39 protein-coding genes are annotated in these 44267 nt (G+C 54.5%); 23 read left to right on the top strand and 16 right to left on the bottom strand.

Going from position 1 to position 44267, the window contains the following annotated elements; genetic code table 11:
• The 3 genes from ACRZ91_RS21030 to ACRZ91_RS21020 form a co-directional block, all read left to right on the top strand.
• Positions 1-1443, top strand: a 1443-nt coding sequence (locus ACRZ91_RS21030) for a beta-galactosidase (protein ID WP_480908371.1), incomplete at its 5' end; no start/stop codon positions are given.
• A gap of 67 nt (positions 1444-1510) precedes the next feature.
• Positions 1511-3367 (top strand): family 1 glycosylhydrolase, encoded by a 1857-nt coding sequence (locus tag ACRZ91_RS21025; protein WP_480908369.1) that lies wholly within the window; start codon positions 1511-1513, stop codon positions 3365-3367.
• 38 nt (positions 3368-3405) lie between these two features.
• Positions 3406-4332, top strand: a complete 927-nt coding sequence (locus ACRZ91_RS21020) for a carbohydrate kinase family protein (protein WP_480908368.1) — start codon at positions 3406-3408, stop codon at positions 4330-4332.
• A 616-nt stretch (positions 4333-4948) separates the two neighbouring features.
• Here the strand turns inward: ACRZ91_RS21020 and ACRZ91_RS21015 are convergent.
• The 3 genes from ACRZ91_RS21015 to ACRZ91_RS21005 all read right to left on the bottom strand — a co-directional run bounded on the left by ACRZ91_RS21015 (position 4949) and on the right by ACRZ91_RS21005 (position 8111).
• Complete coding sequence (locus tag ACRZ91_RS21015) at positions 4949-6214, bottom strand: ABC transporter permease subunit (protein ID WP_170544074.1); 1266 nt, start codon at positions 6212-6214, stop codon at positions 4949-4951.
• Positions 6211-7017 (bottom strand): taurine ABC transporter ATP-binding protein, encoded by an 807-nt coding sequence (locus tag ACRZ91_RS21010; RefSeq protein WP_010441534.1) that lies wholly within the window; start codon positions 7015-7017, stop codon positions 6211-6213. Before ACRZ91_RS21010 ends, ACRZ91_RS21015 begins: the two co-directional genes overlap by 4 nt.
• A 98-nt stretch (positions 7018-7115) precedes the next feature.
• Complete coding sequence (locus ACRZ91_RS21005; RefSeq protein WP_010441535.1) at positions 7116-8111, bottom strand: taurine ABC transporter substrate-binding protein; 996 nt, start codon at positions 8109-8111, stop codon at positions 7116-7118.
• Between the two features lie 175 nt (positions 8112-8286).
• Between ACRZ91_RS21005 and ACRZ91_RS21000 the strand changes: the two genes are divergently transcribed.
• Positions 8287-9264 carry a LysR family transcriptional regulator gene (locus tag ACRZ91_RS21000; protein WP_480908365.1) on the top strand — a complete coding sequence of 326 codons (978 nt, stop codon included), beginning with the start codon at positions 8287-8289 and terminating at the stop codon, positions 9262-9264.
• A gap of 69 nt (positions 9265-9333) precedes the next feature.
• Here the strand turns inward: ACRZ91_RS21000 and ACRZ91_RS20995 are convergent, their stop codons facing one another.
• On the bottom strand, positions 9334-11022 hold the full coding sequence (locus tag ACRZ91_RS20995; RefSeq protein WP_480908363.1) for a Na/Pi cotransporter family protein: 1689 nt from the start codon (positions 11020-11022) through the stop codon (positions 9334-9336).
• 277 nt (positions 11023-11299) lie between these two features.
• Here ACRZ91_RS20995 and ACRZ91_RS20990 point away from each other — a divergent pair, with 277 nt between their 5' ends.
• From ACRZ91_RS20990 to ACRZ91_RS20980, 3 genes are all read left to right on the top strand, one after another.
• Positions 11300-12274, top strand: coding sequence for a LysR family transcriptional regulator (locus ACRZ91_RS20990; protein ID WP_480908361.1), 975 nt, complete (start codon positions 11300-11302; stop codon positions 12272-12274).
• 128 nt (positions 12275-12402) lie between these two features.
• Complete coding sequence (locus ACRZ91_RS20985) at positions 12403-12582, top strand: hypothetical protein (protein ID WP_480908359.1); 180 nt, start codon at positions 12403-12405, stop codon at positions 12580-12582.
• Between the two features lie 132 nt (positions 12583-12714).
• Complete coding sequence (locus ACRZ91_RS20980) at positions 12715-15150, top strand: GcvT family protein (protein ID WP_480908357.1); 2436 nt, start codon at positions 12715-12717, stop codon at positions 15148-15150.
• An 8-nt stretch (positions 15151-15158) separates the two neighbouring features.
• Here the strand turns inward: ACRZ91_RS20980 and ACRZ91_RS20975 are convergent, their stop codons facing one another.
• Entirely contained in the window at positions 15159-16076 is a 918-nt protein-coding gene (locus tag ACRZ91_RS20975) for a GlxA family transcriptional regulator (protein WP_480908355.1), read from the bottom strand.
• A gap of 96 nt (positions 16077-16172) precedes the next feature.
• Here ACRZ91_RS20975 and ACRZ91_RS20970 point away from each other — a divergent pair, with 96 nt between their 5' ends.
• From ACRZ91_RS20970 to ACRZ91_RS20950, 5 genes are all read left to right on the top strand, one after another.
• Complete coding sequence (locus tag ACRZ91_RS20970) at positions 16173-17333, top strand: acyl-CoA dehydrogenase family protein (protein ID WP_480908353.1); 1161 nt, start codon at positions 16173-16175, stop codon at positions 17331-17333.
• Positions 17334-17340: 7 nt separating this feature from the next.
• Positions 17341-19356 carry an acetate--CoA ligase family protein gene (locus ACRZ91_RS20965; RefSeq protein WP_480908351.1) on the top strand — a complete coding sequence of 672 codons (2016 nt, stop codon included), beginning with the start codon at positions 17341-17343 and terminating at the stop codon, positions 19354-19356.
• A gap of 3 nt (positions 19357-19359) precedes the next feature.
• Positions 19360-20139 (top strand): carnitinyl-CoA dehydratase, encoded by a 780-nt coding sequence (locus ACRZ91_RS20960; protein ID WP_480908349.1) that lies wholly within the window; start codon positions 19360-19362, stop codon positions 20137-20139.
• A gap of 173 nt (positions 20140-20312) precedes the next feature.
• On the top strand, positions 20313-20894 hold the full coding sequence (locus ACRZ91_RS20955) for a helix-turn-helix domain-containing protein (protein ID WP_029621947.1): 582 nt from the start codon (positions 20313-20315) through the stop codon (positions 20892-20894).
• 69 nt (positions 20895-20963) lie between these two features.
• Positions 20964-21854: a LysR substrate-binding domain-containing protein gene (locus ACRZ91_RS20950; protein ID WP_480908347.1), complete on the top strand. Its 891-nt coding sequence runs from the start codon at positions 20964-20966 to the stop codon at positions 21852-21854.
• Here ACRZ91_RS20950 and ACRZ91_RS20945 read toward each other — a convergent pair.
• The 3 genes from ACRZ91_RS20945 to ACRZ91_RS20935 are packed head-to-tail and all read right to left on the bottom strand — an operon-like array spanning position 21841 to position 24052.
• Positions 21841-22413: a thiamine pyrophosphate-dependent enzyme gene (locus ACRZ91_RS20945; protein ID WP_480908345.1), complete on the bottom strand. Its 573-nt coding sequence runs from the start codon at positions 22411-22413 to the stop codon at positions 21841-21843. The genes ACRZ91_RS20950 and ACRZ91_RS20945 overlap by 14 nt on opposite strands.
• Complete coding sequence (locus ACRZ91_RS20940; RefSeq protein ID WP_170544048.1) at positions 22410-22958, bottom strand: decarboxylase; 549 nt, start codon at positions 22956-22958, stop codon at positions 22410-22412. The genes ACRZ91_RS20945 and ACRZ91_RS20940 overlap by 4 nt, the downstream gene beginning before the upstream one ends.
• A complete protein-coding gene (locus ACRZ91_RS20935) occupies positions 22958-24052 on the bottom strand; it encodes a pyridoxal phosphate-dependent aminotransferase (RefSeq protein ID WP_480715800.1) in 1095 nt (364 codons plus the stop codon). The genes ACRZ91_RS20940 and ACRZ91_RS20935 overlap by 1 nt, the downstream gene beginning before the upstream one ends.
• Before the next feature lie 125 nt (positions 24053-24177).
• Here ACRZ91_RS20935 and ACRZ91_RS20930 point away from each other — a divergent pair, with 125 nt between their 5' ends.
• From ACRZ91_RS20930 to ACRZ91_RS20900, 7 genes are all read left to right on the top strand, one after another.
• The gene (locus ACRZ91_RS20930) at positions 24178-25200 is read left to right on the top strand and encodes a succinylglutamate desuccinylase/aspartoacylase family protein (protein ID WP_480908342.1); all 1023 of its coding nucleotides are present in this window, start codon (positions 24178-24180) and stop codon (positions 25198-25200) included.
• Positions 25201-26661, top strand: coding sequence for an aldehyde dehydrogenase family protein (locus ACRZ91_RS20925; RefSeq protein ID WP_480908340.1), 1461 nt, complete (start codon positions 25201-25203; stop codon positions 26659-26661).
• A gap of 243 nt (positions 26662-26904) precedes the next feature.
• Positions 26905-28287, top strand: a complete 1383-nt coding sequence (locus ACRZ91_RS20920; RefSeq protein WP_480908338.1) for a Rieske 2Fe-2S domain-containing protein — start codon at positions 26905-26907, stop codon at positions 28285-28287.
• Positions 28284-28916 carry a hypothetical protein gene (locus ACRZ91_RS20915; RefSeq protein ID WP_480908336.1) on the top strand — a complete coding sequence of 211 codons (633 nt, stop codon included), beginning with the start codon at positions 28284-28286 and terminating at the stop codon, positions 28914-28916. The genes ACRZ91_RS20920 and ACRZ91_RS20915 overlap by 4 nt, the downstream gene beginning before the upstream one ends.
• A complete protein-coding gene (locus ACRZ91_RS20910; protein WP_480908334.1) occupies positions 28916-29542 on the top strand; it encodes a hypothetical protein in 627 nt (208 codons plus the stop codon). The genes ACRZ91_RS20915 and ACRZ91_RS20910 overlap by 1 nt, the downstream gene beginning before the upstream one ends.
• A complete protein-coding gene (locus ACRZ91_RS20905) occupies positions 29539-30732 on the top strand; it encodes a YlbE family protein (RefSeq protein WP_480908332.1) in 1194 nt (397 codons plus the stop codon). The genes ACRZ91_RS20910 and ACRZ91_RS20905 overlap by 4 nt, the downstream gene beginning before the upstream one ends.
• Positions 30729-32018 carry an amidase gene (locus ACRZ91_RS20900; RefSeq protein WP_480908330.1) on the top strand — a complete coding sequence of 430 codons (1290 nt, stop codon included), beginning with the start codon at positions 30729-30731 and terminating at the stop codon, positions 32016-32018. Before ACRZ91_RS20905 ends, ACRZ91_RS20900 begins: the two co-directional genes overlap by 4 nt.
• Before the next feature lie 15 nt (positions 32019-32033).
• On the opposite strand, the gene ACRZ91_RS20895 is transcribed toward ACRZ91_RS20900, so the two are convergent.
• The 6 genes from ACRZ91_RS20895 to ACRZ91_RS20870 form a co-directional block, all read right to left on the bottom strand.
• Complete coding sequence (locus ACRZ91_RS20895; protein ID WP_260026967.1) at positions 32034-32966, bottom strand: AEC family transporter; 933 nt, start codon at positions 32964-32966, stop codon at positions 32034-32036.
• Between the two features lie 80 nt (positions 32967-33046).
• Positions 33047-33460: a RidA family protein gene (locus ACRZ91_RS20890; protein WP_480908328.1), complete on the bottom strand. Its 414-nt coding sequence runs from the start codon at positions 33458-33460 to the stop codon at positions 33047-33049.
• A 13-nt stretch (positions 33461-33473) separates the two neighbouring features.
• Positions 33474-33971, bottom strand: a complete 498-nt coding sequence (locus ACRZ91_RS20885; RefSeq protein WP_480908326.1) for a sarcosine oxidase subunit gamma — start codon at positions 33969-33971, stop codon at positions 33474-33476.
• Between the two features lies 1 nt (position 33972).
• Positions 33973-36840: a 2Fe-2S iron-sulfur cluster-binding protein gene (locus ACRZ91_RS20880; protein ID WP_480908324.1), complete on the bottom strand. Its 2868-nt coding sequence runs from the start codon at positions 36838-36840 to the stop codon at positions 33973-33975.
• Entirely contained in the window at positions 36827-37084 is a 258-nt protein-coding gene (locus ACRZ91_RS20875) for a sarcosine oxidase subunit delta (protein WP_480608030.1), read from the bottom strand. The genes ACRZ91_RS20880 and ACRZ91_RS20875 overlap by 14 nt, the downstream gene beginning before the upstream one ends.
• 13 nt (positions 37085-37097) lie before the next feature.
• A complete protein-coding gene (locus ACRZ91_RS20870; protein WP_480908322.1) occupies positions 37098-38348 on the bottom strand; it encodes an FAD-dependent oxidoreductase in 1251 nt (416 codons plus the stop codon).
• A 286-nt stretch (positions 38349-38634) separates the two neighbouring features.
• Here ACRZ91_RS20870 and ACRZ91_RS20865 point away from each other — a divergent pair, with 286 nt between their 5' ends.
• Positions 38635-39423, top strand: a complete 789-nt coding sequence (locus ACRZ91_RS20865) for a phytanoyl-CoA dioxygenase family protein (protein ID WP_480908320.1) — start codon at positions 38635-38637, stop codon at positions 39421-39423.
• Between the two features lie 35 nt (positions 39424-39458).
• On the opposite strand, the gene ACRZ91_RS20860 is transcribed toward ACRZ91_RS20865, so the two are convergent.
• Positions 39459-40508, bottom strand: a complete 1050-nt coding sequence (locus ACRZ91_RS20860) for an aromatic ring-hydroxylating dioxygenase subunit alpha (protein ID WP_480908318.1) — start codon at positions 40506-40508, stop codon at positions 39459-39461.
• Between the two features lie 95 nt (positions 40509-40603).
• A complete protein-coding gene (locus tag ACRZ91_RS20855) occupies positions 40604-41533 on the bottom strand; it encodes a LysR substrate-binding domain-containing protein (RefSeq protein WP_480908316.1) in 930 nt (309 codons plus the stop codon).
• 95 nt (positions 41534-41628) lie between these two features.
• On the opposite strand from ACRZ91_RS20855, the gene ACRZ91_RS20850 reads away from it, so the two are divergent.
• From ACRZ91_RS20850 to ACRZ91_RS20840, 3 genes are all read left to right on the top strand, one after another.
• Positions 41629-42714, top strand: a complete 1086-nt coding sequence (locus ACRZ91_RS20850) for a hypothetical protein (RefSeq protein WP_480908314.1) — start codon at positions 41629-41631, stop codon at positions 42712-42714.
• Positions 42715-42867: 153 nt separating this feature from the next.
• Positions 42868-43812 (top strand): fatty acid desaturase family protein, encoded by a 945-nt coding sequence (locus tag ACRZ91_RS20845; protein ID WP_010441570.1) that lies wholly within the window; start codon positions 42868-42870, stop codon positions 43810-43812.
• A 3-nt stretch (positions 43813-43815) separates the two neighbouring features.
• Positions 43816-44133, top strand: a complete 318-nt coding sequence (locus tag ACRZ91_RS20840) for a non-heme iron oxygenase ferredoxin subunit (protein ID WP_170774387.1) — start codon at positions 43816-43818, stop codon at positions 44131-44133.
• Positions 44134-44267 lie beyond the last annotated feature (134 nt).

The following is a 44267-nucleotide window of genomic DNA, read 5'->3' as shown; positions in this document are numbered from 1 at the left end:
GCTTTGAAAGCGTTTCGCCGCTGGCTCGCGGATCGCTACAGCTCGATCGATGCACTGAACACAGCATGGGGCAATGTGTTCTGGTCGATGGAGTATAATAGCTTCGATCAGATCGAGTTGCCGAACCAAACCGTGACCGAGCCGAACCCAGCGCATGTCTTGGCGTTTCGCAGGTTCAGTTCGGATCAGGTGGTGGTGTTCAACAAAGCCCAGGTCGACGCGCTGCGCCCGCTGACGGATGCACCATTGTTGCACAATTATATGGGTCGCGTGCTGGAATTTGATCATTTCGATGTCGGGAATGATCTCGATATCGCCACATGGGACAGCTATCCGATTGGCTTTCTGTCGGATCGTCTGGAAGCGGATGAGGCGCACAAAACCGCGTTTCTGCAGCAGGGCGATCCCGATATGCAGGCCTTTCACCACGACCTCTACCGCGCTGTGGGTCATGGCCGCTGGTGGGTGATGGAGCAACAACCGGGTCCGGTAAATTGGGCCCCATACAACCCAGCCCCCCTGCCCGGTATGGTGCGCCTGTGGTCGCTTGAGGCCGTGGCACACGGAGCCGAAGTTGTTAGCTACTTCCGCTGGCGACAAGCACCGTTCGGTCAGGAACAGATGCATGCTGGCCTGATGACCCCAAATGGCCACGACGCACCCGGATTGGCTGAGGCGCGCCAAACTGCCATTGATCTGGCTACACTGGGCGAGGTCCATCCGGCACGCGCGCCTGTAGCGATTGTGTTCGACTATGCGTCGGACTGGGCATGGTCCACGCAGCCTCAGGGTGCCGGATTCGACTATTTCAAGTTGGTGTTCTCAGCCTACCGCGCATTGCGACGAGCCGGATTGTCAGTGGACTTTCTTTCTCCGTCTATGGTCGGCGAAAAGCACTACAACCTGATCCTCGCACCGGGCGTAGCCGTGCTGGGCGATCTGGAACAGCGGCTGATACAGGGTTGTGATCTGGCCATTCTGGGTCCGCGTAGCGGAGCAATCACGGAAGACTTTCAAATCCCTCGCGAAGGGCGTCCCGGCCTTGACTATCTTGATACTCACGTCGACCTGATCGAAACGCTACCACCCAGCGTGGTCCGCACCGTCGACGGGGGTGGCAAGTCGGAACATTGGGTTGAACGTTTGTCGGGTGGAGCCCAGACCCTGCTAACATTCACCGATGGCACGCCAGCCCTGCACGGTGAAGCGGGGCTTTGGTATCTGGCCGGATTCCCGGATGAGGTGCTTTGGGATCGGGTCATTACGATGGCTGCTCAGGACACCAATCTTGTGCTCCACCCAATGCCTGCTGGACTACGACGGCGCGAGACGCAGTCGCATGAGGTATTGATCAATTACAATGCGCATCCGGTTTCGTGGAACGGTCTTCAGATCGAAGGTTGTGATGTCCTGTTTAGGAAACACGGCTCATATCAACGTTAATATAGATACCGCTAACATAACCTGATAGAGGGCATGACGCAGGACATGGCTCCAACAGGTTGCGACAATGAATTACACCCGTTCAGACTTTCCCGATGGCTTCCTATTTGGGGCGAATGCCGCTGCTGAAATGGCCACAGGGTTGGATATGTACCGCACCCCAATCCGTTGGATTGATATCCTGCCAGATGGTCGCACACCTGATACTGATGCGTTGGATCAGTGCGAACAGCGGATCGATCAAATTCTGACTCTGAACCTCCGGCCATGTGTGGTGCTAGATCATTCAGAGGTACCCCCAGCACTGGAAGACATTGGCGGCTGGTGCAATCGAGAAATAGCCGCATATTTCTCGGATTTCGCTGAAACAATCGTGGCGCGGATGGGCGATCGCCTATTCAAGGTCTCAACCTCGTGCCTGATTACAAAAAACCAAGGCAGCCCACGCATCGAAGCGCGCAGTCTGCACCATCAACTGCTTGCTCAAGGCGCTGCTCGTCAAGAAATGCGCAGCTATGGTTTGACCAACCTAGGCGCAGAGCTTGAACCAGTCTTGCTCGCTTCAATTCTGAACGCGAAGTACCCCGAGGTGCTGCTGGACCGAGTGGAGAATTACCTTCCCGACAACTGGTCAGATGATTTAGCGACCATCGCAGAACCGATTGACTGGCTCAGCGTGACAGTAAGTCAGGACGTCGATGTTGACACCGTGCTGAACATAATTCCTGAACACAAAAAGCCATTGCCGGTTTTCATCAATGTGGCTTCGAATGATGCTTCAGACCTGACCTATGGATTGGATGCGATACACATCGCTCTGAAACAGGGCAGCTTGATTCAAGGGGCTTTCTTTGAATGCGAGAGTAGCAGCACAGCCGATGCGCTTCAGCTACTCCTGAATGTTGGCAGCCAGCCTGCGCCATGGGTTCGCCCCAAAGGAGGGCTACACGCGCATTGGAACCTTGTTGCCGATATCGGTGGCACCAATACAAGACTTGGCGTCGTGACTGAGGGGGAACTGACTGATCTTCGCAAGCACCCCACCGGGACCGTCAGCGATCTGCAGGAGGCGCTTCATGAATTATGTGACGAAGTTGGCACCCAACCGCGCGCGGTTGTCGCCGCAGGTGCAGGACCCGTTAAGAATGGCACAATTCGTCTGACCAACGCCAATCTAGATCTCTCTGAGGGCGCTCTGGCCAAAGCCACAGGCGCGCACCACACCTATGTCATAAACGATTTCACAGCAGCTGCTTGGTCAGTTGCCGAAATTACCCAGAATGATGTCGAAGTTCTGCAGGGTGAGGCGTCACCGCCTCTAGGGACGCGCTTGGTCGTCGGGCCGGGGACAGGATTGGGTGTAGGCGCCCTGCTCTACTCCGAGGGTCATTTTCACACTTTGTCTGGCGAGGGGGGCCATATGGGTCTATCGCCGCGCCATCTGGATGAGGTCGAGGTTTTTAACGCCGCACGTCAGATCGTACCAGAGTGTTTCTTCAGTGATACGCTGGCCATCGAAGCCGAGATGTTTCTAAGCGGCACCGGGCTGCCGGTGCTTTATCAGGCGATTGGGATGACTGAAGGTCAGCTCAATGTCGCCATGCGTTCGGCAAAAGACATTCTTCAGGATGCTCAAGATGGCTCTGATGCCTGCGCGGTAAAAGCCGCTCGTATGTTTACTGAACATCTGGGTGCACTTATGGGAGACCTTGCCATCGCCCTGACGCCTACAGGTGGGGTGTTTCTAGTTGGAGGGGTGGCTGAAAAGAACCGTTGGTTGTTCGGTCAGGATTTTCTACGTGCATTTAACGCTGGCGGACGTTTCGATGATTTGCGTAATGCGATGAACTTGTATGTTTCGGAACAAGATGAATTTGGCATTGTTGGCGCTAACAATTTCTGTAAGAATGCGCTCGCACGTTAAACTAACCACGCCTTTTCTGAACAACGAAGGACTGCAGGATGATCCTGTGCTGCGGAGAAGCTCTGATCGACATGATCGCAGAACCAACGGATTCGGGTGCAAAGGGTTTTGTTCCTCACTCCGGCGGAGCCATCTTCAATACCGCGGTCGCGTTGGGGCGCTTGGGTGTCTCGACGGGTCTATTGACAGGTTTGTCAACGGATATGTTCGGGGAACAACTAATAGCCGCCCTACAAATCAGCCACGTCACAACTACACATGCTGTTCGCTCGGATCGTCCAACGACGCTGGCTTTTGTGCAGTTGAAAGACGGGCATGCCACCTACAGTTTTGTTGATGAGAATTCTGCTGGGCGAATGCTGAGGCCAGAAGATATGCCCAATAAACTACCGGGCATCTCGGCATTGTATTTTGGTGGGATCAGCTTGGCCTGCGAACCCTGCGCCGATGCCTACGCTGCCTTGCTTGAACGCCATGGCGCAGAGCGTGCGGTAATGCTGGACCCAAACATTCGTCCGGGATTCATCAAGGATCAGACCCGATACCGGACCCGGCTGAACCACATGATCGCCAAGACTGACATAATTAAGGTATCAGACGAGGATCTTGATTGGATTATCCCCGGTCCCGAAAGCCATGCCGAGAAAGTCCCACTGCTGCTACAAGCCGGTCCTGCTGTCGTGATCGTGACCAAAGGGGGCGACGGTGCATCCGGCTATCTAGCGGATGGAACTGAGGTCTCGGTACCAGTTCAGAAGGTTAAAGTCGTCGATACCGTCGGTGCCGGAGATACATTCAATGCGGGCGTTCTGGCCGCACTAAGTCACGCGGATCAATTAGATAAGTCATCCCTGCGCGCCTTGCCGTCAAACAGTTTACGTGACGCGCTGGAGTTTGGGGCAAAAGTTGCCGCGGTGACCGTTTCGCGCGCCGGCGCAAACCCACCCTGGGCGCAGGACCTCTGATTTTGGACAGACGCCGGAAGTGATGGAAAACATCTTGAGGTCACCCTTCAGCGAATATTATGCTCCTTCAAACGTAGTGAATTTGGCAGTTTGACTGCAACACGGTCAGGTCTTGCCCAAGCAGATAGCTATCTGCGGATCAATTCAATTCCTCTACGGATATCTTGGCGCTAGGTTTGAGGTACACGAGATGAGACAGATTGTGGCCTGCAGGCACGCTGGCGACGCTGAGAACCCGATCGGCTGAAGCGACAGAGCACCAACATGATCCAGCCAAGTATGATTGGTGCGGCCTCACCCGTTAACCAATTGGTCAAGACTCTCTTCAGCCTTGAGATCAGACCATCCAGAAACCGTGCATCGGCGTCCGCCAATATCCCGACACCGATATCGCAATACGCCATGAAGTGCTTGCCACATTTTACTCCCCTGAGAGCGCGCAGCTAGATCCTCACGCTATCTAACATCGGACTTTCTTTGGATATGGAAACAAAGAAGTGCCTTGCTGCCAACCAACACAAGGCAAGAGACCAGCTTCAAATAAAGAGCTGCCCCCAATATTATTCGGAGGCAGCTTAGTTGTTAATTCAGCAAAAGCTGACTTCGGTGATGAAGGTCAGCTCCGGCCTTTCCACGGAACCAGCCAGTTTTCAGCCTTGCGCATCAGGATATCGATGCCATAGCCGATGATGCCGATAAGCACGATGCCCATGATGACAATATCCGTCAGCTGGAATTTCGAGGCCGCGATGATCATCATACCAGCCCCTTTCTGTGCCGCGACAAGTTCGGCCGCCACAACAGTACCCCAGCATACACCCATGGCGACGCGTGCGCCGGTGAATATCTCGGGCAACGAGTTGGGTACAATCACATGGCGCATGATCTGCCACTTCGACGCCCCCAGCGAGTATGCCGCGTGGATTTTTGAGATGTTCACACCAGACACACCTGCACGTGCAGCAATAGTCATGATCCAAAGCGCAGCTAGGAACAGCAGGACGATCTTGCCGGTCTCCCAGATGCCAAACCAGATGATGACCAACGGGATCAGCGCCAATGGCGGAACCGGACGCATGAACTCTACGATTGGGTCAAACCAGCCCCGGAACCAGCCAGACAATCCCATGGCGTATCCGAGCGGAATGCCGATGAGCGCCCCGGCGACAAAGCCCGCGATAACCCGCAACAACGACCAACCAAGATGCTGCCAAAGCGAGAAGTTCTGATAGCCTTCGCTGGCGATCTCGAAGAAGCGCGCGACAACGGTCTCGGGTGCCGGCAACCAGATCGGGTTCATCTGCATACCCTGCGCCGGAGTGAAGCTGATCGCGCCTTTTCCGGTCAGTGATACTGTGCCGTCGCCCACGCTAACAGAACCATCCTCACCAATCGCCGTGCCATTGATGGCGATGATCTTCGCGCCATCTTTACGCTTCACCTCATCATTTTTGTCGAACAAGATGGTCGAGGAACGACCGCTGGGCGCGACAAAGGCGACATCCTTGGCAAAGCCGTCACCAGGCTCAACTTCAAAGCCCTCCGCCTCCTCTCCAAAAGGGGGAACCTTTACATAGATCGTGGCATCATCTGTGTTGCCGTTTGCGTCCTCGACTGTGTACGTAAACTGCAAATCCCCGACAAAGGGGCCAGGGACATGGATAGGCAGCAATTTTGAACCGGTAAACGCGGCCCAAATCACAAAGATCACAAGGATCGATATAATCGACGCTGCCCGGTCTGCGCGTACAGCACTTTCATCGCCAAACGTCACAGTTTTGAGGCTCGTAAAGTCCTGACGGCTTTGCAAACCCCTGCGCAGCAGATGCACGATCAGAAATGCGCCGCCGAACAGGCCGATATAAAAAAGAAGTACCATCATGATGCTTGCTCCGTCCGGCCCATGATTTCCTCTTCCATTTCCCAAATCATCGAAAGGATTTCGTCGCGCGTTTCCGCAAAGCCCTCGGACTTTTTCACGTCACGAAGATCAGCGTTCACACCTCGTTCGGCAAATGGTAGATTATATTCCTTGTGAATTCGTCCAGGGCGCGGGGCCATAACGATCAGCCGCTCACCCAACAACAGGGCTTCTTCCACCGAGTGGGTGATCAGAATGATTGTCTTACCAGTTTCTTTCCATAGCTTCAGAACCAGGCCCTGCATTTTTTCACGTGTCAACGCGTCCAAAGCACCAAGCGGTTCATCCATCAGGATCACATCGGGCTCGTTTGCCAGGCATCGCGCCAGTGCGACACGCTGCTGCATACCCCCAGACAATTCGTAAACAGCCTTTTCTTTGAAATCCTGTAGGCCCACGACCTCAAGCAAATGATCCGATATCTTGTCTCGTTCCGCTTTTGGCATGCCCTTCATACGTGGACCGAAATCCACATTCTCGCGCACGTTCATCCACTCGAATAGGGCGCCTTTTTGAAAAACCATTCCGCGTTCCGCATCCGGACCTTTGACCAAATGCCCATTCAGCTCAATGCGCCCTGAGGTCGGCGCAAGAAAGCCCGCAACAATGTTCAGCAAAGTTGTCTTGCCGCATCCTGATGGGCCAAGAACCGAGACCAGTTCACCTTCTTTCAGACTAAGCGATACGTCCTGGAGCGCCTGCACTGAAGTACCGTTAGGCAAGTCAAAACGCATGGACAGGTCTACGATGTCCAATTCAGGCATTCTGTTTCCTTCCTGCTGTTGCATCTGGGGACCGGCCCGCAACCGGACCAGTCCCCAGCGATCTGCATTATTTTAGTTGTCGAATGTTCGTCCCGATCTCAGTTTGAGGCTGAGCTCAGCGGATCTGCATTCACAGCACCTTCATAGGAATCCAGCGCGGAATCGATGCTACCCGCTGATACAAAGACGTTTGCGACGCCCTTCATAAAGTCTTGAGCACCACCACCTAGCCATTTGTCCGACAATTGCTCTTCGGCTGTCGGGAAACTGAATGTAGCGATCGTTGCTGCAGCATCGCTTGGATCCATACCTGCATCCTTGGCGATGACTGCCAACATATCATCCTTGTTGTCCCCAGCGGCCCATTGCGCATTGGCGTCTGCGGTCACTTTGAGAAACTTCGAGAGTAGTTCCGGTTCTTCTTCGATGAAGGAAGACGGAGCACTGGTCACATCGAAAACAAGAATGCCAAGCTCTTCCTTCTCAGCACCAGTCAGCAAGATATTGCCGTGCTCGGTCATGCGCCGCAGCGCACCACCCCAGCCGCACACCATGTCCAGGTTGCCTTGAGCAAAGGCGGCTGCCCCATCGGCAGGAGCCATATCGACAATTTCCAGCGAGCTTAGATCGACGCCAAAATGGTCCATCTGTGACAAGAAGCCATAATGCGCGGCGGTCCCAATCGGAACGCCAACCTTCTTGCCATTCAGCTCACCTGCATTTGTCTTGTCGATTTCAAGCGCTTCAGCGACGACACAATTGTCATTGTCCGAATAGCTTACCGCGACATCCACGGCCTGCAGATCCTGACCGGCAGACGTGGCTACGACAAAAGGCGGTACACCCTGGCTGACCGCGATCTGAACGTCGCCTGAAGCCATGGCGGCAGACATTGCAGTGCCCGTGTCGAAGGACACCCAATTGATCTTAACCCCCATCTCGTCTTCATAGGTCCCGTTTGCTTTCGCATACTGGAACGGCATCGGCCATTCCAAAAAGTACGCAACCGTTATTTCATCAAGCGCTGCGGCTTGTGAGGCGGTTACAGCGGCAATCCCGGCATAGGCCGTTGTAAGCAGATATTTTTTGATCATTTCGATTATTTTCTCCCTGCTGGTTCCGTCAGTTCGACCATTTCCGATGGTCGACTACGGATCAGTAAGAGAAACCATAGTCGGTAAGGCTCAATTTCGTAAATCAAAAAACATGTTGCGAAAAAACCGTAACTTTGTTTCGCTTTTGATAAATAGTTCTTTGGAAGGGCCTGCAGTGACCAAAAAATCACTTAGCCTCAGATGGCTTGAAATCTTTCAACTGGTCTCGAAATTGGGGTCGATCCAAAAGGTGTCTGTTGAAACCGGTTTGTCAATCAGCACGGTTTCAAATCATCTGCGCAGCCTTGAACGGGCTCTGGACGTGGAACTAGTGGATCACAGCCGCCGACCAATGGGATTAACGCCTGCTGGCACAGTGTTCTCCCGACATGTCCACGAAGGCCTGATGGCTCTGAAACGTGGAGAGGCTGAGCTGCGCTCGGGCAGCTGGCAGCATGCAACAGATTTGCGTTTGGGTTTGATAGATGATTTCGACAGCCGTGTTGCGCCCGATTTGTTTACTCTTCTTTCGGCTCGGCTGCCGCGATGCAGCTTTCGCCACTTTACGCGCCAAAGCCACGAGATCATCGACAAGCTTCAATCGCAGGGTTTGGATGCTGGAGTCGCAACTCGACCTTCCTACCATGTCGAGGGGCTGAAAGAGTTTCCTCTTCTTCGTGATCCCTTCATCGTAATAATTCCACCCGCCTTCGACGGTCCGGTTGAAGACCTTGCAAACCCGGATAGTACTCTGCCGTTTCTGCGATACTCGCGGGATCTCGCCATCGGCAAGCTTATTGAGATGCAGCTTACGCGCAGCAAGATAATTTTACCCAACCGCTTCGAACTTGAGTGCAATCAATCCATTATCGGGTTGGTCGCAGGAGGCAGTGGTTGGACCATCACAACCGCCGCCAGCTACTATCGTGCGCGTCGCTTCCACAAGAACACGCGGGCGATGCCTTTTCCCGGCAAAAGTTTTGCCCGCACCGTGTCGTTATTTACAACGGATGTATATCCGTCATCGACGACCCAGTTGATCCACAACGTATTGCAAAAGCTGATCCGTCAACACGTCACCGAACCTATGATATCGCGGTTCCAGTGGTTGGAAGATGATTTCCGAACAATCCCCACTCCGGCCGAATTGTAAACGCCTCGTCATACGAGCTTAGCCGACGGATGTTACTGCACGGCAGACGTTGGAGCCGTCATGTACCCGCTAGGTTTCAGCCTCTTGCTCACGGGGGGGCAATTCTTCGATCAACCTTGTCTCAAGCAACTGACCGCTGGAGTAGAGGATCGGCGTCGAAATAGCGGCGATATGACTATTGAATTCACGAAGCGCTCGCAAAGTCTCGAGATGCACATCGCTGGTTTCGAAGCTTTCTGCCATGCCATTTTGCAAACGGCGGAAATGACGTTTTCTGCTGTCACGTTCGGCACGCTTGATCTCAGTCTTTTCCAAGTTCAGAAGCCGTGCACTTTCCAGATCTTCCGAAATAATGACGTTTGTCGCCAGTTTCAGATTGGCCAGTATTTTCTCGTGCATCTGTTGCACTTCCGACCATCCCTCTGGCGAAAACTGTTTTCCTGTTTCCCGCAATTCACCGGCCAGCACCGTCAGGCGCTTTGCCACCACGTCGCCTGCCGTTTCCAACCGGACTGCATATTCCAGCATATCGCGGGCTGCATCAGAGTTTTTCGAATCCATCTTGTCCGCAGGCAATGCTGCGACAAATGCCCGGATATCTGTCAAGCATTGGTTAACATCCTGATCTATAGCCTGAATTGCCTTGATCCGCTCGGGTTCACCAGATCGGTAGAGCCCCAGCAAGGGGCTGAACATCAACTGCACAAGATCAGCCATTCGAACCAGCTCGCGTTTGAGGGCCGAGATCGCCAGGGTTGGAGACCCCGCCACTTGTGGATCAAGGGCGCTTGCGGGCCGAGCGAGCGGGTTGGCTTCTACGACTGGTTTTTCATCCGGTAGCAGCCGCATGAACGGAGCCTGCAACATTCCGCAGAAGGGTAAAGACAAGATCAGGAGCGAAGCATTGAACGCCAAATGCGCATTGACCAGCATCTGTCCCTGATAGTCGCTGCCGATCATCCCAGCGCGCAAAGCCAAGTTCGCGGCAAACAGGCATAGCACGGCCCAGACCCCGCGAAGCGCAAGATTTGCGTAAGGAATGCGCCGGGCACGTATATCCATCCCACGCGTCAACCAAACTGGTATGAGCGCGCTGCCCAAATTTGCGCCTAGCACCAATGACAATCCGGCAGAAAACGGCAATGCACCTATCTGGACGAGCGTGACGCACATCAAAATGGCCGCAACTGAACTGTGCATGACAAAGGCCAGCGCACCTCCGACAATGAATGCAGTCACATAATCGCGCACGAGATAGTCAGCAATTGCAGGTAAGAACGCGCTGTCCCGGATCGGGTCCATTGCTTCACGCAAAAACCGCAGAGAAATCAAAATAAAGGCGACACCCATCAGAATTCGACCGATCTGACGTGGCCGCTTTCGTTCGGTTTTGACAAATAACCAACCACCGATGGCCAATAGTAGCGGTACGAGCCAGTCAAGACGGAATGACAGTATCTGAATCACAAGGGCGGAACCAAGGTCACCTCCCAAAACAATTGCCAGACCCGCCGGAAAAGCCAGATATCCGCCCGCCGCGAACCCTGAGGCCAACAGCGCCACAGCAGCCGAGCTCTGTAGAACAACTGCCAAAAGCATCCCCGTCAGGCTGGAACCCATCATGCTGTTGTTTCGTGTCAGCACACGCTGGAACGAGGCGCCGTAACTCCGCTCGATCCCTGTTCGGACCATTCGAACCGCAAACAGCAAGAGCATTGTGGCTCCGGCCAGTTGAGTAAGAAATACTAGTATTGCCATGCGGTGCGGTCTTTCTGCTGCATCGGCCTGTTTAACGTCCAAATTCTATGAAATTCAAGCACAAACGAGGCAAACAATGGTGGCGATACGACATCTAGCGACTGGCGTCGAAGTACAAATGTATTTGGCAGGGCAGACCAATTGCAAGTCGCATTGCAGATTTTCAAATCAGCGTTTGGTATTTGAGAAACGGGTGCCAGATTTCGATAATTTGATATCAATGTTCGCATGAGCCGCTTAACTATTCGCAGGTATGCCTGTATCTATAGGATTTAAAATGCCGCGCCAATCTGCCCCCAAAGATCTTAGTCTCAAATGGTTGGAACTGTTTCAGATTTGCGCTCAAAAAGGATCGATGCAAGCAGCGGCGAAAGAAACAGGTCTTACTGTCAGCACAGTGTCGCACCATCTGCGTAATCTCGAAGACCATCTGGGGGTTGAACTGTTCAATCACTCGCGCAGACCAATGGTTCTGACCCCAAAAGGAAAGGCTTTTCTACGAAACATTGACGATGCATTACAGTTGATCCGGATTGCAAAGGCTGAGGCGTCGGCAGGAAGCGTATCCGAAGCCAGCCATCTTCGATTGGGGACCATCGAAGATTTTGACAGCGACATTATACCGGAACTGGCCGTTTACCTGTCATCGAGCATGCCTGCCTGCAATTTCATGTATCACACAGATTCCAGCCATTCGATTATCGAGATGTTGCGAGATCGACAGTTGGACCTGGGAATATCCACCACACCCAGCGAAAGGTTACGTGATCTGCAAGATCGTCCGCTTCTAAGTGATCCATTTGTCATCATATTGCCCAGGGCCAACGAGGCGCCTTTGAGCGATATTGTCAAAGGCCGCACTAAACTTCCGTTCCTGAGGTTTTCCAGCAACCTTTACATCGCGCGTCAGATAGAAGCTCAACTACGGCGGATAGGGATATCAGCCTCTCACAGATTTGAATGCAGCAATAACCAGACGCTGATGTCGATGGTGTCAGCCGGTGCTGGTTGGACCATTACAACCCCACTGCTGTATTCGCGGGCGAAACGGTTTCAAGCCGACCTGCGTATGCACCCGTTTCCAGGTAAAAGCTTTGCGCGCACTCTGGCGCTGGTCACGACGCCAGATTGCTCCAGATCCGTTGTTGTATTGGTGGAAGATAAAACACGATCACTGATCAGCAACCGTATCATCGCTCCGCTGTGCGCAGAGATCCCTTGGCTGGCAGACAGTTTCAAATTGATTGAATAAAACCGACCCAAGCTCTTCAGAGATATTAGTTTGTTCCCGGATATGCCCATCCTGATCGACGGATCGGCAAGCGGTGAGAATGGCCTGCAAATCTCTTACGCCCCTGGGTGCCCGCATTCGGGCCTTTAATGTTCCGTTCTCTGCCCATGCCATGGATCGCCCCGGTCTGCGAGCGAACGAAAGAGGCGATCTCGCCCCTTGGCGGTGGAAATGCGCTTCATGCCCTGCACCATATCGTTAGTGAAAAAGCCCATGTGATCCTCGGGGTGCAAGAGGTTGAGCGATTCAACATAATGCTGGTCACTTAAGTTGATCACATGCAGTTTATTGCGATATTTTGCTTTTTTATTTCCGATTTTGTGATCAAAAAGGTCGCAGCGCTTGTGATCCACACCGCAGATCGCGCTAATCCCAAAAAAAACTAGCCGGAGGTTGATGCCATGAAATCGCGTACCAAGGTTGTTGTCATTGGCGGCGGTATCGCTGGGTGTTCGACACTGTATCATCTGACCCAAGAGGGTTGGACTGACGTAGTACTGGTTGAACGCAACGAACTAACCAGCGGCACAACCTGGCATTCGGCTGCGCAGGTGACCAATTTTGGCATGAATCAGACTATGGTTGGACTGAAAACGCACTCGATCAATCTGTACAAGGAATTGGCCGAGGATCCAGACTACCCGATCAACTACCATCATGGCGACGGCGGTATCAGGCTAGCCAACACGCCGGAGCAGATGCAGGGGTATCGCCACTTTGCTTCCATGGCGCGCGGAATGGATGTGCATTTTGAGGTCATAGATGCCGAGGAGTGCGCCCACCGCCACCCGCTGATCTCGACTGATAACCTATTGGGTGGGCTGTGGGATCCGCTTGATGGCGACATCGATCCGGCTCAGCTGTGCCAAGCTCTGGCACGCCGTGCGCGCAAAGCCGGGGCCGAGGTTTATCGCAACACTCCGGTCACCGGGCTGACGCAGCACAAGGACGATACGTGGACGGTGCACACCCAACACGGCGATATTGATTGCGATATAGTGGTTAACGCTTGCGGCTATCGGGTCAACGAAGTGGGCGCGATGATGGGTGTACACCACCCCGTTGCCTCGATGGAGCATCAGTATTTCCTGACAGAAGAGATCGCAGCGATCCGCGACGCAGGTCATCGCATGCCCCTGCTCCGCTGTCCGATCAGTGACTATTATTGCCGTCAGGAAAAGAACGGTTTGCTGGTCGGCTTCTATGAGCAGGATTGCAAAACCTGGGGCATGGACGGGATCGATCCGAATTTTGTCAACGCGTTGTGCCCTGACGATCTGGACCGCGTGACGGATGTCCTGGAAGGTGCGTTTGCCCGGATGCCCGCACTGATGGAGGTCGGCATCCACACCGTGGTGAATGGTCCGATCACCTACACGATTGATGGTGCGCCATTGGTCGGGCCAATCCCCGGCAAGCGCAACGCTTTCTGCATCATCGGCCTGCGTGCAGGTCTGGGCGAAGGGGGTGGCCATGGCTCGCTGCTGGCCCAACAGATCGTTCATGGCGAGGCCTGTTATGACACGTGGTGCCTTGATCCGCGCCGGTTTTCCGGCCACACCAATGTGGAGCTGACCGCGTTGAAAGCAATCGAGGACTACCAAAATGAATTCCGCTTTCATTTTCCTCACGAACACCGGCCTGCCGGCCGCCCTGCCAAAACCACGCCGCTAACCCCGATCTTCGCAGCAGAAGGGGCCGAATTTACAGTGGTCAACGGCTGGGAGCGGGTCGACTACATCAAGCCTGCCTCTGACTTTCACCCAACACTGAGTTTCAGTTTTGATGAGACGTTTGACGTCGTCGCAAGGGAAATCAAAAACCTTCAGGAAAATGTCGGACTGGCCGAAGTTAACGGATTCAACCGTCTGGAAATCACCGGAACCGATCGGCATGAGTTTCTGGATCGGATGATGTGCGGCACGGTGACGAAACGCGACGGGCGGGTCGGCCTTGGCTATCTGCTGAATCACCACGGGATGATCAAAGCCGAGGCCACAATCGCCAACCTGCCCGCCAGCGATCGCGGCCCGGCGCGGGTTTGGTACGGGTCCGCCGCCGCCAGCGAATATCACGATATGGACTGGCTGCAGGCGCATCTGCATGATGGCGAAGACGTGCAAATCCGCTCGCTCACCAATGATCAGACCATTCTGGTGCTAGCCGGACCCAAATCGCGCGACGTGTTGTCCGCTTGTGCACGAGGAGATTGGTCACGAGAAGCCTTCCCCTGGCTGTCTGTTCGAGAGTGCTTTGTCGGGTTCGCACCAGCAACCGTGTTGAATATCAGTTTCTCAGGGGAATTGGCCTACGAGATACATGTCCCGAACGCCTCGCTATATGCGGCCTATCTGGCGCTCAGAAAAGCAGGTGAGACACATGGCATGAAACTCTTTGGTGCTCGCGCCGTCGAGTCCATGCGGATGGAGAAAGGGTTCTTGCACTGGAAAGCTGATCTGCTGACAGAATTTGATCCGTTCGAGACGGGTTTGGATCGGTTCGTAAAACTGACCAAATGCGATTTCATTGGCCGAAACGCGTTGCAGGGACGCCTTGAGAACGGTCCGCAAAAGAAACTGGTAAGCCTGAAAATCGAAACAACCATCGCACCTGCACATGGTGGCGCTTCGCTGATGTTGGACGGCGTGGTTGTTGGTACCATCACGTCAGGTGACTGGGGCCACCGAACAGGGTTAAACCTTGCTTACGGCTTTTTGAATCCAGAATTTTCCGAACCCGGCAGCCGAATGCAGCTTGACCTGTGCGGAGAAATGATCGGTGCCGAGGTGATTGCACCTTCCCTCTATGACCCAGACCTCTCACGCGTGCGAAGCTGATCCGGAAGCTACCCGCCGTTCCGATAGGTAGTTGGTGTCTGCCCGAATTGAGCCCGGAACGCACGCGTCATGGCACTGGGGTTTTCATACCCGCAGCGGCTGGCGATTTCGGCCACGGATTGCTGGGTCTCTACCGCAAGTTTGCGCGCCAGATTCAGACGCAAGCGACGATAGAGCGCCTGCGGTGTTACGCCCAGCTCGGCCAAAACCCGGGTTTCAATCTTCTTCTGAGAACACCCAAGCTGGCGCGCGATATCCTTTATCAATACCGGCGCATCCAATGTGCCCTGCATGACGCCCAGCACCCGATTCACAAGCCTGTCTTCGGATTTCATCTGTGGTGAAGCAGCGCTAGGTTCACCGCGGTTCATCAGAAGATGCGCCACCTCCATCGACAACAGCGGCCCGTGATCCGCAAGGATCAACGCCGTGGCCAGATCATACGCAGCCATAGCGCCGGAACAGGTGATCCGGTTGCGGTCGATCACAAAGCGCTCTTGCAGGGCATCGACGTCTGGAAACGCCTCTTCGAACCGCGATAATTCATCCCAGTGAATGGTTGCGCGATACCCGTCCAACAGTCCTGCATCTGCAAGCAACCAACTTCCGGTATCCAGGCCAGCCAGCCGAGAATGTCGACTTGCCGCACGACGCAAAGCGCGCAACGTTTCGGAAACGGAATGCTCCAGATATCCATATGACGGCATGACGATCAGAGCATCGCCCATTGCAGCCCCGATGGCACCGTGAGGTGCCACCTGTAACCCACTGGAACTTTCCACAGGTGCACCGTCAGGCGAATAGAATTGCCAGGCATAGAGATGCTGCCCCGCCAAAGTGTTCGCGGCGCGCAGCGGCTCAACCATGTTGGCAAGGCACAGGTTCGAGAAACCATCGAACAGCAAAAAGTTGTAGGTCTGAGTCAATTTTTTCTAACTCTGCATGATGAACTACGATTAGTGCATGTCATGGGCCCAGACAATGCCGTTTCATTCCCAATCAGGCATCAGGGGAACCGCGTTATGCAATTTGGCTTATCCGAAGAACAGGACATGATCGTCTCGACCGTGCGCAGTTTTGTCGAGAATGAGATCTATCCGCATGAGGCCGAGGTCGAACGGACCGGCCAAGTCCCGCCCGAATTGGGCGAACAGATCAAGCAGAAGTGCATCGATCTGGGATTTTATGCCTGCAACTTCCCTGAAGAAGTGGGCGGTGCAGGTCTGTCGCATCTCGACTTCACTCTGGTTGAGCGCGAACTGGGTCGCGGGTCCATGGCATTGACCCATTTCTTCGGTCGCCCGCAGAACATTCTGATGGCGTGTAATGACGAGCAGCGTGAACGCTATCTGTTGCCCGCTGTACGCGGTGAAAAAATGGACGCGCTGGCGATGACCGAACCCGATGCGGGTTCGGATGTCCGAGGTATGAAATGCCAGGCGGTACGCGATGGCGGCGACTGGGTCGTAAACGGTTCGAAACACTTCATATCAGGCGCAGAACACGCGGATTTCTTCATCGTGTTCATCGCAACAGGTGTGGATGAAACCCCGAAAGGCCCCAAAAAGCGTATCACGACATTCCTTGTGGATCGGGGTACGCCGGGTTTTGAGGTGCGCGAGGGGTACAATTCGGTAAGCCACAAGGGCTACAAGAATTATATCCTGTACTTCGACAGTTGCCGCCTGCCAGACGCACAGGTTTTAGGTGAGGTTGATGGCGGTTTCGCCGTGATGAACGAATGGCTTTACGCGACGCGCCTGACGGTCGCTGCCTTCTCAGTCGGACGGGCGCGGCGCTGTTTTGATTACGCGCTGAATTACGCCGCTGAACGCAAGCAGTTTGGCCAACCAATCGGCAAGTTTCAGGGTGTTAGCTTTCAGATCGCCGATATGATCACCGAGATCGACGCCGCCGATTGGCTGACACTCTCGGCCGCATGGCGACTGGATCAGGACTTGCCTTCAAACCGCGAGATTGCGTCGGCCAAAGTCTACGCCTCGGAAATGCTGGCGCGGGTGACGGATACCACGCTGCAGATCTATGGCGGGATGGGGCTGATGGACGATTTCCCGATCGAACGGTTCTGGAGGGATGCGCGGGTCGAACGTATCTGGGACGGCACAAGCGAAATTCAACGCCACATCATCAGCCGCGATCTGCTACGGCCACTGGGTGCCTGAGGCGTAGATGAGCAAGGATATCTCTCGCCTTCTGCGCCCGAAATCCATAGCGGTCATCGGAGGTGGTGCGTGGTGCCAGCAGGTTATCCAGCAATCCCAACTCATGGGGTATGCCGGGGACATCTGGCCCATCCACCCCAAGGTGGCTGAACTCGCGGGGTACAAAGCCTGCGCGCGGCTTGAGGACCTGCCCTCCGCCCCGGATGCCGCCTTTGTGGGCATCAATCGACACGCCACGATTGAGGCGGTACAGATTTTGTCCGAAATGGGCAGCGGTGGTGCAGTTTGCTTTGCATCCGGATTCTCGGAAGCTGTGGCCGAGGATGATACGGGTGGAGACTTGCAATCAGAGTTGATCAAAGTGGCTGGTTCCATGCCCATTCTGGGGCCAAACTGTTATGGCTTTATCAACGCGTTGGACGGGGCGCTGTTATGGCCTGACCAACATGGAGCAGTTCCCGTTGAGCGCGGCGTCGCCATTCTGACCCAAAGCTCAAACATCTCGATCAACCTGACCATGCAGCGCCGTGCCTTGCCCATTGCCTACATGGTGACCTGTGGAAACATGGCACAAACCAGCCAGGCAGAGATCGCCGCAGCGCTGATCGATGACCCGCGGGTCACTGCAGTAGGTCTGCATATCGAAGGCTTCAAGGATGTCCGCGAATGGGAAGCCCTTGCCGCCAAGGCTTTTGAGAAAAGCGTTCCCCTGATCGCGCTGAAGGTTGGTGCGTCTGAACAGGCGCAGGCAGCGACTGTGTCACATACCGCTTCACTGGCAGGCAGCGACGCGGGCGCGCAGGCTTTGCTGAACCGGTTGGGCATCCCACGACTACAGTCTCTCCCAGAGTTTTTAGAAACGCTGAAATTGCTGCACTGCTACGGACCGTTAACAGGAGCCAACATTGCATCGATCAGCTGTTCCGGAGGCGAGGCAAGCCTGATCGCGGATATGGCAGTTGGCACAGGCCTCAGCTTTCCCAAACTGAGCGAAGATAAAGAAACCCGATTGCGCGATGCGCTTGGTCCGATGGTCGCGCTGAACAATCCGCTCGACTATCACACCTATGTCTGGCGCGACGAAGCAGCAATGGCGAGCGCCTGGGCCGGGATGACCGGGGACGATATCGATCTGACCATCTCGATCGTCGACTATCCAACCACCGACTTGACGGATTGGGCTTGTGCAACGAACGCGGCACTCAAGGTGCGGGAAGAAACCGGCGCACGATTTGCTGTGGCGGCGACCTTGCCCGAGCTGCTGCCAGAGGATGTCGCGCAAACCTTGATGGCGGGTGAAGTGGTTCCGTTCATGGGCTTAAGTGAAACTCTCGCTGCTACTCGGGCCGCGGGTCAGATCAGTGCGCCTTCGCACGAACCAATCTGCTTGCCAGGCGACCTGGAAGCCAAACGAACTTTGACCGAAGCGGACGCCAAGCAGGCACTTACAGGACATGGCCTGCGTGTGCCCCAGAACCGTTCGGTTCGGAGTGCAGAAGAAGCCCAATGCGCGACGCACGAGATGACCGCACCTTTCGCCGTCAAGGGCGTCGGACTTGCCCATAAGTCCGAACACGCCGCCGTGAGACTGGGAGTTCAGGCCTCTGACGTGCCGAAAGTTGCCGCAGAAATCGGAACCGACGAGATCCTGATCGAAGAGATGATCTCGGGAACCGTGGCTGAACTGCTGGTCGGCGTCGTGCGCGATCCCGCCCATGGGTTTGTTCTGACCCTCGGCGCGGGTGGTGTCCTGACCGAGATCTTGCGTGATACCGCTTCGCTGCTGATACCGACGACGCCCGATGATATTCGTGGCGCGCTCGACGCGCTAAAGATCGCCCCGCTTCTGGCCGGCTATCGCGGCCAACCAGCCGCTGATATGGATGAGATCATTGCCGCTGTTCTGGCCGTTCAGAGCTATGTCGTGCACAATGCCGATACGCTCGGCGAGGTCGAAATCAACCCGCTTCTTTGCACGCCGACCCGCGCGGTTGCAGTGGATGCCCTAATCAGAAAGGCCTGAGATATGGACCCGATCAAGACCCGCCGCGAGGGCGCAATCCTTGAGGTTACTCTGGACCGCCCAAAGGCCAACGCCATCGATCTGGCCACCAGCCGCGTCATGGGGCAGGTCTTTGCTGAGTTTCGCGATGAGCCCGAATTGCGCGTCGCCATTCTGACTGGTGCAGGCGAAAAGTTTTTTTGCCCTGGCTGGGACCTGAAAGCGGCCGCCGACGGCGACGCGGTGGATGGGGATTATGGTGTGGGTGGTTTCGGAGGGCTTCAGGAACTGCGCGACCTCAACAAGCCAGTCATCGCCGCCGTCAATGGAATTGCATGCGGGGGTGGGTTGGAACTTGCGATTTCAGCTGACATGATTCTGGCCGCAGAACACGCTACCTTTGCCTTGCCTGAAATCAGGTCTGGCACCGTCGCGGATGCCGCCAGCGTCAAACTGCCTAAACGCATCCCCTATCACATCGCAATGGAATTGCTTCTGACAGGTCGCTGGTTCGATGCCGAAGAAGGCCACCGCTGGGGATTGGTCAATGAGATTTTGCCTTCCGATCAGCTCATGGATCGCGCTTGGGAGCTTGCGCGCCTGCTCGCCTCGGGTCCACCACTTGTCTATGCAGCGATCAAAGAAGTTGTGCGCGAAGCCGAAGACAGCAAGTTTCAGGATGCGATGAACCGCATCACCAAACGGCAGTTGCGTACGGTAGATGTACTTTACTCCAGTGAAGATCAGCTTGAAGGCGCAAGGGCCTTCGCTGAGAAGCGCGACCCGGTCTGGAAAGGGAAATAACAAACCCATTCGTTTTCTAACTACGTAAATGAATCCGAGAAGAACAGCCCTTGATCACACAGGTCGAGCTAGTTCATCAAAGTCAGCTCAATTTTTGAGTAGATCATACTTTACACGCCTGAAAATCAGGTCACAAATTGCTTTATGCATATATTTGGGATCAACGTGACCTGATGCAGGACAAAAAATCAGAGACTGAACTGGAGATCGGTCGCACTCTGCAAAGACTGCGGCAAGAGCGAAACCTGACCGTCACAGAACTGGCAACTCAGGCAAACCTGTCGACGGCGATGATCAGCAGAATCGAGAACGGCCACGTTTCGCCTTCTCTTGGCACATTGCAGGCTTTGGCCGATGCCTTGTCGGTATCTCTGATGGCGTTGTTTAGCCATTCCGAGCACACGGCAGACGTTCACCATGTTCCCGCAGGCACAGGGTTGCCGTCACGGCGGATTACGCATGACCACGCACATGACTACCTGACACTGGGTAAGCACAGCGGGCCGGGCGGGTCCTTTCAATCCGCGCGCATCCGTATTTCTAAGCAAGACCAAAACACCTTGCCCAAATACCAACACGAGGGACACGTATTCATTTATATGATCGAAGGGCGTGCCCGGTATTTGTGCGGTGCCGAAGAATTTCTGATGGCGACGGGCGACACGCTTAGCTTTGACGCCAAACTACCACACGGAGTACACGAAATCCTATCGGACGAGATCGAGTTCATTACCGTTTCAACCCGGCCACAGTAATGACCATCTGCTGGCGCCACCGTGCCTGAACCCTTGCCTAAGTGACCCGGGAGTGAAAAGACCTAGAGAATGAAAATTACCTTTCGACAGGTCGATGCATTTCGATCCGTGGTATCGACCGGATCTGTAACAGAAGCCGCGACAATGCTGGGCATTTCGCAACCTGCAGTTAGTCGGCTAATCGCAGATCTTGAGGCTGAAGTCGGATTTGCTCTGTTTCAACGCTCAGGAAGGGTCCTGGTTCCAACAGACGAAGCGCGGCTGCTTGTACAGGAAGTGCGCCAAGCCGTCAGCGGTATGGAACATATCAAGCAGGCGGCGACAGCGATCGGCAGTTTTGGACACGCGCGGCTAAGCCTGGTGACCACCCCAGCCTTCGCAACGCAACTGGCCCCTGATCTGATCAGCTTATTCGCATTGGCCTGCCCCGAGGCTATGGCGCGGTTGGAATTTGAGGCCAATGACGATTCAGTGGAATGGCTGGTATCGCAGAGTTTTGATTTTGGGATTACGTCCAGCGTCCCGTCTAACCCATCTTTTAACAGCCTGATGCTGTCGGATGACGATGTATACTGCGTCTTGCCCAAGGGCCACCGGCTAGAAGACAAATCCGTCATTCACGCACGAGATTTGGCGGATGAGAGTTTTATATCCTACATGGGGTCATCCCGCTTCCGGTTCGAGGTCGACCGCTTTTTCGATGCCAAATCGATTTCGCGTAGCCTAAAATATGAAACTCGAACTACGGATGGCGTCTGTCGTCTTGTTGCGCGAGGGCTTGGAGTGTCGATTGTTGGAATGTCCAAAGGCCTTTCCGAAACCGTTCCAGGATGCGCTGTACTGCCGTTTGCTGCACCGCTAAATTTTCAAACAGTGCTTTTCTGGTCCAACAACAGACCACTATCCGCTGTTGCAAATATCTTTCTCGAAATAGCGAAGGACGCGCTTAGCTCCGATTGAGCGCATCCCGAAAGCTTTTTCGCGCCTTTGCGCTGTGAATATAGTCATAGTCACGTGGATAGGATTTGCCCGGCTGAATCTCCATCGAAACAAACTGAGGGCCCGGCGTATTCAGAATATATGGTAACGCGTCTGCAAACAGTTTCAGCTCGCGAAAACCCTGCGACCCGGCATATCCGGCTGAACGCGCAAATCCGACGAAATCTACCCGATCAGCGCCGGGCAGCGGATGCGCACCATTCACCTCATACACCCGGTTGGCCGCCACGAAGTGATACAAATTGGTTACGCCTGAGTTTGCTATCGTGACCAGAGAACCCAGATTCATCAACAGGCTGCCATCACCATCCAAGACAATCACGCGCCTGTCTGGATTTGCCAACGCCAGCCCCAATCCGTGCGAACTGGCCTGACCCATTGCTCCGACCGCTACATAGTTCAGGTCACGAGGATTGAGTTGCAGCCAATCAAAGCAGCTTTGATATACGGCCACAACGATATCCCGTTTATTCACATGGGGTATCAACGCAGCAAGCGCATCATCACGGTCAATGATCATGTTGCCTCCGGGCTCCGTCCAATCAGGAATACATGGGGGCACGACGCGTTGTATGCCTCATCGACGGCTTGCGGAATATGATCAATATCTTCAGGCTCTTCGATCAGCGAGTGCGATATTTCCATCGCATCCAGCACCGGTTGGATAATCCGCACCCCGTAAGAAGCTGATTGGTCGGGTTGCACATCGGGCTCTTTTCCCTGCAATCCGACCATCATGACGATGGGCAACTCATAGTCCATGCCAATTGCCCGAATGGCGTTCAGAGAATCCATCAACCCGGTTTGCTGCATCATCAATAATGCCCGAGTGCCGTTGTATGACATCGCCCCACAGATGCTAACACCCTCATCTTCTTTACAGATGCGGGTCAGGCGAAAATCGGGATCTTTCGAAATCGGCCAAAGTAGGCCGTCACTTGTGACGATATCCGGCAGGGCAACAATTTCCCGAATATCCGATTGCTTTATGCAGGCGATGATGCCAGCCCCCGACGGAAAGGCAATATCCCGAGCACTTGCGGCAGGTTGAAGTGATCCGCCCATTAGCCCGCCCCATTCAAAAATTCAGCAATACCATCTCGCACAGCTTGCAGTTCATGGGGCCGCCCAATGGTTATGCGAATATAATCCTTGTAGGCCGCCGATGCCAAACGCCTTACTGCAATACCATTCCGGCGCAAGAAGAGGTCGACCCCTTCTGCAGATTTCACTGGATCAGGAAAATGGACCAAAAGAAAATTGGTTTGACTTGGGACTATCGTCAAACCCAGCGATTGCATTTCCGACGAAAGCCACTTGCGCCCACGCTGATTGGCATCAAACACAAAGCGTGTGTGCGCCCGATCTTCAAGCGCTCCAATCGCAGCAACCGCCGAAGGTGAAGCAACGGGAAAAGTCAAGGCAATACGACGAATACTATCCAGGATATCCGGAGGGCCAAACACCCATCCTACCCGCGCTCCGGCCAAGCCGTAGATCTTAGAAAATGTCCGGCACATAACAACGTTGCTGGCCTCTTCCACCAGCTTGTGCGCTGGTTCATAGTCTTCGGCGTCGACATATTCTTCGTATGCCGCATCAATCACCAGCAACACGTCCTTGGGCAACGCAGCGTGTAGTCGCCTCACCTCAGATCCGTTCAAATAGGTTCCAGCGGGGTTTTCCGGGTTCGCAAGATATACAATCCGCGTTCGATTGGTCACGGCATCAATCATTCGATCAACCGAGGGCTTGAAGCCGTCATCAGCGACTGAAATTACATCGGCATCATTTGCGTAAACGTAGTTTGGAACTTTTAGATATCCGTTTGCGCTTCGGATCAGCTCGGTGCCCGGCCCCAAATAGGCTCTGGCCAATCGGGCCAGCAAATCATCCGAACCTTGTCCCGTTGTTATCCAAGATTCGTCCAGATCGAAATGCCGCGCGATAGCGGGCGCAAGAACACGATCAGGGTTCTCTAGGTAGCGCTCAATATCGCTCATGGCGGCGCGCGCCGCCGCACGCGCATTGGGACTGGGTCCAAAAACACTTTCGTTGGAATTCAACAGCACGGTCGCAGGTTGCCCGGCTTCTATCGGCGCACCCACCATATGTGGCTTGATGTTTTCGATTCCAGATTTTGCCAGAACTATGGTCATATTGCTTCCTCGAAACGGATCAATCACGCTGCTCAACTCAATATATCACACATAATTATTCATATGCCAATTCACTTGCAAAAATATTATGGTATATGGGAAGCATATTGAACAAAGGACCTGCCATGGCAGAGGCGAAACAAACGCAACCCAGCAGAGTGCATGCAACCATCAATCTGGATTCTCCGGGCAAACAGACCGGGGATTTAATGCTGAAGTGGTCAGACAACACCGTGCCACTGGGATATCACCCCATTGCGATCGTCAGTCTTCGCGGATCTGACGGCCCGACGGTTCTGCTGCTAGGTGGGACTCATGGTGATGAATTCGAAGGCCCCGCTGCAATATTGCGGCTAGCCGAGCGTCTAGGCCCCTCACAGATTGCCGGGCAGATCATCATGATACCAGCCCTTAACGCTCCGGCGGTCGCCAGCTCCTCTCGCGTATCTCCGCTGGACGGGCAGAATCTTAATCGCGCCTTTCCCGGTGACCCCGACGGCGGGCCAACGGCGATGTTGGCGCACTATGTGGAAACAGTGCTGCTGCCACGTGTTGATGCGGTAATCGACCTGCATTCGGGCGGCAAGGCTTCGGTCTTTACACCTTGCGCACTGGCGTCGCGCTGTGCTGACCCCAAGCTGACCAAAGCGAACCTTGATCTGGCCAGCGCGTTCGGATTGCCGCTGATCTGGGTATTGGGCGCACATAATGACAATCGTTCAGTCAACGCAGCAGCAGAGCGCTCAGGTGTTCCTATGATCGCAACCGAGTTAGGCGGTGGCGGCAATATTACACCCGAAATTGTAGATGCCGCTGAAACAGGTTTGATGCGCTGCCTAACCGAACTCGGGCTTCTAGAAGGCAGCTCTGGTATTGGAACACCCCCGCGGCAGGTTGAGATCGCATCCCCGCATGACTCACTCTATGCCCCCGAAAATGGCTTATTCGACCGATATGTTTGTGCTGGGCAAGAAGTTCAGGCGGGTGACTTGGCGGGGCATCTGCGTTTTCCCGATAATCCTGGCCGACCCGCTCTGAAACTAAATTTTCCCAACAGCGGATTTGTGCTCGCGCATGGCAATCGCGGGATGGTGTGTCGCGGCGATCTGCTGGCGCTGGTAGCTCAGAACGCGTCGAAAGGAGACTGAATGCGATCCTACACTCCATTCATTTCAGGCAAGTTCATAGATTGGCAAGGGGACACCATACCCAGTATCAACCCTGCAACCGGACAGGTCTGGAGCCATATCGCCAAGTGCGACACATCCGAGGCAGATGTAGCGATACGAGATGCCGACCTTGCATTCCGCACAAGCCCATGGGCTCAGTTAGATGCATCAGGGCGCGCCGACATGCTTGATGCTATGGCTGATGTGCTTGAGGAGCGTTGGGAAGAACTTGTTGACCCGGAGATTCTGGATAATGGCAAGCGCGTTACCGAGGTACGTGGTCAATTTTCTGGATTGCATACCTGGTATCGTCATTTTGCTGCCGAAGCGCGCAAACTAGCCCCTGTTCCGCAGAGTAATTCCACGCTTGGGGTCACAAGCGAAGGACACTGGTCGCCCTACGGTGTGGTGGTCGCAATTACACCATGGAACTCGCCCCTGATGATCCTGGCATGGAAGCTGGCTCCGGCTCTGGCCGCGGGAAACACGGTTGTGGTCAAACCGTCGGAAATGGCGTCAGCCTCAACCCTGGAATTCGCCCGACTTGTTTGCGAGGCGGGTCTTCCACCGGGTGTGTTGAACGTGGTGACGGGATGGGGCCACGAAGTTGGCGAGGCACTTGTTCGGCATCCGTTGACACGCAAAGTAAGTTTCACCGGCTCAGATATCGGTGGCCGCAAGGTCGCTCAGGCTGCCGCGGGTCAAGTCGTGCCCACAACGCTCGAGCTGGGCGGCAAGTCGCCTCAGGTTGTGTTCGCCGATTGTGATCTGGATTCGACGATCAACGGGGTGATGTCAGGCATTTTCCTGTCAAATGGCCAGACTTGTGTCGCAGGTTCTAGGCTAATTGTCGAAGCCCGGATCAAAGACGCAATGATCTCGCGACTGCTGGAACGATCCCGTTCACTGAAACCAGGCGACCCATTTGACGCGAACACTCAGATTGCACCGCTCGCCAATGAGCCGCATCTGAGAAAGGTTACTGCGATGATCGAACAAGCAAAGGCAGACGGCGCCAATTGCCTGCTGGACGGCACCCAAGCAGTGAAAGGGATTGGCGGCTACTATGTCGGGCCAACGATCTTTGATCAGGTCTCTCCGGACATGCAGATCTGGCGAGAAGAGGTTTTCGGCCCTGTGCTTTCAATCACCACCTTTGAATCCGAGGACGAAGCCATCGCGCTCGCTAATGACAGCGACTATGGACTGTCCGCTGGGGTTTGGACCACGGATGCAGCGAAAGCCGCCCGAGTTGCCGAAGCGATATGTGCGGGCACCGTTTACATCAACCACTACCGCAGCGTTGATCCAGGTAGCCCGATCGGTGGCGTCAAACTGTCGGGATATGGGCGGGAACTGGGGCCGGGCGCAATCACCGATTTCCTGCAGGTCAAGTCAATCTGGACCGGAACAACACCTGTATCCAACCCGTTCCTTTAATTGTGTTGGCCGAAAAATTGGCAGGACGCAGAATTGCGAAGAAATAATTAATTGACATATGGATGGCTCTATTAATAAAAAAATATGATGTATTAGAGAGCGCTAGATTTGCAGAGCATTCGCGCACTGCAGCGTCCAGCCATATCCGGCATGAGACATCGGCAGGTCATTCCCGAGTGGAAGCTCGAGACATGCAGAAGCCAATCGCTGGGTGCGTAAGCCACGACGACTGGAAGGCCAAAAATGAACACCCCATCTGACAACAGCCCATTCACGGTTCCAAAAGGGAATTTTCGCGGTCACGATCAGCAAGGTGTCTGGTCAGAAAACTACGACCCGGAATTGACCGAGGTTGGTCCGGGAACACCCTGCGGCGAGTATCTGCGCCGGTTTTGGATGCCCGTCGCCATGACTGATCAAATTGGAGATCTTCCTTATCGCCTCCGAATTCTGGGCGAGGATCTGATCCTGTTTCGCGAAAAGAAAAATGGCAGGCTGGGATGCACCCATCTGCATTGCTGCCACCGAAACATGAGCCTGGAATTCGGCATCGTGGAAGAAGGCGGCATTCGCTGCTCTTACCATGGCTGGAAGTATGGCTTGGATGGGACAGTTCTGGAAACACCATGCGAACCCCCTGCGTCTCAGGTCAAGAAAAAGGCCTGTCTCGGTGCGTATCCGATCATCGAATACAAAAGGTTGGCTTTTGCCTATATGGGTCCGGCAGATAAGACCCCGCCTTTCCCGGTTATGGATACCTTCGATGATGAAGGTGATGAACTGGTACCGTATCTCATCAAGTCACCCTGCAACTGGCTGCAGGTGATGGAGAACGCGTGGGACCCGTTTCATGTGGTCTATCTGCACACCAAGGCTGCGCGGGTGCAGTTCCACGAAGCATTCGCGCATATGCCGATGATTGAGTTTCACGATAGTCAGACCGGCGATTTCTATACCAATGTGCGTCGGGATGGTGATTTCATCTGGGTGCGAGTACATGACCACATGTTGCCATCGTTCACTCAGAATGGCGGGCATTTCCCAATTCCGGATCGATCAAGGTACTTTGGACGCGGTGGGCTGTCACGATGGATCACTCCGATTGATGATACCAACACCATGGTCATCGCATGGCGTCACTTTCGGGAAGAGCGGTTCAACGACGACCCGCGCGGCATGACCAATCGGGACGAAGTGGGCTTTGGCAAAACCGATTTCTACGGCCAGGGTCCGGATCGCCCCTATGAAATGCGGCAACGCGATCCCGGTGATTATGATGCCTGGGTCAGCCAGGGCCCAATCAACATCCATGCCCGAGAGAACCTGTCATTCACAGATCGTGGCGTGGCCAAGGCGCGCCGGATGTTGCGCAACGCGATCCGGGCCCTGGCAAATGGAACTCCACCTGCACAGCCAACTGACAATTTCAAGGGTATAATCCCGACTTATGCCGGGGATACCGTGTTGAAAATCCCGTTGCAGGAAGGTCGTGATGATGGCGCCCTGCAGAAAGAAGTCTCGTTCAAGGTTGCTGATATTCTGAGGTCCGGCGATTATCTGCAGGGGTTTGAGCGCCGCACTTTCATCGAAAATGCTTTGAAAGAATACGAGGCAAGCTGGTCATGAGCACGCGAATCCCTCACAACCCGGGGCGGGTTGATTGGTCGGGCGAGAACCCGGGCATCTATCTGAAACAGCAGCCCGATCAGGCCTATTACGATACGCTGGCGTTGTTCTTTCGCGTGGTTCTGTCGCCATATGGGCGTGGTCATGCAGCAATTGTATTGGGCGCTCCGGACGAGGCCAGCGGCTGGCCGAAAGTCCCAAACCTGATCATGACCGACAACCAGCGTATGATGCGTTGGATCGTTGAAGGATGGGTATCCAAGATGCCAACATTTGTTGGCAAACCGGGCTTGCAGGCCATGACCTGGCTGGATTGTGACAGCGTTGAAAAGCGGCCCGGTGACCTCAAGACACGCTATTCCGAGACCTTGCGTGGTTCGGGTGTGACATTGGACATGATCTGGCAGGATATGGGGCCACCGCTGCCGGTGGAAGTCACACGCGAAAACTCGGCGACCAAAGAACACGAGATGTATTCCGTATTTCTTGAGGCCAAACAGGCTCAGGTCAGGATCAACGGCACCGCCCTGCGTGGTCAGGTGGCAGATCGCCAATTCTTTGGACGCACGATGAGCACGGCCTTTCTGGCCTTCTCGGAAACCTGGGTTACCCCTGCGGAGGACACCTGATGCCCCTGAACGAGCCCATCACCCCCGGCGTTGTTGACTGGACAGGCGAAAACCCGGGCATCCTGCTTAAAGACGAGAATGGCAATTTTAGCGCCATGGCGCTATTCTTTCGGGTGGCTTGGTCTCCGGTCGGTCAGGGGCAGGTGCTGTTGCTTCTGGGATCGCCTGATCAGGTTGAGGGTCCACCGAATGCCCCAAATGTCATCCTCAGCGACAATCCCGAACTAACCGCGTTCCTGAAAAAGAACTTTATCAGTAAACTGGCTGCCTTTGCCAATGCGCCTTCGTTCGCAACCCTGCCTGAAATTGGGGCACATGCCGTGCGCAGTTCGGGCGACCCGATGAGCCATCGGTATACCGAAACAATTGCAGGCGGCCCTTTGACGGTTGAGCTGATTTGGGAAGGCTTCGAAGCACCTCGTGCATTGGAACTGTCCCCGCATGAGGTCGCATCGGGTGAGCAAAACATGTTCTCGCTACTGGTTCCTGCCCATGCGGCCCAGATCATCGTCAATGGCCACGTGTTGCCGGGCAAGTTGGGTACGCGCGTGCAGGCCGGGTACGAGACCACAACCGCATTTCTCTATTTCTCGGAAACTTGGATCATTCCTCCGGAGGGATTATGACCCTGCACCCGTCAGACCAGTTGGCCTTTGATCGGGCGATGGTAACGCAGCCGGTCTGGAATCGATTCAATACCGCAGCTGACGCGCTTGACCTGCCAGAAAATGTACTGTTGCACGCAGGTCCAGCCTTTTCGCGCCCCACGGATATCACCGCTCCGATCCTCAATTCAGCTTGTGTTGCTGCAGTCTGGGAAGGTCTGTCCCGCGACTTTGACCAGGCCGAAGCGATGATCATGGCAGGTGAGATCGCGTTACGCCCGGCACAGGATCACGACGTCGTCACACCGCTGGCAGCCGTGGTGTCCGCCTCCATGCCGTTGCATTCGGTCTACGACGCATGGCGCGGTCAGACGCGGGTTTTCTCCCCGATCAATGGTGGTGCACGCCCGTCGCTGCGATTGGGTCTGCGCTCGGACGCTGTCCTCGAACATATCCGCTGGCTGAACACGCGCTTTCTGGATGCGCTGCAAAACGGTCTGGCCGAAGGGATTGCGTTGGTTCCATTGGCGGTTACGGGGTTGGTAGGTGGCGATGATTGCCACGGGCGCACACCCGTCGCAACAGAAGCGTTGGTTGATGAACTTAAGGACCGCACACCCGGTGGCATCAATGACGAAGATGTTCTGGAGTTCATGGCGAACTCTCCTTCGCTGTTCCTGAATCTCTGGATGGCGGCGACCAAGCTGATGATGAAGCTTGCCGAAGGTGTCGACGGCTCCAGTTTTGTGACGGCAGCAGGTGGAAATGGGCGAGAGGTTGGCATTCAGATCTCGGGCCTGCCGGGACGGTGGTTTACTGTTCCCGCAGCACCGCCCAGGGGTCGCTTTGATACCGACTTACCCGAAGATCGCGCCCTGGGCGCCATCGGAGACAGCGCCGTGGTCGAAGCCTTTGGTCTTGGTGCCATGGCCATTGAACTTAGCCCCGAGCAGAAAAAGGTTCTCGGCGCTTATCTACCTGACAATTCCAACGCACGGGTGACAGGTCTGTCAGCAGGTTCTCATCCCTATTTTCGTTCTCTGGATATTCGGCTTGGCTCAACTGCGCGCGGAGCGGTGGCGCAAGGTTCTGGTCCAGCAGTTGGGCTTGGCATACTTGATAGGTTGGGTCAGGCTGGTCGGTTGGGTGGTGGCATATATGACATGCCCGTCGATCCATTTTCAGCTGCTGTTAAAGCACTCAAGGCATGAGTGATTTATGTCGCCGCAGCGCGCACGAACTGGCCCGACTGATCTGGATAAGAGAAGTCAAGCCATCGGAGGTCATGCAGGCACATCTCGAACGGATCGCACTTCGCGAACCTGTGCTTGGGGCATTTCAGCACCTTGATGCAGATCGCGCCATGGATCGGGCACTGGCTGCCGATAATCGGCAATCAGACGGGCCGCTCCATGGTGTCCCATTCGTAATCAAGGATATCATCGATACCGATGACATGCCGACCGGTTGGGGCAGTGACCTGTATTCTAATCGACAACCGGTAATGAACGCGGCCTGCGTTCAAATGCTTCTCGATGTGGGCGCCATTCCTATCGGCAAAACAGTTACGACCGAGTTCGCTTATTTCCGGCCCGGCAAAACTGCGAACCCGCACAATCCAGACCATACTCCGGGCGGCTCATCATCGGGTTCCGCTGCAGCAGTCGCTGATTTCATGGCTCCGCTGGCCTTTGGATCACAGACGGCGGCATCATTGATCCGACCGGCTGCATATTGCGGAGTTTATGGATTTCGCCCTACGATCCATGGCTACCCGCTTTCCGGTGTGATGAGGTTGTCACCAAGCCTTGATACGCTTGGGGTACTCGCCCGTCATCCATATGATCTTGCACTTACCGATGCGGTTCTACGCGGCATCGAGCCGCCTCAACGCGCGCGTTTTGAGGACAGTTTGCCGCGGATCAGCCTGATGCGCGGACCACACTGGATGGATGGCTCGATTGAGATGCGTGACACCTGCACCCGTGCTATGTCCGCCATTGCAGCCGCAGGATCGGAATCTGGCGAAATTGCCTACCCTGCTATTTTTTCTGAACTAACCTCGGCACATCACACTGTAATGGCATATGAGACCGCACGATTACACCGCGTTGAATTTGAAATGGGATTGCCTGCGATCAGTCCTCAATTTCACGCGCTGATCGAAGCCGGGTTAAAGATCAGCGAGGTGGATTACCAGCATGCTCTGATCCTCCGTGATCGCGCTGGATTAGTATTGGAACAGATTTTTGGGGATACCGATGCCCTTCTAGTGCCATCTGCGCCAGGTTCGGCCCCAGTGGGCCTTGAAGCGACTGGAGATCCCTTGTTCTCGCGCATGTGGAACCTTTTGCAGGTTCCTTCGATCGCCATCCCATTTGGGACCGACCAAAATGGATTGCCACTAGGGATACAGCTTGTCGCGCCAAAGGGCTATGACGCCCGGCTTCTGGATATTGCGCAATGGGTCAGTAGCATCCTAAACCCATTGAGTTGAATTTTTCCGGTTCGTCTAACCGATTAACGGCAACAATATCGCCAACGAAATTGGTATGCTAACGGCTGCTATCAATGTCTGAAGCGTGACGATTGCGGCCATCAAAGGCGCGTCCCCGCCTAGTTGCTTGGACAAAGTGTACGATGAAGCCCCCGTAGGCACCACGGAATAGACCACTGCAATCTGCAAAACATCCTGAGGTAACCCGACAAGTATTCCGATACATAGCGCAGCAACCGGAAATACCATCATCTTGCCGACAATAGCCAGCATTAGAGGGAGCGCACTCGCCGCCATCGCCCGGACACGCAGGTTTGCGCCAACAGCCAGCAGAGTAATGGGCAATGCGCCCGCCCCAAGAATGTCAGCCACCTCGTGGACAACAGGAATGCGGTCACCGATCATCTGGTTGGCCCCAATCGCCAATAGGATTGAGATGACATAGGGATTTCGCCCAAGCTCACGCAGGATAGCGACCGGCAATCGGGTCGCAGAATCCTGTTTCAGTGCCCCCACCATCATGACCACCATGACGATGTTGGTGATAGGCACCAATATGGCTGTCGCCAGAATAGCGATGTCAAACCCCACTGGACCGTAAAGATTGGCTGCAAGCGCAAGGCCTATGAATGAGTTATGTCGCGCACTTCCCTGCAAGATCGACGTCGCCTGCGGTGCCGCATATCCCATCAGACGGGCACTGATGACTGCAAATACCAGCGCCGCCAAAAACCCACCCAATATGGTCATCGAATAAAGGCCAAGCGCAGATTTATCTAACGGCGATAACGAGATCTTCGTGAATAACAGGCAGGGCATCAAAACCCAATAAACCAGCTTGTCATTCAGGTTCCAGAAATCGGTGCTGGGAATTCCACCTTTACGAAGGGCCAGACCCAACGCGATAATCAAAAAGATCGGTAATATCGAAGTCAGAATTGTAAGCATCTCAAATCAATAATAAATCTGGGCTGCACTTCGATATACTGTCATACTGTGATATTCTACACAACTCGACCGCCACCCATTCAAGCGCTTTCGTCCGTGTCTTCTTCGATCACAGCCATTGCATCAATTTCAACCAACAGTGAAGGGTCGGCCAAGCCTTGCACGACAACCCCGGTCGAACAGTGATGCACGCCCTCGAACCAGCGGTTGATCGCCTCGTAAACGGCGGGCCGGTAGGAAATATCAGTGACATAGACCGTCAGCTTGCAAACATCGGCAAGGCTGCCTCCGGCCTCTTCCATCCAGCGTTGAATATTGCGGCAGGCCTGATCCGCCTGGGCACCAGGATCACCTTCGCCGATGAGTGTCCCATCCAGCAAGGTTCCAACTTGGCCCTGCATGAAGACAAAATCGCCCCGCGCCCGGATCGCCTTGGAATAGGTCGCCTGAGCGTGATAGCGGGTTTGATATTTGTGAATATGTGTTCGTGCCATTCGCTTTTTCCCTCTAAGCGACGGCACGGGAAAGATAATCCTCGACCATATCGCCAAAGCTCTGCTCTACGGCAAATTCAAAACCATCTTCACACCGCATAATTAGTGCTTTGAGGCCAAACAATTCAGTATAGGTCACGGTTTCTTCGCCGAACTCAGTTTCATGTATATCCAACGGACACGCAATGGACATCACTTCATCCGCTTGCGGACCGGTCATTCGAAAGAATGTCAGCGTATCCGAAACCCGCACGATGCTGATTTCCGCCGGGCAATTGGTTGGGCTGAGGCGTTTCTCCAGTTCGGCTTCCTGCTCCAGCGGAGCGCGCGCGATCCAGTGGTTTCGCCCGACATGATACAATTCGACTGAAGCTTGACCTGACCGCGAGTTTGGCCGCTCTGGCAGTGTCGGTAGAACATCAGCTGCCCAGTTTTGAATGGCAGCTGAACTCCCTTTGAGATCGAACAGCGCGTTTAGGGGTTGGCGCACTATTGCCACGTTATAATTCATCTCAGGACCTCAAGAGCTTGCCGTCGGGATCGTGGAACACCGGCTTGGTGATTTTGACCGGGATCACGTCATCTTTCAGGCGGACATGAGCAGTTTCCCCGTGTCGGCTATGACCATTCTTCAGCAATGCCAACCCGACCCAGCGATCGTTCACAACACTCCAGACGCAGGCAGTTACGAGGCCTTCGGTGGCCTCATTACGACCTCCGGGGGTTAGCGGCGCGCCTTCTGGCACTTGCCTGTTGTGATCTTCGGGTAGAATGCCCACCAACTCCCGCCGAGTTGCTGTTCCTTCGCGACGCAGCTGTATCGAGCGTTTGCCAAGATAGTCTGTCTTTTTCTTCGACATTGCCCAACCCATCCCAAGGTCAAGGGCATCCACTGTGCCGTCGACTTCGTGTCCCAGCGACAGGAAACCCTTTTCGACACGCAGCACGTGGCTCGATTCCGAGCCCACCGGGAGGATCCCAAAGGGGGCGCCTGCTTCCATCACCTTGGCCCATAACGCCGCCATGTGGCGTGGGGCAACATTGACTTCAAAGGAAAGTTCACCCGTGAAACTGACGCGAACGATGCGCGCGGGAAAACCTGCGACGGTCCCATCCCTGAAAGACATGAATGGAAACGCCGCGGGCGACAGGTCGATGTCTGTGTCAAGAGCCTGCATCACATCGCGCGCGCGCGGGCCGCAAATCGTGGCGTTGTTCCATTGGCTTGTCACTGTTGTGATCATCACCTGCCAATCCGGGAATTCTGTCTGAAGCAGCTTTTCCATATGCTGATTTATTGAATCCGCATGACCGGTAGAGGTGGAAACAAGCCATCTGTGTTCATCAAGCCGGAACACCACGCCATCATCCAGGATCAGCCCATCATCCGATAGCATCAGCCCGTAACGACCATTGCCAGGCGTCAGCGAAGACATCACGTTCGCATAGATAAAATCCAGGAATTGCGGGACATCGCGGCCTTTCAACTCGAATGTCCCTAACGGTGAGCCATCATAGACGCCAACGCCTTCCCGAACGGCACGGCATTCACGGTTCACGGCGTCCTGCAGGCCTTCAACCTGTTGAGGGAAATAACCGGGGCGCCGCCAACGCGCACCGGCCTCATACATGACCGCGCCATTGTCTTTGTTCCACTGGGTTACGGGCGTGTGCCGATACGGGAACAGAACCGAATCCTCGCGTAGCCCGCCGATCGCACCGAAGGACACAGGCGTGTAGGGCGAGCGGAAAGTGGTTGTTCCGACCTCTTGCAACGGCACACCTTTTTGCATCGCAACAGTGCCGATGATGTTGGTGTTCCCGGTCTTACCCTGATCAATACCCATGCCGCCGGTGGTATAGCGTTTGACGTGTTCGACATTGTCATAGCCCTCGAGCAAAGCCAGATGCACATCACTGACAGACACGTCATTCTGAATATCCAGAAACGCCTTTCCGCGCTGGTCAGGTAGGTCTACCCGCCAAAGAGGTTCGATCTCATATGGAAGTTCCTCACCCCCATCGATAATCTGATCAAGTGTCAGTTGCCCAGCCGCTGCGCCAACCGCTGTGCAGTTCTGCACTGGTTGATAAGGAAGAAAGGCAGCCAAATCTTCGTCAAACCTTAGCGTGCTGCGAGATTGAGACCACAAATGTACAGTCGGGTTCCATCCCCCTGAATGCGCAAGCAAATCGCATTCAATCCAGTTTACAGAACCCGATGAGGAAACGGCTTTTACTGCTTTGACCCCTTTATGACCGCGCACATCTCCAACAACGTTTGAAGATTGCACAGTGATTTCGGGCACCAATTCCAGTGCAGCCTGAGGTACGCTTGAGCGACTGTCGAGTATAGCCTCAATCCGCACCCCTGCCGCGATCAGATCAGAGGCGACCGCATATACACTGTTGTTGTTGGTAAACAGGACCACTCTTTTTCCGGGGATAACCCCCCATCGGTTGAAATAGGCCTGTACCGACGATGCCAACATAACCCCGGGCCGGTCGTTGTTGCAGAAGACCATGGCGCGTTCGGTTGCGCCTGTGGCGATAACCACTTCCCCTGCCCTCACGCGCCAAGAACGCTCAATGATGCTTCCCTGTACAGGATTACGCTCATTTACAATCAGCAAATTGTGTTCGCGATATGCCCAGACAGTCGCATTCTGCAGATGGATGACATTGGCCATCCCGCGCAGCTCCTGAGCGGCATCCTCCACCCAACCCATTGCAGATTGACCGTCGATGGATAGGTTGCGGTTCAACAGGCTGCCGCCTGCCTCAGAGCCTTCGTCGGCAAGGAATACGCGCTTACCCGCCCGTCCCGCCTCAAGCGCTGCCTTCAGTCCGGCGGGGCCTGCGCCAGCGACCAAGACATCAGCATGGGCGTGGCGCGCTTCGAAATGCCCCGAGGATGGCGGCTGAGCCGGTGCAGCAGCCAACCCGGCAGCTTTGCGAATTGAAGGCTCAAAAAGATGCCAATTGGGCCATTTGAACGTCTTGTAATAAAAACCGGCCGGTATGAAACGGCTGAGCAGTTGATTTATACCGCCAATATCAAACTCGGGCGATGGCCAGCAATTCACCGAACGCGCGCTTAGCCCGTCGCGCAAAGGGACGGTGGTTGCCGGGTGGTTTCCCGAGGCATCCTCACCATCCAGCTCCACCAGTGTCGCGGGTTCTTCGGGACCATGACCAACAATGCCACGAGGGCGGTGATACTTGAAACTGCGCGCCGTAATACGAACACCGTTGGCCAATAAGGCCGAGGCAAGAGTATCGCCTTCAAACCCCTCATAGGATTTGCCATTGAAGGTAAATCGCAGAGTTCGGCTTCGATCAATCCGCCCACCAGATGCACAGCGGTTATTCTGAGTCATCTGGGGCCTCCACGATGTCATGGGTCCGGGTATCACGCCAAATCGTGACCCACTCGCCACAACCTCGCGCATGCCACCACCGTTCCTGAACCGGGCCTAAGGGGTTTGGCACCACGGTCAGATACTCGACCCATTCCGCGTCGCTAACGCTGTTCGGGTCGGGGCGGTCTGCACCGACCGCGCCTCCAAAGATAAATTCGCTTTCATTACGTTTGCCGCAGAATGGGCAGGGAATTAGCATCATGAACCTTACCCTCCTAACGCGCCGTGGTTGTCCCGGCTTCCATCACAAAATCCAGATGGCGAAACCGGTTGAGCGTAAACGAAGACATCAGTGGATGAGGCTCGCCCTTGGCCACCAGATAGGCAAGCGTCAACCCACCGGCGGGGATAGCCTTGTATCCGCCCCACCAACCGGCTGTTACAAACAAACCCGGCAAGTCTGTCTGATCCATAATGGGTGAGGCATCGTGAGCAATGTCCAGATGCCCGCCCCATTGACGCATAAGTTTGAGTTTCTTGAACGACGGGAACAGGGAAAGCATCGCGGTTACCGTGTCTTCAAACACGTTCTGCTTAATATCGCGTCGGAAACTCTGACCCATATCCGGTGCGCCACCGATCACCATTTCTCCCTTGTCGGATTGGCTGAAATAGAACCCGCTGTCAGGGCAGTTCACTATGACGTCCACTAATGGTTTCACCGGCTCGGACACAAATGCCGTCAAGTTCATCGTGCGCAAAGGTAGCTTCAGCCCGACGGTTTCGGTCAACGTTGTGGTATGGCCTGAGACGGCGACAACAACTTTTTTGGCACGAATCCTACCGCGATTGGTTTCGACACCGCTGATATGGCCATCAGCCCCGCGGATCAGAGATTGAACTGCGGTTTGCTGGTGTATCTCGACCCCAAGCGCATCAGCCGCGCGCGCATATCCCCACGCCACTGCATCATGTCTGTTCACGCCAGCATCCGTATGCACCATGCCGCAAATTACAGGCAAACGCGCGTCCGGGCCGCCCCCGGTCAGCGCGGGTATTCTTCTACGCAGTTCGATCTCCGATATCTGTTCATATGTCGATCCATAAATATCCATCGCAAGTTGCCGTCGCCTGAGCTCGCGCAACTTGGGCCAGGTTTGCACAACATCCACCATGGTGCGCTTCGAATGCATCATGTTGAAGTTCAGTTCGTGCGTCAGACCCTCATACATGGCGACGGATTTGACGTAGAAGGGGATCGACTCGTCCCGCATGAAATTGGATCGGATGGTCACCGTATTACGAGCGATATTGCCACCACCTAGCCAACCTTTTTCAACCACAGCGACGTCTGTAATGTCGAATTCTTTGGCGAGATAATAGGCGGTCGCAAGACCGTGCCCCCCAGCACCTATCACAACAACCTCATACTGGTCTTTGAGCGGGGGGGAACGCCAAGCCCGCGACCAGTTTCGGTGCCCTGAAAGTGCATTCCGGGCGAGCGAGAACACAGAATATTTTTGCATGTTGATCCCAATATTGACCACAAGCAATGTACGGTCAATAAATTATTTTACCATCACGCAAAACTATTGGCCGTTTAACCAAATTGTTGTACGGTGAGTCATGAACTTCCGCATTAAACAGTTTCACCGGAACCTCGCTGGCAAATGGTCTGCCCGGTCGCGGTGGCCTTGTTTCATCATCAATTGCCGCAGTTCTCCATCTTACTGACACCACGTGGATCGCGGCGCTTCGCGCCAATTTACGAACCCGCCCGGAAACGGAGTGGAAACTAAATGGATGGATCAGATGAACAAGCCAAATGAACTTAAGGACACACAGGAATCTTACGCGCGCGACGGCGTCGTATTGTTAAAGAACATCCTGTCAGACGACTGGCTAAGCAAATTGCAGGATGCAGTTGATACCGAAGTCACAAAAGGTGACCGATACTTTGCGTATAAAAATATGCGCGAAAACCCCGGCACTTTTCAGGACTATTGCCTGACATCGGATATCGGACAACGCGTAGCTGAGGTATCAGGCAGTCCGTGGACATCGTTAATCTATGACCAGATTTTCGTAAAAGAGCCGGGAACGCGGACTCAAACCGGATGGCACACGGATCAGCCCTATTGGCCCGTGGCAGGACCGATCATGACAATGTGGATCGCACTTGACCCGGTTGACCCCGACAATGGAGCACTGGAATTTGTGCGTGGATCACATGCATGGGGCGCAAAATACCGGCCTTTCAAAACCGATCAGCAAGGCGGTTTCCTGCACTATCTGGAAGAAGATAATCCGGATTACATAGACATGCCGGATTTTGAGGCCGACCGTGCCCAATATGACATCTTCCACTTTGAAAACATGAAACCAGGCGACGCACTCGCCTTTGACGGAATGACCGTACATTCGGCTATGGGCAATCGGACTTCGACACGTCGCAGGCGCGGATACGCAATTCGATTTGCTGTCGAAGGTGCGACCTATGAACCTCGGGATTCGGTTACAGAATGGCTACATGACGATAGTTTGAGACCCGGCGCACCCTTTGCAGGGGGCCGGTTTCCAATCATCTATGAAACTGCCTAAGATACGGGGCCGGCGATCCGGCCCCGAACCAGAAATCAGGCCTGCTTTAACGCGCTTTCGGTTACCGTTGTTTCAGCTTCAATCGCCCGATCCAAAACGCGCCGATAAATCTTTGCCCCGGCATCCAGACCCAGATCGATATGAGGCGTCTTTGCGTTCTTCATGCCCTTGTGCACCTCTTCCAATACTTCTTTATCCTCAATAAACGCCATCCGGGCACCATCGTTCATGAATTTCGAAACCTCTGCATTGTCAGGGTCAGAGTTACGATGCTGGAACCAGAAATATCTGGTTTCATCTTCGTTTATCGGTGTCATGAAATTGTACGAAATATTGATAAAGGTCTGCTCCACCGGATCTTTGTCATAGCCGCCGGTGCCGACTGGCGTATAGATGGATTTGTTCAATCCGATCGCCGGGAGGCACATCTCATAATGCTGCAGGCGATCACAATCGCCTTCAAATGCGACCAGTTTGGAGTAGTAAGGCGACGGCGGCTTATTCTCGATCCAGCGAGAAACGATCACGCCTCGATCGGTTTTTTCAACATTCAGGGGCTCTTCATCCGTTCCGGCCCCTGCAAATGAAGAGACGTGAACCCAGGCCACATGGCTGGGATCAAGCAGGTTGTCACAGACCCAAAGGTAGTGGCAATCGATGTCCATCACGCCGCCATCGGTCATGCCCCAGGTTGGGTTGTCAAAGTTCTCGATAGGGAAAATCAGATCAGGGTTGGCCAACTCGGGATCGCCCATCCAAATCCAAAGCAGGCGATAGCGATCAACAACCGGATAGGATTTCACGACCGCGCGGCGGGGCGTCATCCCGCGCTGTGTCGGGCTATCCGTGCATTTCCCCGAGCAATCGAAGGTCAATCCGTGATAGCCGCATTCTACGGTGTCTCCTATCAGATTCCCTTTCGACAATGGCAGCTTACGGTGTGGGCAAGCATCTTCCAACGCGACCGGAGTGCCATCTTGCTGTCGATAAAGCACAACATTTTCACCCAGATAGGTTTCCGCTTTCAGCTCACGGCCGATATCCTTGCTCCAGGCGGCGACATACCAACAATTCCTGAGATACATGGGCTGCTCTCCTTATCGATCCGGTAGCTAGGGGCATTATGGCATTCGATTGGCAATACGCCATGCCGGATTGGTAATAAAAGATATAAGGTGGGCTAATTCGAATTTGGCGCAAGCGGTGGCAAGTCTGGCTGAGCTGCTGCTTCGGCTTTTATCCAGTTCAGAAACTCGTTGACCTTCTGGCTATCCTTTGTCTCTGGGCGTCGCACAAGCCAATATGATAAAGGCGACAAGGTCATTTCCGAAAACGGACGAACTAGCCTGCCATCACATAGTGCATCAATGACCAATGGCTCGCGGCCTAACGCTACGCCCAACCCTTCGATAGCGGCTTGAATGACCATATTTGACTGCCCCAATCGGCGTGTCCGCGGGGATGAAGGCATGGTCAAGCCACTCTGCCGTGCCCAGAATTCCCAAGTAGGGCTGGATGTGCCGTGATGGAGGTTCTCATCAACGAGCAACGTATGTTGCGCCAAATCCTGTATGCTTGTCAGCGATGAGGCAAGTGAAGGGGCGCAAACCGGAAACAGTCTTTCCCGCATCAATAAATCAACTTCCAACCCCGGATATTCTCCAAGCCCGTATCGGATACCGATATCTGAATCCGCTCCAGAGAACGGGTGGTAACCGGTGTCGGTCGCAATTGATATTGAAAGGTCAGGATGCGCCAGATCGAAGTGCAGTAGCCTTGGAAACAACCAGTTAAAAGCAAATCCAGGAAGACATGAGATGACTATTGTTCGATCCGAGCGTGTGCGATCCCGCAATTGGGCGCACACTTCTGATATGCGTCCCAATCCTTCTGCAATAGCCAGCGCGAGTTGTTCGCCTTCCCGGGTTGGACGCGATTGCCGCGCACCTCGCACGAGTAAATCCCTGCCCAACCACTCTTCCAGTGTCCTGACATGCTGACTAACCGCGCTCTGACTGACCCCCAACTCGTCGGCAGCAGGAGAAAATCCAGAATGGCGCACGGCCGCCTCAAAGGCGCGCAATGCAGAATAGGGCAGGTTCAGGATCATATTAGTGACCCTAATGTGAGCCATTAATACTTTCAAATGGATTAGCTCCCGCATCGGATCGTAAATTTGAGATACTAAGCAATCAGGATGTGTCGATGTCTGATATGACGCCGGAGCGGGGCGCTCAAAATCTGCTGATCAACTGCGCCCGCGCATCTACGGGCGACAAGTTGTTGATTGCATATGAACCGCCCGAGTTTGGGTACTTCGATGCTGAATGCGTAGATGTCGTGAGCCGAGTAGCCCATAAGCTGGGAATGACCGTCGATACCGTCGATGTCGGCTTTAACCCCGACAATCCGCATCTGACACCTGATCTTATGGCCCGGTTCGAAGAAGCAGACATTATTCTGTTCCTTGCCCGGCTTGGGGATCAATTGCGGTTTTCGGATATGCCGCAGGGCAAAAAGATTATTGTCAGCTTTGCATTGTCCAAAGAGATGCTGGGCTCGGGCTTTTCTAATGGCCACCACAATGCGTTCATGGAGCTTAAGGCCGATATCAACGCAGTGCTGGACTCATCGACTGAGGTACGCCTGACCTGCCCGCTGGGCACTGATGTTCGTGGCCGACCGATTATGAACCTGAAACCAACAGGTGACACCTCGATCCTGCGCTTTCCAATGTCCGTCTTTACCCCTGTTCCGGCTTACAGTTTCTCAGGTCGCGTAGCTATCAGTTTTCTGACTGGAACAGGTTCGAAATACTATGACGACTATACGATTGAATTCGACCGCCCGGTCTTTGCAATAATGGAGAACGGGCGGTTGCTGCGTTTCGAAGGCGACCCTGCCAATGCGTTCAAAGCCGAAGCACATTATGACCGGGTCGCAGGATATTTAGGTATCGACCGTAGCTTCGTTCATTCCTGGCATGCAGGCATTCACCCAGGCTGTGGTTATCCATGGGACATGCGCGACAACTACGAACGCTGGGGCGGGTCTGCCTTTGGCAACCCGCGCATCCTGCACTTCCACACCTGCGGGGCCTACGCACCCGGTGAAATCAGCTGGAATGTCATCGACCCGACAATCGAGATTGACGGCGTGACCTACTGGAACAACGGTGTTTTCCATGCGGATCGGTTGCCCAACGGGCAGACCATTCTGGATCAATACCCTTGTGCCGCAAGCCTGTTCGAATATCCCGACCCTGATATCGGATTAAGGGTCGCGAGCTGATCAATCGCGGCTTGATCGAATCATCACCTGTCGAAATAATCTTGTTAATAGGACCTGATCGAGTTGGTCCTATGGTGCGGAGCACTCCCGTCTCCGGTGCCGGTATATGCGTAGAGGGCAAGACCCCCGCTCCGGCAAACTCATGGAAATCACATGTCAAAAGCTATCGTCACGCCGCTGACTCAGGCACTGGCCGAAGGAAAACTGACGCGCGAAGAACTCAAAGGATTCATGCAACGCTCGAACGCGCCTGGATTGCGTCATCTTGCACTTTGGATTTTGGTACTGACCTGCACCACAACTCTGATCACCCTGGCTTGGAACAGTTGGCTGATCTGGCCCGCGATGTTTCTGCAGGGCGTCGTCCTGGTTCACCATTTCTCACTTCAACATGAGTGTGTCCACTACACGGTGTTTCGTACCCGCTGGCTGAACGATCTGGTCGGGCAGATTTGCGGCCTGATTATCATCCTGCCACACCGGTTCTTTCGGTACGAGCATTGTGACCATCACACCTATACCCAACTGACCGGAGAAGATCCCGAATTGATCCCGCTTCCGAAAACACTTGGTCAGTATTTTCTGTATTTATCTGCCCTACCCTACTGGCGCGGCAAATTCACTGAACTGTTCCGGCATGCCTTTGGCAAACTCAGCGACGTTGAACTGCGATTTATTCCCAAAGAAGAACATCAATCGGTCTATTGGGACGCGCGCCGGATGTTGGCCATCTACGCAACGATATTGCTGGCCATGGCGGTCACCGGTTGGTGGGGCTTGATCTGGTACTGGATCATACCACTGTTTCTGGGTGAGCCAGTGATGCGCTTTGTGCGCATGACTGAACATGTTGGTCGGCCCACCGTGGCGCAGATGTCAGAAAATACCCGCACCAATCTCGTGTCAAAACCGATGTCCTTTTTGTGCTGGAACATGAACTATCACGCCGAGCATCACTATGTCGCCTCGGTTCCTTTCCACGCTCTGCCCCGCCTGCATGAAAAGCTAAAGGATCATATCTTTGTCGAAAAAGGCGGTTATCTAGCTGCGCATCGCGACATTCTGCGTCAGATCATGCGACGCAAGACGAGGGCTTGAGTGATGAAAGCAGAAAAACCCTGGCGCGATGTGATCGAAGTATCAAAGCTGGAAGAGAACTGGGTCACGCGCGTGGAAATCGGGCCTCGTATGATTGCGGTGTACGATACACCCAGCGGTGTCTACGCCTCGCTGGCATTGTGTAACCATGGTGGGGCCGATTTATGCGACGGTTATTTTGACGGTCACGTGATCGAGTGCCCATTACATCAGGGCGCATTCGATGTCCGGGACGGCAAGCCCGTTTCAGCACCGGCAACCCGCGTGATGCGCGTATTTGAAACACGGGTGCAAGACGGGATGGTTCAGGTCCGAATGTGACCTGAACCTAGCGCTTTTCAGATCGCTTCTCGAGCCGCGCAAAGATGCGGCTGAGACCGAAACAGACAACAAAATAAAACGCCGCTGTTGTAATCCACGCCTCGAAGATCATCCGGGACGAAGCTACCAGTTCG

It is taken from the genome of Ruegeria sp. O11 (assembly GCF_056535285.1).
This window is presented reverse-complemented; position numbering and strand designations above follow the sequence as displayed.

Excerpts from the sequence above, each read along its gene's own strand:
- ACRZ91_RS20925 (WP_480908340.1), top strand. The coding sequence starts at position 25,201 with ATGCGATCCTACACTCCATTCATTTCAGGCAAGTTCATAGATTGGCAA.
- ACRZ91_RS20900 (WP_480908330.1), top strand. The coding sequence starts at position 30,729 with ATGAGTGATTTATGTCGCCGCAGCGCGCACGAACTGGCCCGACTGATC.
- ACRZ91_RS20940 (WP_170544048.1), bottom strand. The coding sequence starts at position 22,958 with ATGGGCGGATCACTTCAACCTGCCGCAAGTGCTCGGGATATTGCCTTT.
- ACRZ91_RS20970 (WP_480908353.1), top strand. The coding sequence starts at position 16,173 with ATGCAATTTGGCTTATCCGAAGAACAGGACATGATCGTCTCGACCGTG.
- ACRZ91_RS20950 (WP_480908347.1), top strand. The coding sequence starts at position 20,964 with ATGAAAATTACCTTTCGACAGGTCGATGCATTTCGATCCGTGGTATCG.
- ACRZ91_RS20890 (WP_480908328.1), bottom strand. The coding sequence starts at position 33,460 with ATGGCACGAACACATATTCACAAATATCAAACCCGCTATCACGCTCAG.
- ACRZ91_RS21005 (WP_010441535.1), bottom strand. The coding sequence starts at position 8,111 with ATGATCAAAAAATATCTGCTTACAACGGCCTATGCCGGGATTGCCGCT.
- ACRZ91_RS20965 (WP_480908351.1), top strand. The coding sequence starts at position 17,341 with ATGAGCAAGGATATCTCTCGCCTTCTGCGCCCGAAATCCATAGCGGTC.
- ACRZ91_RS20910 (WP_480908334.1), top strand. The coding sequence starts at position 28,916 with ATGCCCCTGAACGAGCCCATCACCCCCGGCGTTGTTGACTGGACAGGC.
- ACRZ91_RS20885 (WP_480908326.1), bottom strand. The coding sequence starts at position 33,971 with ATGAATTATAACGTGGCAATAGTGCGCCAACCCCTAAACGCGCTGTTC.
- ACRZ91_RS21010 (WP_010441534.1), bottom strand. The coding sequence starts at position 7,017 with ATGCCTGAATTGGACATCGTAGACCTGTCCATGCGTTTTGACTTGCCT.
- ACRZ91_RS20845 (WP_010441570.1), top strand. The coding sequence starts at position 42,868 with ATGTCAAAAGCTATCGTCACGCCGCTGACTCAGGCACTGGCCGAAGGA.
- ACRZ91_RS20840 (WP_170774387.1), top strand. The coding sequence starts at position 43,816 with ATGAAAGCAGAAAAACCCTGGCGCGATGTGATCGAAGTATCAAAGCTG.
- ACRZ91_RS21020 (WP_480908368.1), top strand. The coding sequence starts at position 3,406 with ATGATCCTGTGCTGCGGAGAAGCTCTGATCGACATGATCGCAGAACCA.
- ACRZ91_RS20985 (WP_480908359.1), top strand. The coding sequence starts at position 12,403 with ATGTTCCGTTCTCTGCCCATGCCATGGATCGCCCCGGTCTGCGAGCGA.
- ACRZ91_RS20920 (WP_480908338.1), top strand. The coding sequence starts at position 26,905 with ATGAACACCCCATCTGACAACAGCCCATTCACGGTTCCAAAAGGGAAT.
- ACRZ91_RS21015 (WP_170544074.1), bottom strand. The coding sequence starts at position 6,214 with ATGATGGTACTTCTTTTTTATATCGGCCTGTTCGGCGGCGCATTTCTG.
- ACRZ91_RS20875 (WP_480608030.1), bottom strand. The coding sequence starts at position 37,084 with ATGATGCTAATTCCCTGCCCATTCTGCGGCAAACGTAATGAAAGCGAA.
- ACRZ91_RS20895 (WP_260026967.1), bottom strand. The coding sequence starts at position 32,966 with ATGCTTACAATTCTGACTTCGATATTACCGATCTTTTTGATTATCGCG.
- ACRZ91_RS20955 (WP_029621947.1), top strand. The coding sequence starts at position 20,313 with ATGCAGGACAAAAAATCAGAGACTGAACTGGAGATCGGTCGCACTCTG.
- ACRZ91_RS20935 (WP_480715800.1), bottom strand. The coding sequence starts at position 24,052 with ATGACCATAGTTCTGGCAAAATCTGGAATCGAAAACATCAAGCCACAT.
- ACRZ91_RS20990 (WP_480908361.1), top strand. The coding sequence starts at position 11,300 with ATGCCGCGCCAATCTGCCCCCAAAGATCTTAGTCTCAAATGGTTGGAA.
- ACRZ91_RS20960 (WP_480908349.1), top strand. The coding sequence starts at position 19,360 with ATGGACCCGATCAAGACCCGCCGCGAGGGCGCAATCCTTGAGGTTACT.
- ACRZ91_RS20980 (WP_480908357.1), top strand. The coding sequence starts at position 12,715 with ATGAAATCGCGTACCAAGGTTGTTGTCATTGGCGGCGGTATCGCTGGG.
- ACRZ91_RS20905 (WP_480908332.1), top strand. The coding sequence starts at position 29,539 with ATGACCCTGCACCCGTCAGACCAGTTGGCCTTTGATCGGGCGATGGTA.
- ACRZ91_RS20945 (WP_480908345.1), bottom strand. The coding sequence starts at position 22,413 with ATGATCATTGACCGTGATGATGCGCTTGCTGCGTTGATACCCCATGTG.
- ACRZ91_RS20930 (WP_480908342.1), top strand. The coding sequence starts at position 24,178 with ATGGCAGAGGCGAAACAAACGCAACCCAGCAGAGTGCATGCAACCATC.
- ACRZ91_RS20865 (WP_480908320.1), top strand. The coding sequence starts at position 38,635 with ATGAACAAGCCAAATGAACTTAAGGACACACAGGAATCTTACGCGCGC.
- ACRZ91_RS20855 (WP_480908316.1), bottom strand. The coding sequence starts at position 41,533 with ATGATCCTGAACCTGCCCTATTCTGCATTGCGCGCCTTTGAGGCGGCC.
- ACRZ91_RS20870 (WP_480908322.1), bottom strand. The coding sequence starts at position 38,348 with ATGCAAAAATATTCTGTGTTCTCGCTCGCCCGGAATGCACTTTCAGGG.
- ACRZ91_RS20995 (WP_480908363.1), bottom strand. The coding sequence starts at position 11,022 with ATGGCAATACTAGTATTTCTTACTCAACTGGCCGGAGCCACAATGCTC.
- ACRZ91_RS20880 (WP_480908324.1), bottom strand. The coding sequence starts at position 36,840 with ATGACTCAGAATAACCGCTGTGCATCTGGTGGGCGGATTGATCGAAGC.
- ACRZ91_RS20915 (WP_480908336.1), top strand. The coding sequence starts at position 28,284 with ATGAGCACGCGAATCCCTCACAACCCGGGGCGGGTTGATTGGTCGGGC.
- ACRZ91_RS21025 (WP_480908369.1), top strand. The coding sequence starts at position 1,511 with ATGAATTACACCCGTTCAGACTTTCCCGATGGCTTCCTATTTGGGGCG.
- ACRZ91_RS20860 (WP_480908318.1), bottom strand. The coding sequence starts at position 40,508 with ATGTATCTCAGGAATTGTTGGTATGTCGCCGCCTGGAGCAAGGATATC.
- ACRZ91_RS20850 (WP_480908314.1), top strand. The coding sequence starts at position 41,629 with ATGTCTGATATGACGCCGGAGCGGGGCGCTCAAAATCTGCTGATCAAC.